Consider the following 56,905-nt stretch of genomic DNA (forward strand, 5'->3'; position numbering starts at 1 on the left):
CGACGGCAGAAGTCGACGATGTCCCACACCACCAGGAAGTAGCCCGGGAACCCGAGCTGATCGATGAGCGCCAGCTCACGATCGAGCTGAGCCCATGCACCGTGGACCTGCTCGGCGGCACGTGAGCCGTAGCGGCGGGTCCCGCCCTCCTCGACGAGTCGGCGCAGGAACGCCATCTCGTCGAGCCCGTCGGGACAGGGGTAGGGCGGCAGGTTGGGCGCCACCAGCGAGAGGTCGAAGGCACAGTCGAGCCCGATGGCCGCCGCCCGCTCGACCACACCCGGGTATCTGGCGAACCGCAGCGCCTGTTCGTCACCGGAACGGAGGTGGAGTCCGGCAGGCGGCAGCCAGCCGTTGATCTCGTCGAGACTTCGGCGGGCCCGTACCGCGGCCATGGCCGATGCCAGCCGATGACGGGCGACCGAGTGGTGGTGCACGTTGCCGGTCGCCACGAGATCGAGGCCAGTGGCCACGGCGAGCTCGGCGAGCTCGTCGTTGCGCACCGAATCGGTGGGGAGGCCGTGGTCCCAGAGTTCGACGGCCACGTTGGTCCGGCCGAAGTCGGCGATCAGTCGGTCGAGGGCGCGACGGGCGGCGGCCGGCCCCGCCTCGACGAGGGCACGCGGCACCGGTGCCTTGCGACAACCGGTGAGGATCAACCAATGGTCGTGACCCCGTTCCGAGCCGACCCCGCCGAGTTCGACGAGGCGTTCGTAGCTGATCCGCGGTGCGCCCTTCTCGCCGGCGAGCTGCCCCTCGCTGATCGCCCGTCCGAGCATCGCGTAGCCCTCTGGATCGCGGGCCAGGACCAGCAGGTGCTCCCCCACCGGATCGGCCGGGCCGGGCCGCGAAAGGTCGATCGACGGACGGTCGAGTGTCAACTCTGCGCCGAAGACGGTCGGCAAGCCGATCGCCCTCGCGGCCTCGGCGAAGCGGACGATGCCGTAGAAGCCGTTGTGGTCGGTGAGCGCCAGCGCCTTCAGGTCGAGCCGGGACGCTTCCTCGGCCAGCTCCTCGGGATGGGACGCGCCATCGAGGAACGAGAAGTTCGAGTGGCAGTGGAGCTCCGCATACGGAACCCGACTTGCACGTCGTGCCGGCTCGGGCGGCGGCTCGTAGTCGCTGCGCTTGCGCGTCCACGCCGGACTGTCGCCGCCGTCGCCCTCCCACAGATCCCGAACGCGGCCCGAGGGCGGCCTATCCGAAAGTGTGCGTTCGAGGTCCTTCCACGGGACGTTCGGACTGTTCCATCCCACCACCGGAAGGGTAGGCGAACGTTTGTTCGCTTCCAAGTCGGTCGATCTGGGCCGCGATGGTCCCCACCGCCACCACGTAGAACACCAGCGGCGATGCCGTCTCGAACACCGAATCGGTCAGGGCGAAGAGGCTGTAGCCGATGACCACGAGGAGCCCCGCGGCGCCGAGGGCACGCGCATCGGATCGCCGGCTCCGCAGGGCGTGCGCGAAGATCCAGCCCGGCGCAGCCAACAACGCGAGCAGTGTCACCAGACCCACGATGCCGCCGCTGCCCAGGTGGGAGAGGTACTGATTGTGGGGGTGATGGTGTTCGGCGATGCGGTCGGCCCGTACGCCGGCGGCCACGTCCTCGGCGAACCGATCGTCCATGTTGCCCCAGCCGATGCCGAGCACCGGCGACTGCCGGAACCCTGCGAAGGCGCTGCGCCACATCTCGAAGCGCGCGCCGATGGAGGTCTCACCGGTCACCTCGGTCTGGCCGTGGTTCGCCACATAGTCGACGGTCTGCGACACCCCCCGGTCGAAGGCCCGCCTCGCGGCGTGATCGTTGGCATTGACCGCGATGAGCATCATCGGAGCGATGGCGAGCAGCAATGCGGCGAGATACCGCATCCGCCGCGGACTCGGAGACCGATGGTGGTGCACCAGGGTCACGACGACGATCGCGGGCACCGCGATCCAGCCGCCCCTCGACTGGGACAGCACCGCCGCGGTCAACGACATCGTGACGGCGGCGAGCGTCCAGCGGGCGATGTGGCGCTCGTCGCCGACGGCGAGCCCACGGGTCACCGTGGCGATGAAGCCCAGGAGCAGCGCCATCTCACCGAAGTGGATCGGGTTCACGGCCGATGTCGGCCGAACCATCTCGGCCAGGAACAAGGCGAGCAGCGACACCGTGCCGGCCGCGATCGAGCCGGCGACGGCGCCGAGCCAGATGGCCGGGCGCAGATCGACCCGAGCCGAGCCCCGGACGACCGCGAAACCGATCGGGACCAGACTGAACCGCAGTACGGCCACCGCGGCCTCGGCGCCGCCAGCGCCCGCCACGGCCGACCAGAGACCGCCGAGCGCGAAGGCGACACCCACCGCCATCAGGTCGTCGCTGGCCAGCTTGGGGGCCTGTCCGACGACGCGGCCGCGGCGGATGCGGAACACGACCATGGCGATGACGGCGGTGACGAGCAGGACGTCGGGCGCGAGGACGATGATCATCGGCGCGACGATGGCCGCGCCGATGTACCAACGAGCCTCCGAGCTTTCCCGGGGCGCATCGGTGTTTCCGAGCCCTGTGACGACCGCCGACATGCGCGCATGGTACGGAGTCCGCCGCCGGAATGGATGTCATGGTGACGCCTGGCACTACGGTCACCGCCATGAGTATCCGAGAGACCGTCGCCCAGTGGGCCCGCGCCAACTGGGACCCGACGATGACCGTGCGCGAGTGGTGGCAACTCCTCGCCGACGAGCGCTACTCGCTGCCGTCGCTTCCCGAAGACGCCTACGGGCGCGGCTATTCCCGACAGGAGGAGAACGAGGTCAAGCTGGGCCTGTCCGACGCCGGAACGCTCGGTCCGCCCGGCGGCATCGCCACGATGATGGCAGCACCGACGATCGCTGCCCACGGCACCCCCGAGCAGATCGAGCGCTTCGTGAAACCGATCCTCGAGGGCATCCACTCGTGGTGTCAGCTGTTCTCCGAACCCGGGGCCGGATCCGACCTGGCCGGTCTCCAGACGAAGGCCGAACGAGACGGCGACGAATGGATCGTCAACGGTCAGAAGGTGTGGACCAGTCTCGCTGCGGGCACCGATTTCGGGATGCTCCTCGCCCGCACGGATCCCGAACAACCCAAGCACAGCGGCATCACCTGGTTCGCCTTCCCGATGCTGCAGGACGGGGTCGACATCAGGCCCCTCGTGGAGATGACCGGCCAGGCGTTCTTCAACGAGGTGTTCATGGACGACACCCGGGTCCCCGATGCCAACATGATCGGCGACCTCAACGACGGCTGGCGGGTCGGGAACACCACGCTGGCCTTCGAGCGCGGCAGCCTCGCCGGCGCGGGGATCGAGCTGCCGTTCGCTCGGGCCGGATCGACGTCGGCCGACCTCGATCAGCCCGCTGGCGGGTTCGGCATGCGCACGGAAGGCGGCCCCCGTCCCCAGCACGACGCCGCACCGACCGCGGTGCGGTTCGGTCGCTATGCCCGCGAGCTCGGCCTCGACGACGCGGCCCGGCGGGACGCCCGAGTCCGCCTCCACGTCCGCGAGGAGGTCAACCGCCTCCTCGGCCAGCGAGCCCGATCCGGCGCCGTCCCCGCGATCGGCAACCTCGGCAAGCTCGCGATGAGCGAGATCGCCCGCATGAAACGCGAGGCGGGCAACCAGTCGATCGGCGCGCTCGGCATGCTCACGGGCGACGACGCGGCGGCCGGACCCGGCAACGGCGAGATCCAGGCCGCGACCATGCACTCCCCCGCCCCGTCGATCTACGGCGGCACGGATCAGGTCCAGCGCAACATCCTCGGCGAACGTTTCCTCGGCCTCCCCAAGGAGCCCGGCCCCGCCAAGACCACCCCCTTCAAGGACCTCCCCAAGAACTGACCGGCGCGGCGATGTGAGATCTGTCACACTCTGAGTGCCGGATGGACCAAGGGGGGCTCCATGACTGCACACCCGCGTCGACTGCTGTCGGCACTTCTCGTCGTTCTCGCGATGCTCGCCGCCGCGTGCGGTGACGACACGGGAGAGACGACGGAGGCCGTCGACGATCCGACCACCACGAGCACTGCCGCGCCCGACGACGGTGATCCACCCGCCACATCCACGGCGCCTCTCGACGGCGTGGAACCCTTCGACTCGTACCGGGGCGTCACCGCCGACACGATCACCATCGGGGTGACATCGACGGACCTGGACGAACTTCGCGACCTCGGCCTCGTCGACATCAACAACGGCGATGTGCCGCTGATCTGGGACACGCTCATCGCCGACATCAACGCACGCGGGGGCGTCGCCGGTCGGCAACTCGAGATCGTCTATCGCGAGTACAACCCGGTGTTCACGGCATCGGCGGACGACGCCTGCATCGAGCTCACCCAGGACAACGAGGTCTTCCTCGTGATGGGTGGGATCGGCGGTCCCGCCATCGACAGCGTGCTCTGCTTCGTCGAGCAGAACGCCACGATGATGATCGGCGGGACACACACGCCGGCCCACTTCCCGCGAGCGGAGGCGCCGTGGGTCTCCATCTTGATGAGCGCCGAGCGCCGCCACCAGGGAACGCTGGCGCTCTATCAGGAGCTGGGCCTGCTCGACGGGAAGGTCGCCACCTACGACGATTCGAGCGAACACGAGTCGGTCACCGTGGATGTCGTCCTCCCCGCACTCGCCGACCTCGGTGTCGATGTCGTCGAGTCGTTCACGAGCACCATTCCCCAAGGCGACGAGGTCGCTCTGGCCGATCAGGCCGAGATCTACGCCGAGGTCATCAAGGACGAGGGCATCGACACATTGATCATCGTGCAATCGCAGTTGGCCTTCGGGATCGCCCACATGCGCGAGGCCGGGTTCGAGGGCAACATCGTCGCCATCGACACCGGGGAACAGGTCCTGACGATCGGCGGGTTCGACGAGCGTGATCCGGCCCTCTACGACGGGACGTACGCGCCGATGGGGCCCTCACGCGACGAAGCCTGGGAGCTCCCCGCGTCGCAAGCGTGCTACGACATCCTCCGCGACGCCGAGGGCATCGACGTGAAGCATCCCGACGAGGTGCCCGACGGCGAGCCGAACTGGGCCGGCGGCATGGGCGCACCGTGCGCATATCTCACGATCTTCGAGGCCGCAGCCAACTACGCAGGCGGTGATCTCAACCCGGACACGTTCCTCGCCGGCATCGACGCGATCGGTTCGATCGATCTGGCCAACATCACGTTCGCGAGCCTCGGCCCCGACAAGTACGACGCCAACGATGCGCTGAGGATCGGACAGTTCGACTCCACGGTCGGCGAGAACGGCAGCCTCGTTCCGGTCACCGACGTGATCGACATCAGCTGAGTTCCGGTTCGTTTCAGCCGAGGTCGCTGCGGTCGATGGCCCGGCGGTCGGTGCCCAGATAGCTGGCGATCACCGCCGGATCGCGCCGGACCTCGTCGGGCACGCCCTCGGCGATGACCCGACCGTCCTCGAGGCAGTACACGCGGTCGGACATCGACATGATCAACCCCATGTCGTGTTCGATCACGATCATCGTCGCGTTCAGTTCCCGCCGGATCGACATGAGGAGCGGGCCGAACGCCTCGGTCTCTCGCTGCGCGAGGCCTGCCGTGGGCTCATCGAGACAAAGAACATGGGCATCGAGCGCGAGGAGGCCGGCGAGTTCGACGATCCGACGAGTGCCCGTGGACAGTTCGTTGATGAAGGTGTCGGCATAGCGGCCGAGCCCGAGGAAGTCGATCAGCTCGGCCGCCTGTCGCCGCTTGCGCCGGTCACGACGGAGCGCGACGGGAAGGAAGAGGGACGTCGAGACGAGACCCGTGCGCTCGCGCGCTTCCAGCGCGACCAGCACCGTCTCGCGCACGGTCAGCTCCGGGAAGAGATCGGCAGCCTGGAACGTGCGACCGAGACCTGCCCGGGTCCGCGTGTGTGCCGGCAGCGAGGTCACGTCACGGCCGTTGATGAGCACGGTCCCCGTCGACGGCACGTAGCCCCCGATCGCGTTCATGAGCGTCGACTTCCCGGCACCGTTGGTACCGATCAACCCGACGACCTCGCCGTGTCGCGCTTCGAAATCGACCTGATCGACGGCGATGATGCCACCGAATTTCACGTCGATGTCGATCGCTCGAAGCGCGACGTCGCCCTCCGGTTCGACATGGGCACGCTCGGAGAGCATGACAGGACGGGACGTGCTCGCCGGGACCGGGGCCGGCGGCGGATGACGGCGCCCCACCCACTCGACGAGGGCATCTCGGGCGACGTACCCGGCGTGCACGAGGCCGGCAGGGAAGTAGAGGATCAGGATCAACAGCCCGATGCTCGACGTGAAGAGCGGCACGAGCTCGTTCTCCGGCCAGAACGACGGCAGGCCGATGATCCACGTCGAGCCGATCACCGGTCCCAACAGGGTGCCGAGGCCTCCGATGACGACCATCGACACGACATTGAGCGAATCGTCGAGGGTGAAGAACTGGTTGGCGAGCGGCACGTTCTCCACGAGGCCGCCCAGCAGCGCGCCGCCGAAGCCGGCGATGCCGCCGGCAAGGGCGAACGCCATCAGCTTCATCCGAACGGGCGACACGGAGTAGGCGCTGGCATTGTCCTCGTTGTCGCGCACGGCGATGATCGCCCGTCCGATTCCCGAGCGACGCAGCCGGGCCACGACGACCAGGACGACGACGAGGGCCGCGAGGCAGAAGTAGTAGTAGTCGCGTTCGGTCGCGAGCTCCCACCAGCCGACCTTTCCCCGCTCGAACTCGACCGAAGAACCCTCGCCGTCGTCGAGCACGTCGCGGCGGAACAGATAGACCTGCGCCGCCAACGCGAACGCGAAGGTGCTCACCGCGAGGAGCAGGCCGCGCACGCGCAACGACCCGAGACCGACGACCGCGGCGATACCCGCCGTCACGACAGAGGCGACGAAGACCGCGAGCAGGAAGGGCATGTCGGGCAACGTGACCGCGAACCACTGCCAGTCCTCACCCCATCCGACACCGACATGGAACCCGCGGGAGAACGCCGCAGCCAGGAGCGCACCGAAACCGGCGAAGGCCATCTGGGCCAGCGACACCTGCCCGGACCAGCCGGTGATCACCGTGACGGACAGCGCGCACAACGCGAAGGCGACGATCCGGGCGTAGATGCGGTGGCGCGACGGCAGATCGACGACCGCGGGAACGACGAGACCGATCACGAGCAGAAGGGCCGGGCCGAGATGGACGAAGTGTCGCACCCACCAGATCGATCGCAGGTGAGCCGGCACCGGTCGCCGTTTGGAGACGAAGGCGAACGACGCGCGTCCTTCACCCTCACCGCGGGTCTGCACCACGATGGCAGCCACGACCAGGATGAAGAGCACGAAGTCGAACAGGCCCGGGTCACCGAGGTGGATCCGCAGGATGTGGGTCTGGAGCAGGCCGAGCGCGACGCCGGCGAGGAGCGCTCTCCGGAACGAGACCATGCCGCCGATGACCGCCGCGGCGAGCGCTCGTGTCATCGTCACCGGCCCGAGGTTCTGGATGCCGGTCGCCTCTCCGCGTCGCCCGGCCAGCATGATCATCGCCGCTGCGGCGAGAAACCCCGCCACGGTCCACACGAACAGCGACACGGTCCGTGGATTGATCCCCTGGAGCCGGGCGAGGTCCGGGTTGGTGGCCGACGCCTGCACGGTCTGCCCGAAGACGGTGCGGTTGAGGAAGACCGACAGCCCCACCGCGAGAACCGGCACCATCACGAGGATCGTGAGGTCCGCCCCCTCGACCTCGACTCCCCACAGCGGTTCCCACTGCGAACCCAACGGCACGGGAAACCCCTCACCGCTCTCCGGGGTCGCGGCGGGAAGCGCGAACAGGATCGCCTGCATCAGCTGCGCGATCCCGATCGTGGCGACGAGCACGATCACCCGGGGAGCGTCGAAGAGGCGCCGGACGACCGCGAGTTCGAGCAATCCGCCGCCCACGGTGCCGACGGCCAGGGCGACCACGAGGGCGATCCAGTACGGGAAGTTGTAGTTGACGACCATGATGGCCATCAGGCCCATCGCCGGAAGACCCATGTTGCCGACGGCCAGATTGATGACCCGGGTCGAGCGGTAGATCAGCACGACGCCCATGGCGATCAACCCGTAGACGAGGCCGGTGACCACGCCGTTGAACATCAGCTGCCACGAACTGCGATCCACCCACCAGGCCCACAGCCAGTCCCAGACCGGGACGTCGGCGACGATGCCCACCATGCCGACGACCATCAGCCGCCCTCCCCACCGAGGAACACCGCACGGGCGATGTCGTCGCGTTCGAGAAGCTCGGCCGCCGAACCCTCGAACCGCACCTGCCCCTTCTCGAGGAAGATCGCCCGGTCACTGATCTGCAGCGCGATGTTGATCGACTGCTCCACGATGATCATCGTCTGTCCCTGCTCCCGCAGGCGGTCGATCAGCTCGAGCAGTTCCTGCACGACCGAGGGCGCGAGCCCCAGCGAGAGCTCGTCGATCAGCAACACGTCGGGCTCGTGGAGCATCGTGATCGCGAGCGCGAGCATCTGCTGCTGACCACCGGACAGGTTGCGTGCGAGATCGCGCTCCCGGCCCGTCAGCGCGGGGAAGAGTTCGGTGACCCGGTCGATTCGCCGACGCGCGTCGGCCCGGTCGGCGCGGTACTTGTAGGCGCCCATGACGAGGTTCTGCTGCACCGTCATGTCCCCGAAGACCCCCTTGCCACCGGGGAGCTGCTGGATTCCGAGCCCACTGCGCACCTGGGGTGAGCTGAACGTGATGGTGCGGCCGTGATGGCGGATCACCCCCCGCGACGGCGTGCCGAGTCCGCTGACGACCCGCAGGACGGTCGACTTGCCCGCCCCGTTCGTACCGAGCAACGCCAGCGACTCGCCCTTGGCGACCTCGAAACCGATGTCGAACAGGACCTGGACCTTGCCGTAGCTGAAGTCGAGATTGTTGACCTGGAGCGCAGGAATGTTGGCGGGGTCTGCGGCACGCCGGTCGGCCTCCTCCAACTCCTCGCGCAACTCCTGCACGACCTGGGAGAGGTCGAGCTTGACGAACGACGCCGCCCGCATCATCAGCGCGCCACCGACGAGGGTCGTCGGCACGCTCAACACCAACACCGTGGCACGAGGTCCCCACGCGTCTGCGAAGAAGAGCGCGAGCAGGCCTCCGCCCACGGCGCCCGTGAAGAAGATGTAGAGCGTGCCGAGGGCGGCACCGAGCCCGCGGAGCCGATAGGGCACGATCGACTGGAGCATCGGCTGCACCATCGCGAAGGCGGCGAACAGCATCACCTCGCGCGGGATCGACAGAACAACGAACGACGCAACGTTCGGCATGAAGTACTGGACGGGCATGAGGAAGGCGGAGAAGAAGATCAGTGCGCCGACCAACCGCAGCACGAGGCTCGGGTCGCGACGGTAGAGCCGGTCGAACCTCGGCCCGATGAAGACGAGGGCGATCATCACGAACACGCCGCCCGCGGTCTTCGCGATGCCTCGGTCGAGCGCCTCGAGGTCGAACTCCTCCTCGAGGAAGAGATTCTCGAGGAACGGCGCAGTGAAGATGCCGAAACCCATGGCGCTGAAGCCGACGATCACGCCGCGCAGGGTGCGGATCTGCCACAAACGGGAGAAGGCTGCGTCCATGCTCGGCGGCAACGGATCGTCTTCGGCGATCGCTTCGCCGAGCACGTCCTCCTTCTCCCACCGGCCCCTCGCCGGTTCCTTCAAACGGAAGGCGGCGAAGGCGAAGAACACCACCGGCACGCCGAGGATGTAATACGCCCAGCGCCAACCGTCGACCTCACCCGGGCCGTTCGCGAGCTCGGTGATCCCGCCCACCAGCAGCGGACTGAGCACCGCGACGCCGCGCCCGGCGATGGCCGTGATGGCGCCGATCCGGCCCCGGATCCCGATCGGGTAGGCATCGGCGAGCATGGATCCGTGCACCGGGATGGTGTTGGCCTTGGCGATGCCGACACCGAATCGGGCCCAGAAGAACGCGAAGGCGTTGGGCACGATGCCGCTCAGGAAGACACAGACACTGAAGGCGATGCTCGACCAACCGATCACCGGTCCTCGCCGGTAGCGATCCGCCAACCAGCCCATCGGGACCGCACCGAGCACCACGAACGCCGCCGAGATCGCCCCGATGAAGGTGATCACGCCGTCGCCGACCCCGAAGGTGTCACGAATGTCCGGGGCCAACAGGGCGAATGCGGAGGTCTGCAACTCGTCCATCGAGTTGAGGATCAACAGCACGACGAACGTCGCCGCGCCACCTCCCATGGCCAGACCCCGTTTGAGGCTCAGCTCCTCGCTGCCGACGCCGGGGAGGAGGTCATCCGCGAAGAGCAACTCCTCGGTGTCCGCGGCGTCTCGGCGAGACGCCTCCTCCTCGAGCACCATGCCGGCGAGCGCGGCCGCGTGGGGCGTCGAATCGTCGCTTCCCTCGTCCCCCTCGGCCATCGTCCCCCCGGATCGGCCTGCTGAATACTTCGATGGTCCTCGCTACTTCGGTGTTCTCTGCGCCTCGCTCCACGTCATTCCCTGCTCCACATCGATGTCGTGGGGCAGCCCGAGCAACCGCTCGGCGATCACATTTCGTAGCACTTCGCTGGTCCCGCCGCCGACGGTGAGCGCCGGCGAGAACAAGAACCCGTCGTTCCACTGCGACCAGGTTCCGTCCTCGTACCCCTCGGCGAGCATCCCGGCCGCGCCCTCGAGGTCGACGGCGAGCTCGTAGACGGTCTTGCCGTGTGGGTCGGCGAGTGCCTTGCGCAGCGACGCATCGGGCCCCGGCTTCTTGTTGAGCTTCGCGGCCACCAGCGCGAGCCGGTGGTAGCGGAGGATCTCGCCCTCGATGTAGGCCGAGAGCAGTCGCTCCTTGCGTGCACCACGCTCGATCCCGCCGCGAGCGCGCACGGCATCGACGAGATCGCGCACGGTCGGGCCGTGGCCCCAGCGCAGGCCACCCTGGCTGAGTGACACCCGTTCGTTGGCGAGCGTCTGCTTGGCCATCGCCCAACCGTTGTGCTCCTCGCCGATGAGGTTGTCGGCCGGAATCCTGACCTCGTCGAAGAACACTTCGTTGAAGAGGCCGCCACCACTCATGTTGACGATCGGACGCACCTCGATGCCGGGCGTGGCCATGTCGACGATGAAGTAGCTGATGCCCGTGTGCTTCGAGACCTCGGTGTCGGTGCGGGCGATGAGGATGCCGAACTTCGCGACGTCGGCGAGCGATGTCCAGATCTTCTGACCGTTCACGATGTACTCGTCGCCGTCGCGCACGGCCCGGGTCGAGAGGTTGGCGAGGTCCGACCCGGCGCCGGGCTCACTGAAGAGCTGACACCACATCTCCTCCCCGGTGAGCATCGGTGGGAGGTAGCGCTCCTGTTGGGCCGGCGTACCGTGGACGATGATCACCGGTCCGCAGTGTCCGGTACCGATCGGGTTGATCGGCTTCTTCGCCCCCGCCCGCTTCATCTCCTCTTCGATGATGAGCTGGTGCACCGGCTCGGCGTCGAGCCCCCATGGTTCGGGCCAGTGCGGGACGACGAGGCCCCGGTCGCGAAGTTGGGTCGGTGTGGGGTCGGGATTGGCGGCGAACCACGCCCGGAGTTCCTGGCGGCGAGGATCGTCGTCACCCGGCAGTTCGAGGGTGATCGATGATTCCGGACTGGCAGCCATGCCCCACACTAGGCAAGGCTCGGGTCATGACCGCCACCGACGCAGCGACCGACCACTACACCGTCATCTCCGCCGACACGCACGCAGGGGGAAGCCACGCCGCCTATCGCGAGTACCTGAGCGAGGAGTTCCGCGCCGAGTTCGACGAGTGGCGCGGCGAATACAAGAACCCCTACAAGGACCTGGGCGACAACCGTCGACTGCGCAACTGGGACAACGAGATGCGCAACACGGCGCAGCTCGACGACGAGGGCGTGGTCGGCGAGGTCGTGTTCCCCAACACGGTGCCGCCCTTCTTCCCCAGCTTCGTGCTGTTCGCCCAGCCCCCCACCGCCGAGCAGTACCGCCAGCGCCGCGCCGGCATCCAGGCCCACAACCGCTGGCTCAAGGACTTCTGCGACGAGTACCCCGAGCGCCGTGCCGGTGTGGGTCAGATCTTCCTCAACGATGTCGACGACGCGATCGAGGACCTCACCTGGATCAAGGAGAACGGACTCCGGGGCGGCGTCCTGCTGCCCAACATCGCCCCCGACGTGAAGTGGGTGAAGCCGCTCTACGACCCCTACTACGAGCCGCTCTGGGACGCGATCGAGGATCTCGACGTGCCGGTCAACTGCCATTCCGGCACCGGCAATCCCGACTACGGCAAGTACCCGATCTCGATGCTGCTCTACATCAACGAGGTCGGCTTCTACACGCAGCGTCCGCTGGTCCACATGATCCTCGGTGCCGTGTTCGAGCGTCATCCGAGGATGAAGTTCGTCCTCACCGAGATCGGCGCTTCGTGGATTCCGCCGCTGCTCGAGCAGCTCGACGACACGATCTCGCGTATCCGCGACACCGGCGAGACCGGCGAGATCAAGTACGACCGCGGTGTCCTCCCCTCGATGCTGGCGACCGAGCAGTGGGCCCAGTGCGGCTACGTGGGCGTCTCCGGTCCGAGCGCGGCCGACATCGACGCCCGCTACGACGTCGGCATCGACCGCTTCATGTGGGGCAGCGACTACCCCCACGACGAGGGCACCCATCCGAACACCAAGGAGCACCTGCGCCGCCGTTTCGCCGGCCTCGACCACTACGAATGCGTGAAGATGCTGTCGGGCAACGCGGCGAAGCTCTACGACTTCGACCTCGACAAGCTCGCCCCGCTGGCCCAGCAGTACGGCCTGACCCGCGAGGAACTCCACACGCCGGTCGCCGGCCCCGACGAAGCCGACTACATCGGCATCGGCGAAGACATGGACACCGACGCGCTCTAGACCTCGCACCCGCCACACCGGTGTCAGACACCCGCTACAGCGGATCCAGGTGTAGCGGGTGTCTGACACCGGTGTGACGGGTCGTGCGCTAACTCAGGCCGCCGGTTTCCCACATGCGGGCGAAGTGGCCACCGGCGGCGAGGAGTTCGTCGCGGGTGCCGACCTCGGCGACGCCGCCGTCGGCGACGACCACGATGCGGTCGGCCCGCATGGTGGTCTGGAGCCGATGGGCGATGATCACGGCGGTCCGGCCCTCCAGCACGACGTCGAGCGCCTGCTCGACCGCCTGCTCGGTGCGCAGGTCGAGCGACGACGTGGCCTCGTCGAGCACCAGTAGCCGAGGCTGTGACAGGAAGGCGCGGGCGAGGGCCAGGAGCTGACGTTCGCCGGCGGAGAGGGCGACGCCGCGTTCGTGGCACGGCGTGTCGAGGCGATCGGGCAGGCGATCGAGGAGGCGGCCGAGCCCGACCTGCTCGCACGCTGCTTCGAGTTCGTGGTGCTCGAGATCCCGGCCACCCATCAGCAGGTTGTCGCGGATCGAACCGCCGAAGAGGAAGGGCTCCTGGGGCACCACGCCGATCTGGGTGCGCAGCGATGCGAAGGTGACGTCGCGCACGTCGTGACCGTCGATCGTGACCCGGCCGACCTGCGGGTCGTAGAAGCGGTTGAGGAGTTTGGCGATCGTCGACTTGCCCGCACCCGTCGGGCCGACCACCGCGATCGTCTCCCCCGGGTGGATCTCGAGATCGACGTCGGAGATCACCGGTTCGCCGTCGTCGTAGCCGAAGGTGACCCCCTCCAACGTGATCTCGCCGACGACCGGCGGCAGCTCGTAGGCGTCGGGCTTCTCCGGAACCGTCGGCTCGCTGGCCAACACACCGTCGATCTTCACGACCGAGGCGAGACCCTGTTGGTAGATGTTGTAGAGGGCGACGAGCTCCGTGATCGGTGCGAAGAACGCACCGACGTAGAGCACGAACGCGATCAGCTCGCCGAGCGTGACCCGGCCATCGAGCACGAACTGTCCGCCGACGATCAGCAGGACCATCTGGGCGAACGGCCCCATCGCCTCCGAACCCGGCCCGTAGACGCCGTTGATGTAGGCCGTGCGATCGTTGGCGTCGAGGTACTCGCCGGCCTCGTTCTGGTGTTCGACCACGGCTCGTTCGCGGCGGTTGTGCGCAGTGATCAGCCGGATCCCGGCGAGGCTCTCCTGGAGATGGGCGAGCACGTCGGCGATCGTGTCGCGCACGCGGAGCTGGGCCGTCGCCGCCACATTGCGATACCACAGCGACAGCGCCAGCGTGCCCGGGATCACGGCCAACAGCGTGACCAGCGCGAGCAACGGGCTGAGCAGGAACAGCGCGACCGTGACCGCGACCAGCGTCACCCCCTGCACCGCCAGCTGCACGAGCCCCTGTTGGAACAGCTGCTGCAGCGGTTCGAGATCGCTCGTCATCCGGCTGAGCAGACGGCCGGCCCGCTCGTTCGTGTAGTAGTCGATGCTCAACCGTTGGAAGTGGGAGAAGAGCTGGACCCGCAGGTTGGCCATGATCCGGGCGCCGACCCGGCCCGCGGCCATCGTGCGCACGATCCCGACCAGGATCGACACGGGCACGAACACCGCGAAGACGACGCCGATGGTGACCACGAGTCCGCGGTCGCCCTTGCGGATGCCCTCGTCGATCGAGATCTGCAGGAGCAGCGGCCCGGCCTGCGACATCACCGCCTCGAGGGTGACGAGCAGGAACACCCCGAACAGCGCCAGCGAGTACGGCCGCAGGAAGCGCGACATCGTGAACCGGGTGTGGTCGTAGTCGCTCTGGCTGAACTCGGGCGGATCGACGGCGACCGCGGGCGGGCCCTCCTCCATCCAGCGTTCGACCGTCTCCTTGACTTCGGGCGGCACGCCACTGAAGCCCGTGTCGGCCACGCCTCCCCAACCGGCCGTCGCCATCAGCCGACCTCCCCGTCGGGGGTCTCGCCGGGTTCATGGGCGGGTTCTGGCCCGGGTTCTGGTCTGGGTTCTTCCAGGTGCTCGAGCAGCTCCCGGTAGCGCGGCTCGCTGCGCATCAACTCCTCGTGGGTACCGGTGGCCGCGACGACGCCGGCGTCGAGGAAGACGACCCGGTCGGCCAGGGCGATGGTCGACAGACGATGGGCGATGACGATGACCGTCCGGTCGGCGGTGGCCTCACGGAGGCCGGCGTGGATCTTCTCCTCGACGCGGACGTCGATGGCGCTCGTCGCGTCGTCGAGCACCAGCACCTGGGGGTCGTGCAGGAGCGCCCGGGCCAGCGAAATGCGCTGCCGCTGCCCACCCGAGAGCGTGTAGCCCCGCTCCCCCACCACTTCGTCGAACCCGTCGTCGAGGTCCTCGATGAACTCGATGGCCTGCGCAGCCTGCGCCGCGGCGCGGACCCGCTCGTCGGACGCGGTCGGGTCGGCGAAGGCGATGTTGTCGCGAATGCTCATCGAGAAGAGGAACGGGTCATCGAGGGCGACCCCGACCGTGTTGCGCAGGCTCTCCAGGGTGGCATCGCGGATGTCGACCCCGTCGATCTCGATCGACCCCGACCGCACGTCGTAGAACCGCGGGAGAAGACGGGCGACCGTCGACTTGCCCGATGCGGTCTCGCCCACCAGGGCCACCGTCTCGCCGGGGGCGATGTCGAGCGTGAAGCCCCGCAGCACGTCGGCATCGCCGCCGTAGCCGAACCGCACATCACGGAAGGAGACCGCGCCCCGGAGGCCGCCCCGTTCGCCATCGGAGTCGCCGCTGCGGGAGCCCCCATCGAGGAGGTCGACGGCATCGGGGCGTTCGACGATGGTCTCGGGCTCGTCGAACACCTCGTAGACCCGTATGGCCGACGCCTTCGCCCGTTGCGCCATCTGCACGAGGTGCCCGATGAAGCGGAACGGCACCTGGACCATCACCACATAGGAGCTGAACGCCACCAGGGCACCGATGCCCAGGGTGCCGTCCTCGACCAGCAGCCCGCCGTAGAGCAGCACGACGGCCAGACTCAAGCGGGGCAGATGCTCGAGCGCAGGGATGTAGCGGGCCGACACGTCGGCCCCCTTGACCATTGCCCACCGGAGCTGATCGGCCACGCCGGCCATCCGGGCGACCTCGTGCTGCTCGCCTCCGAAGTTGCGCACGACGCGCACGCCCGCGATGTTCTCCTCCACGAGGGTGGCGACGTCGGCTTGACGTGCCATCACCAGCCACCAGGCCGGGAGCTGGGGGTGGCGGCTCCTGAGTCCGATGAAGGCCACGATCGGGATGGGGATGATCGTGACCAATGTAAGCGGGATGCTCACCGCCAACATGAGCGCGAGGGCGAAGAGCAGGCTGATCAGCGACAGCGTCATGAACGGCCCGAAGTTCAGGAACATCTGCACCGCTCGGATGTCGCCGTTGGCCCGGGCCAGCAGCTGACCCGTCTCGGAGCGATCGTAGAAGTCGGCCGACATGCGTGAGAGGTGATCGAAGACGGCATGACGCATCGCCGTCTCGACCCGGAATCCCACGCGGAACATCGCCCGGCGGGCCGCGAAGCCGCTCACTGCGGTGACGACGGTCAGACCGGCGAGCGCCCACGCGTAGGGCGCGATCGAATCGGTCTGCTCGTCGAGCGCGTTGTCGATCGCCAGCATCAGAACGGCGGGGACGATCGTCCTCGCCGCCATGCCGATCATCGTGCCGACGATGGCGACCAGCAGGAGATAGCGGGTGGGCCGGACGACCGGCCACAGTCGTCGCAGCCATCCCTTCGACGCGTCGGGGTGAGGTCGTCCCTGGGGTTCGGGGAAGCGGGCGAGTTCGGACGTGGCGAGCGCAGTCACCGCTCGCTCCGCTTGGCGTCCAGGGCATCGCGCCACAGATCGAGCGCGTCGACTGCTCTGCTCCGCTCGTCGGCGTCGAGACCGTCGACGAGCGACGTCATCGCCGCCTCGGCCGCCGCGTTGGCGGTGTCGAGGGCCCGCCCACCGGCTGCGGTGAGCTCGTGGTCGACCCGGCGTCGGTCATCGGTGCTGCGGGTCCGGGCGACGAAGCCGTCTTCGACGAGGCCGTTCATCACGGTGGTGACCGTCGGCGGACGCACCGCGAGGAATCGGGCGAGCACACTGCTCGACGTGACGCCGGCCCGAACCAGGGACAGGGCCCGGAACTGCGAGCTGGTGAGACCCGTCTCGTTCACCGCGATCTCGATCGCCCTGCTCAGCGCGATCACCGTGAGCGCGTGCCCGCGATCGGTCGCCATTCCCTTAGCCCCCATAACAATTAGCGTAGCTAACGTTCGGGCTCGACCAGAACTCGGTGGTACACGGCACGGACCGCGAGCGCCTCACGGATCTCCGCCGTCATCCCTTCGGCGTACTCCGATCGATAGGTGTCGTCGGTGACGACCTGCACCGCGAACTGCAACCCCGACATCAACCCGATGAAGGCGGCGACGAGCACGAGCTGCCTCGTGAACACGAGTTCGGCTCCGAGGACCGACCAGGGCGAGCCCCAGTAGGTGTCGCTGCCGAGCGTCTCGTCGGTGAGGGTCGTCCACTGGAGCAGGGTGTCCTCGCGCACGGTGAGCAGCCCGAAGACCAGATAGAAGCCGGTGATCACGAGTGCGACGAGCAGGATCTGGATCGCCTGCGACACGAAGAGCAGCAGAGCGACGTTCCATTCGGCGCGGCGACCGAGGGCGGGGGCGTTGGGCGGCGCCTCGTCGTCGCCGGGCACCACCTCGACCACCGGCGTGCCGTCGCAGTAGGGCCGGACGTCGCTCCAGCGGGAGAAGTGGGCCAGGTCGACGGTGATGCGCCGCACCGACAGCATCACGAAGGCGGTGCCGATGGCGAGGACCACGCCGAGCACGCACAGGAAGTACGGCATCTCGAAGTCGTTCGCGACCTGCCACATCTCGGCATTGAGGAAGATGAAGGCCGAGAAGATCAGCAGGATCGGCAGCGACTTCATGGCGAGGTTGGCGATGTCGTTGATCTGGGCCCACACCTGACCCACCGACCAGCGCATCATCGGGATGATCCCCCAGGCCGTGAGCACGAAGCCGACGGCCAGGATCACCAGGTTGGCTCCGAGCACGTAGAGCAGGTTTTCGCTGCGGGCCCCCTCGGCCCCGATGGCGGTGGGGATCGAAGTGAGCACGAAGAACAGGAACAACTCCGGCGCCCCGACGGTGTCGGGCAGCATCCACGGCGGCCGGCCCCGCAGACGGTTGACGACCACGAAGGCGACGAGCATCAGCGCCACCCCGCCGAGGAACGCCAGCGCCTGACCGACTCCCGACCAGCGGTCACCGAAGACGAGGAAGAGCTCGAGGAAAACGACCAGCGACAGGAAGGGGAACATGCGCGACAGCACGTCTTCGCGGACCGAGTACTGATCGATCAGGTGGGGAAGCCCCTGGCGCACGAACCATCGCTCGGTCCGGTCGCGCTGTATCGCATCGGCGTCGGCCATGAGACCTCCATGATGGCCCGTTCAGTCCCAGAGCGCCGTCACCCACCACTGGCCCTGCTCGAGGGTGACGAGGCGGGCCTGCCCGTCGTCGGTGAGGATCTGGAACCGGGCCCGACGGCGATGCTCGTCGGTGTCCCACCAGCGCTCGTCGACCGGCCACGGGCCGGCCCACCCCACGATCGGGAGTGACCGGCCCCGGATCCCGAGGGTCACCGGCGGTGCCGAGGCCAGCCCTCTCCCGGTGACGGTGACCATCGCCCCCTCGGCGTCGGTCAGTTCGACGGCGTGGGGCTTCGCGGGAACCCGGCTCGGCGACGGTGCCGGCAACCGGCCCGGCCACGGAGCGACCTCGTCGCCGCCGACGGGCAGATCGGCCGACCGCCCCCGGAGCTCGACCGTGGCGGCCGACACCAGCACCAGCTGTTCGTCGGGATGACGGCCGCCCCGCCGTTCGGGCACCTTCACCGCATCGGCGCCGAGCTGACCCTGGAGACGGGCCGCGACCCGGGCGGCCCGTTCGTCGACCTCGGACTCACCGCCCCAGAAGCCGAGCTGGCGACCGGTGGCGGGCACGATCTCGTCGGGCAGCAGGGTGACCCGGGAGATCCCGCCGCTCGGCCGGGTGGCGGCCGATCCGTTGAGCCAGCCGTCGAGTTGCCAGCGCACCCTGTCGGCGATCGCCCCGGCCGACAGGGCACCCTCGTGGCGCCAGAGCCGCAGGAGGGTCTCGCCGTGTTCGGTCTCGGCCTCGATGGCGATGCGCACACACGAGATGCCGTCGTGGTCGAGCCGCTGGTGGAGGTCGTCGGCCAGGGTGCGGGCCACGAAGGCCACCCGGTCGACCCGGTCGGCCGGCGGGTCGATCTCGGCGGAGACCGACCAGTCGGGTGGCGCGAGACGGGCATCGGGCGGCCGTTCGTCGAGCCCGGCGGCGAGGCGGTGCGCGCCTCTTCCCTCATCGCCGAACCGGGCCAACACGTCGGCCGCGGGCAGCGCCGCGAACGACCCGAGGCTGCGGATCCCGAGGCGGACGAGCACGTCGGTGAGCTCGGGGCGATCGAGCACCGAGATCGACATCGGGGCGAGAAAGGCCGGGCTCTCCCCCGCCGCGACGATCCGGACCGGGTGCGCGGCCCGGGCCGCGAGGCCGGCCGCGAACGGTCCGTCGGCGATCCCGACCCTGACCTCGGTGCGTCCGTCGAGCACCTCGCCCATGCGTTCACGCACGAGATCGGCGACGGCCTCGTCGCCCCCGAAGTAGCGGGACGGTCCCCGCATGACGAGGGCACAGGTACCCGGGCGGGTGACCTCGACCCTCGGGGTGATGTCGTCGAGGGCGGCGAGCACGGGCTCGAAGGTGCGGGCTTCGCGGGCCTCGTCGCGTTCGACCACGTCGAGTTCGGCACAGCGCGACTGGGCGACGCGGCGCCGTAGCCCTCGGGCCACACCGTGGCGGCGGGCTTCGGGCGACGCGGCGATCACCCGGTTGGCATGGACGACCGCCACGGGTTCGTCGAGGCCTCGCCCGAACGCCACCACCGGCCAGTCGGGACACCAGGCGACCAGGGTGCGGATCGGTCCGCTCATGCGAGCACGCGCAGGGCGGGGCGAACCTCCGATTCCCCCGCCGCCGGTTCGTCGAGCGCTGGTTCGCCGAGCACGACCGGGGCGCCCTGGGGGCCGGGCAGCAGCAGGGCCGCCCCTCGCGGCCGGGCGGCCGACCCACGACCCTGGGTCTCGACCCGGACACGACGGGCCCGCAACAGGCCGTGGCCGGCACCGAGCCCGGTCCATTCCGATTCGACGATGCGCAGCCCGATGTCGACCCCCGGCTCGTCGAGCGCGCCGATACGGACCAGCGCCGACCCCCGCTCGCGCATACGGGCGGTGAGACGCCGCACGTCGGCCGGGCGGATCCGTACACCCGGCCCGACCAGCACGACATCGACCGACCCGACGAGGGCCGCGATCACCCCGGCCACGTCCTGCCCCTTCGGGTCGACCACCAGCATGCGCTCGAGCACCACCCCGGCCTCGGCCGCCGCGGCGAGCCCCAGACCCGGGTCGCCCACCACCGCCGTCCACGATCCCGACGCCGAAGGGCCGGCTGCCACCGCGAGCGCCAACGAGGTGGCTCCGACCCCACCGACGGCCACGATCGACCCCCGCCGCAGGCCGCCTTCGGGGAACAACGACGTCAACGCCGGCAACAACGGCAGGGTGCGTTCCCGGGCCAGGGCCAATGGCGCGACCTGGTTCGCGACGAGACGCAGATCTCTGACTCGCTCCGCAGCTGCCATCCCGCGAGTATCGAACACATGTTCGCTTTCCGCAAGAGCGGAATGCCTCCGCCTCCAGCGTGGTTCACTGACCCGTATGCAACTCGAGCTGACCGACCGCGCCGCTGCCGTGATCCGGCGCAAGGGCGGCACCGCCGTGGTCGACCTGCTCGAACCGTTCGGTTGAGGCAAGAAGTTCGAGGTATCAGTTGATACCAGGACCAAGGGCCGCCGGCTCGACGGCTATCACCGGCACACGATCGACGGCCACGAGCTGCTGCTCGACCCCGACCTGCTGAAGCTCCCGATCGAGTTGACCATCACCACCGGCGGCATCTTCGGCCGCGGCCTCAGCGCCACCGCCGACGGCCTCGACGGCGCGGCGTGTCCCATCGAACTGCTCTGACCCAAACGCGATGGGGGCGTAGCCGATCATCGGCCGCGGGGTAGTGTCGGAGATATGGATCCGACGGAAACCATCCCCGTTGTCGAACCGGGGCGGGCAGCTGCGCTAGCCGCTGACGCGATCGCCGATCAGCCGTTGTCGCCCGCAGCGAGCGCTTCGCTCGCTCGGGCCATCGAGCGGCTGCCGGAAGCACTCACGGAGTCGGACAACGAAGCCCAGGCCACCGACAAGTGACCCAGCCGGTCCGGGTCCCGGACCACACCATGACCAGCATCGGCGAGCAGCTCCCTGCGGACAGGGCTGAGGTGTTCCGCGCCCATGACCTGCCCGAAGCGATCGAGGCGCTGTCACTTGTCGACTGGTGGAACCTGCCAGAGGTCGAGCAGTCTCCGGGCATCCGTCGATTCACGGTCGCTGCGGCCCGCACGGTTGCCGGATACCACCTACTGGTCGGCCTCGACCCGTGGGCTGACGACCCCGGAGCCTTGGTTGTCCACGTCATCGACATCTGGACCGACCGGTGGCCAGCCAACGACTGAGCACCACGGCCACTCGATCAACCCACCGGCGGCATCTTCGACCGCGGCCTCAGCGCCACCGCCGACGACCTCAACGGCGCCGCATGCCCGATCGAACTGCTATGACCCGCGGGACTCCGGCTGAACCCAGCTCTGACACGCACGACTTGCGGACAGCTGCCGAGCCGCACCGGTAGCTTTGCAACGTGGCACACACCGTCGACCGGACCGACAACGCCGTTGTCCTGGTCGTGTTCCTACTCGTCCGCGCTGTGCTGCTTTGGATCATCTTCCCGGCAGGCCTGGTGCTGTGGATGGCCGCACGGGTCCTTGGTCCACGCGTCAACCGAGGGCTAGGACCAGGGATGGCAACTGGGTGGCTCGACCACAACGTCGCTGCGGTGCTGAGCCGACTCCTTCCGACCATGAGCAACGAGCCCCTGTCTGGCTGGAGTTCGGTCCGGGACTTCGAGCGACCGGCGCTTCTCGACCTCTCGTAGCTCCTGGCGGTCCCGCACCAACCGACACGTGGTGATCGGAGGCCCCGAGCAATGAGGAGTCCACGCGAATCCTCGCTCGCTACGTTGTGAGTGAGCACTAGGAGCGGAGATAGGGATGAATGACGGCGAGGCTCTGGACTTGGGGCCGATCGAGGATCGGCTCTCGAATTCCACTCCCGGCCCCTGGTTCCGCTATGCGTTCAACGACGACAAGTTCACAACGTCGATCGCGGTTGCAACGGTGCCGCAGCCACAGCCGACCAGCCACCGCGGCCGCTTCCCTGACGTACCACTCGAGAGCTTCGTCGCCCTGACGATGTGGCCGGACGTGTTCTCCTCCTATCAGGCCGACGCTGATGCGAGCTTCATCGCCAACGCCCCAACGGACATCGCCGCCCTCATCGCCGAGGTGCGTCGGCTGCGCGAGCTCCTCCGGTAGAACCAAGGGCCACCGGCTCGACTGCTGGACAGTCCGCCGCATCGGCGACCACGAGAGCTCCGTTCGGCAGTCAAGCCAACGCGATCGCCAGCCGCGCGATGGGGATGGGCTCGACGTCGCTACGAGGTCTCGGCATCGGTCTTCCCGAGTCGAGCGAGCCTCACCGCCTCGTCCGTGTCGCGAAGTGGCACCCACATGCTGTCGCCGCCGACGTGAAACTTCTGGTCCCCCGTTCGGCGACCCGGCGGCGAAATCGCGCCCCGCGCCAATCGAACCACCCCTGCGTCGGGACCAGGGCTCTTGCGAAACCCCATTTCTATCCTCACCACATTTCGGTCCGTGAGACCGACAGCGACGTTTCGGCGACTCGATGCAACTCCGGCAAAGGCAACAACCGAGGCAAGGATGAACCAGAAGCCGCCCGCCACGAATAGAACGGGGAGGGCGGCCAACTGCGCGAGCGCCTCCGCTCCAGGACGCGCGCCCCGAATCGCAACAAATGCGCCGACCAACCGCTCGTCCTCGTCGAGCAGCGCCTCGACCGAGCTAGGGAGACTCGCTGCTGGCGCCACCCGCGAATCGTAGATGCGCTCGTTGATCTCTGACACCCCTCAATCGCGTTGACGACCACGCCAGGAGGCATCTCCGGCCGTGGCCTCAGCGCCACCGTCGACGGCGTCACCGGCCTCCGCGGCACCGCCTGCCCGATCGAACTGCTGCAGACAGACCGATCAACACGATCGGAAGGGCCGCCAACGAGCGATGGCGGGTCGTCGTCCAACGCAGCGGGGAGGCAACCGCGAGTCATGACCGCTGGTCAGCAACCCAGCCGTTCACTGCGGAGGCAATCGCCTCTGCTCCCTGGCGACGTTGGTTCTTTCCATACAACTCGCATGTCGTGTTGCGATCGTCCACGAGATAGAGGCGCAAGCGGTACCGCTGCGTCCGGCCCGTAGCCACCTCGGCCGCGGCGCCAAGAACGTCGTGCCGAGACAACCGACGCCACCGGGTCAGTTGACGAAGCCTCAGCGTCTCGGAGTCGGCGAAGACCCCACAGACCCAGATACCCGCCGCCATCCATGCGGCCGAGGCGACCATCACCCCGAACACGACCAACACGATCGCCCAGCCAAGAACCGAACTGGGTTTTCTGCTGGCGTCGACTCCCACGGCGTCGGACCACACACCGACAAGCAGCCCGACCGCCAAGGACCCGGCACCGGCGGAGACGAGAAACGCCTCCCAGCCCCGTGTTCGGAAGTTCACTGTTTGATTCTCCCACGACCAGCCGGCCGACAGACCAGACCAATCAGAACGAGCCGATCCTGAGCGAGAGGCGAGCCGAGCACCGGCCCTATGCTCGGCTTCGATCGGCACAACCTGACGTACTCGATGGAGGTCGAACTCGTGAGTCAACGAGCGACTGATGTCTACGTGGTCGAACACCAACCAGCTGCCTTCTGGCGACGCATTCCGCGCTTCCTGGTCGTGTTCGTGACCAACGTGCTCTCGATGGGGTCCGGGCCAGCCAACCCTGGCGGTAACGCTGTCCGCATCGTTGACAAGCGCACGGGGCGTGTGGTCGCCACTGTTGTCGAGCAACTCGGTGATGACGGCCAAGGAACCGTTTCGTCGATGACCGCGGACCTCGCCGAGATGGCAGCCGATGAGTTCGCCGAGAAGTGGCTCTAGCTACTCAACCGGTGATCAACCTCTGCGCTGACCACCACCGCGGGGCCTTGCACAGACCCACGCGCGGGTGAGCTGTTCATTCCATCCGCGAGTATCGATGCCTGTCTGAACCAAAGGAGTGCCGATGAGTGCCGATGACGTCGACGAGTACCTTGCGCAACTCGACGAGCCGAAGCGGTCGACGCTCGAACAAGTCCGACGATCCATCGCGACGGCGATTCCGGAGGCCGAACAGGGACTCTCCTATGGCGTCCCGGTGTTCAGGATCGGCGGCAAGCCGGTGGCTGGGTTCTCGGCTGCGAAGAACTGGCTCAGCTACCTGCCGCACAGCGGCGACATCCTCTCGGCCATGTCGGATGAGGATCTCTGCGGGTTCGCTGCGTCGAAGGGAGCGCTCAAGTTCCCGATCGACCAGCCATTGCCCGACGCACTCGTGCGAAGACTCATCGATGCTCGACGCGCGCAAGCAGGCGTCTGAGGAGGTCGCGGCGAGTTGGGGGCGGATCGCGCCAGGACCAGAGACCTACTCGCTGCGATCCGGTTGGGCGCTGAGTACGCAGAACTCGTTGTCCTCCGGGTCGGCCAACACGACCCACGAGACGTCGTCGCCCTGACCGATGTCGATGCGTCGAGCGCCGAGGCCGACGAGGCGACGAACCTCCGCGTGCTGGTCGTCGGGTCGGAAGTCGAGATGCACTCGGTTCTTCGACGGCTTGGCCGCGCCGGCACGGAGGAACAGGATTCCGGGGAACCGGTCGACCGCCTCCTGGATCTCGAACTCCTCAGGAGCGTCGTTGACGACGACCCAGCCGAGCGCGTCGGCCCACCACCGTCCGAGCGCGACCGGATCCGCGGCATCGATCACCACCTGCTCCCAGCGAAGGCTCATGACGCGACCCTACGACCGACCCGGGTTGCGAACAGTTCGACCAGATCGCCCGGCCCCTCGACCAGCGCGGCGACCTCTTCGGCGGAATGGGTGAGCGTGAGGATGTCGGCGGCCTGCTTGCGATCGCCGAGGGTGAGCGGTCCGATCGTCCACGCCGCGACGGAGTCGCTCGCGTCGACCCCGCGACCGTCGGTGGCGGCCTCGGCCACGGTGGCGATGATCGCGTGCCCGACGTCGAGGAAAGGCGAGTCGGCGAGCGAGCCCAGGCCCAGGGCACGGCGGATCTGGGAGTGGTGGGCCCACCGTTCGAGGTACTCGCGGGCGATCGCGTGCCAGAACGGTGACGAGTCCCCGAACGCGACGCCGAACAGCGGGACCGGCTCGCCGGGCGCGGCGGGGTCGACGCCGCGGTAGTAGCGCTCGGACCAGCGGCCGGTGAGATCGAGCAGTTCGACGAGGAGCGCGGGGCTGAGGAAGCGGGCCGCCTCGACCCATTGGTCGTTGAACGCATCGAGGAGCTGACGAAAGTCCGACCCCGGCATCCGTTCGGCGACCAGCATGAGTCCCTGCACCGCGCCGTCGCGCTGGCGGCTCAACAGGCTGAGGTCGTCACCGAGGATGTGCGTGGCGATGCCCTTCACCGAGTACTCCGGACACTCCGTCGGCAGTGCCCACTGCTCGGCGTCGAGGGTGGACAGGAGCTCGATCAGCCGGACCCGCTCGGGAAGGTACGCGTCGAGGACGAAGGAGATCGTGTCGCGGTCGATGGTCGGCATGGGTCCACTGTTGCCGACGGTGACGACGACGTCGATGCCGTTCCCGCCGACATCAACGACGGGCGATTCCGAAGTGGCGAGCGGCGGCATCGGCTGCGTCCGGTCCGCAGGTGTGCCGTAGGAGGAGGAGACCGTCGAGGGTGGCCACGGTTGCCGAGGCGACCTGCCAGGCCACCTCCTCGGGAGCGTCGATCCGGGGAACGAGCCACTGGATCCAGGCTTCCATGAGGGCCGGCGCCAGCGCGTCGTAGGGCGGGATCGACGCGGCTCCCAGCCCGACGAGCTCGAAGAACACTGCGAAGAGCGGATCGACGTCGGGCGAGGAGAGCACCGGCCAGGCCCGGCGCATCAACTCGTCACCGGGGAGCGGGGCGTCGCCGAAGGCACGGGCGAGTGCCGCCTGCAGCTGCGATCCCACCGCAGACGTGGTGCGGGTGACGAGTTCGGCCTTGGTCGGGAAGTAGTAGACGATCGAGCGATCCGCGATCCCGAGACGCTTCGCCAGCCGCCCGAACGTCAGGGCCGACAGACCTTCCTCGAGTACGGCGTCCACTGCGGCATCCAGGATCTCGTCTTCGTCGTACTTGTAGCCCATCGCAGCGGGAGTGTACGAGATGTCTTGACACCAAACCGAGTGCTCACTACATTTCGAGCTCTCGACACCAACCCACCGGATCGGAGCAGCGGTGTCCGTCACCACCCAACGGTTCCACAAGCGCTACCTGCTGGTCACGGCCATCGTGGTCGGCTCCTTCGGGCCGGTATTCTCCCTCGCCACGACGGAGTCGGGCGGCGACCTCGCCCGCTGGACACTCGACCTGCTCAACGGACCCGGCGGCGACGCCGTGAACTTCGACGCGGACACCACGCGTTTCCTCTCGGCGTTGACCGGCGGGTTCCTCCTGGGCTGGGGTGTGATGATCTTCGGCCTTCGGGCCTGGGTCTACGACGCTGCACCCGAAGGCGTGCGAAAGGCCGTTGTCGCCGGGCTGCTCGCCTGGTTCGTCCTCGACAGCGCCGGATCGGTCGCATCGGGAAACGCCTGGAACGTCGCCTTCAACGTGCTCGTCCTCGTGCTGGCAGTCGGACCCATGTGGCGGCCGGCGGTCGCGCCGTAGTCCTCGACGAACGCGAGAAGCTTCGTCAACCCGGCCGGCGCCACCGCTAGGTTCCTCGGGCGAGGGAGCGATCGACCGGAGGCCCGATGACAGATGCCCAGCGCGACGGCGCCATGAAGTCGATCGCGGACGCGATCGCCGAGGCGGAGGGCACCGAGCACGTCGCCGTCACGTTCGACCACTGCGACCATGTCGAAGGGCCCTTCTTCCACGGCACGAGGCACGCCTTCGCCATCGGAGCGCAGCTCCTACCGGGCCATCGCTCGAACTACCACGAGGGGCGCGTTGCGAACCACGTCTATTTCGCGGCACTGCTCGAACCGGCGGTGTGGGCGGCCGAACTGGCGATCGCGCTCGCCGGCGACGAAGGCCGCGGCCACATCTACGTCGTCGAACCCACCGGCCCCTTCGAGGACGACCCCAACGTCACCGACAAGAAGTTCCCCGGCAACGTCACCCGGTCCTACCGGACCCGCCACCCGCTGCTCATCGTCGACGAGTTGCGGAGTTGGGAAGGCCATGCCGCCGACGTGTTGTCGGGGATGCTCGACAACCTCGCCCGCCTGCGGGCCCAGGGACTCGACGTCATCGAGGACTGACCCCTCCGGTCGGCCGGTCGGGCAGGGCAGGCGAACTGTGCGACGATCTCGCCATCACCGACGAGGGAGTCGCCATGTCTCGGGTTCGCGTCCACAACTTCACGGTCTCGCTCGACGGGTTCGCCACCGGTGAGGGACAGTCCTTCGATGCGCCGTTCGGTCACGCCGGACAGCGACTGCACGAATGGATGTTCGCGACGCGATTCGCCCGCAGCACCGTGTTCGGCGAGGCGGGCGGCACCGAGGGCCTCGACCACGCGATGGCCGACCGGCACGGGCCCGGGATCGGCGCGGAGATCATGGGCGCCGGGAAGTTCGGCCCGCCGGGATGGCAGGACGACCCGGAGTGGCGGGGATGGTGGGGCGAGAACCCACCGTTCCACACGCCGACCTACGTACTCACCCATCAGCCGCGTCCGACGATCGAGATGGAGGGCGGGACGACGTTCCACTTCCTCGACGCCGCACCGCACGACGCGCTCGCGGTGGCGCAGGAGGCGGCCGCCGGTGGCGACATCCGGATCGGCGGCGGCCCGACCATGTTGCGCGCGTTCCTGGCCGCCGGTCTGGTCGACCACTTGCACGTCGTCCAGGTACCGATCCTGCTCGGACGGGGAGTCCGGTTGTGGGACGGCCTCGAGGGCCTGGAGCAACAGTTCGACGATGTCGAGGCGGTCACGACACCCAGCGGCGTCACCCACCTCGTCTTCACGCGCTGAGCCTTCATCCCCCTGACGAGGAAAACGTCCCCGCGGGGACGTCGCCACGGTCACCGCGTGGGCGCCACTCCCCCATGGAGCGACGAGTCTCCCCGGCTGGCGGTCAGTTCCTGTCGGATGCGACTGAACCTCAGATGTCCGGCCACGTCCTCGAATTCGAAGTGGTAGCGACCCCACGAATGGAACTGACCTTCGTCGGTACGGCTGAAGCGATGGATCTGGAAGTTGCACATCGCTGTCAGGCCCTTCCCACGCCGGACGACAAGATTGCCGTGGTTGTGTTGAAGGTCGAGATGATCGAGGGCGCGCCGTCGGGCGTCGGCATATTCCGCCGCCGACATCGTCTGCGGTTCGCCTCCGCGCAGCCCCGAATAGTCGACGTGCACAGGGTCGGTGACGCACTCGGCCAGGCCGGTCCAGTCGTGCAGATCGAACGCGAGCTGAAACCTGCAGATGAGTGCCTGCACCCTTGACACAGCCGTGGTCTCGGTCATCCCCGGACAGTACCCGGCGCATGTCGGCGCCTGGTCGGGAGCGGCGCAGCCGCGACACGACACACAGGCGCGCACACCTCACCCTCGCTCGATGAACTCGGCGCTCAGCGCGATCCACTCCTCCATTGCGGCGTCGACGGCGGCCCGGTCACGGGTGGCGAGCAGGTCGAGGAGCAGCCCGCGGGTCACCGCCAGGCCGAGCCGGGCATAGGCGGTCGCGCGCTCGGGCGGAACGCCGATGGCTTCGGCCATTGCGGCCGACGGGCCGACCCATGACTCGACCAGGCCGGCGAGGAACTCGTCCCTCGCCGGCCGGTCGCGCAGCGCCTGCACATAGACCTCGAAGAAGAGACGCTCGTTCACCCAGAGCGACGGATCCGAGATGTGTCGCCACCAGGTGCGCTGCACCTCCTCGAGCGTCATCATCGGATCGGTCTCCAGCGCGGCGAACGCGGCCAACTGGCGCTGCTCCACCTCCTCGACGATCGCCGACCACATGCCGTCCTTCGATCCGAAGTGGTAGCTGAGCATCCGGTGGCTGGTGCCCAGCTCGGCGGCGAGTCGGCGAAGCGAGAGATCGGCGAGGCCGTGCTCGGCGACATGGTCGACGGCTGCGTCGAGGAGCTCCTGGCGAACATCGGGCTTCGGCACGAGCCGAGTGTACCATTTGGTTCAAACTGTGTGTACCATCTGGTACATGATCAACCCCGTCACCGTGTCCATCGACGTTCCCCAGCCCGTCCACCAAGTCTTCGACTTCCTCGACGTCATGGCCAACCACGAACCGTTCAACGACCACCTCATGCGCGACTGGGAGTTGTCCGGACCACCGCGCGGTGTCGGGTCGAGAGCCCGCGTCCGCACCCGTGTCTTCGGCATGAACGACATCGTCGACATCGAGGTCGTCGAGTCCGAGTCGTCGAGCCGGATCGTGGAGGTGAACGTCGCCGCCAAGGCCAAGCGCACCGGTCAAGGCACCTACACACTGACCTCGCTCCCGGGTGGAGGCACCCGCATCACCTTCGAGTACCGCTGGATCATCGCGCCGGCGATCGATCGCCTCACCGCGCCGCTGGCCCGCACCTTCATTCGACGCAACAACGCCACCGCCATGCGCCGCCTCGCCGACCAGCTCGCCGGGGCGACCCGCTCGGCCGACACCATCTGACACGACCCCGCCAGATGGCGTCGCGCCGATACGGTGCGTCCATGCCGCATCCCCGCGCCCGGATCCTCGCCGTTGCGGCCCTGATCCTCACGGCCGCATGCGCGCCCGGCCCGTCGCTCGACGGCACCGCCGCCCCGCCCGCGACGTCGACGACCCTCGCGCCCACGACCACCGTCCCGACCCCGGCCCCGACCACCCCCCCGACGCCCGGCCCCTTCGACGGGGGAACACCCGAGGTCGCCCCGCTCGACCTCTTCCCCGTCGCCCCCGCCGACCTCCCACCGCTCGATCCCGTCAACGGGCGGATCGCCCTCCACGGCGCCGACGCCGAGATCCGCAGCGGGGGCGCGACGATCGGCCTCGACACCGGCACACTCCCCGGCCAGCCCACCTGGTCACGCGACGGACGACGCCTCGCCGTCGTGTCGCTCGACGGACGGCAGCCGATCATCGACATCTTCGACGGCCCGACGGGAACCGTGATCGCCACGACCCCAGCAGAGCGCTCCTACTTCTTCCTCAGCTGGAGCCACGACGGAACCCGTCTCGCCGGCCTCGGCCCCGGTGTCGACGAGAACGGCGATGGGCGGACCGTCCTCGACATCCTCGATGCCGACGGACGGCTGCTGCACGGCGATGTGACCCACGCCGAGTCGTTGTTCGTCGCCTGGGAACCCGACGGCCTGCGCCTCGCCGCCCATGCCGACGACCGACTGCTGCGGGTCGACGCCGACGGTTCGACGACCGACCTCGGCGCCGTGGGCACCGACTTCTTCGCCCCCAAGTGGATCCCGTTCACCGACGAGATCCTGCTCGTCACCGACATCGAGGGCAGCTCGACCATCGTCCGCCGCAGCATCGACGGAGCCGACAGCCTCCGCAGCCTCGGGCCGGCCCCCGGTCCCCGCCTCGGCATCAGTGTCAGCCCCGACGGGACGGTCGCCGCGATCTCGCACAACTTCGACGCCGACAACGACCCGGCGGCCGAACGGATCCGCCTGCCGGTGCTGCCCCAGACCACCACGACGCGGTCGGGCAGCGTCGAGCTCCTCGATCTCGAGACCGGCGAATTGAGCGAAGTCTTCGCGGGCTTCACCCTGTGGGTCGAGTGGAACCCACAGGGAACGCACCTGCTCATCTACGAGGCCAACGTCGCCGCCGGGACCGGGACCTGGTGGGTCCACCAACACATTCCTGGCGCGGAGCCCGGGCCGGCGCTCGAGATCGTGGCGTTCACGCCCACACCGATCTTCGAATCGTCGTATCTGGTGGTCGCCGATCAGTTCATCGAGAGCCCCCGCCTGTGGTCGCCCGACGGCACCCAGTTCGTCTACGCCGAACTCGCCGAAGTCGGCTCGCTCATCCGGACAGCCGATGCCGACGCCTTTGCCACGCCGTCGATCGTGGGTGCCGGCGAGGTCGGCTTCTGGAGCCCGCCCCGTCCACCCCGTTAGCCCGCTGGACGCCGGCTGATCGAGATCGCCAGGGCGTCGTTCCCCGACATCGCCTTCCGGGTCGGCAGGCTGGCCGACCTGCCGCTTGTCGACGCATCGGTCGATGCCCGAGTTCTCAGGCCCCGCAGCGGCGGCCGTCACCGATCCTGGCGGTCGTCAAGCAGGGCCGGCACCGTAGTACCGTCCGGCCATGCGACGACCCGTGTCACGGCGAACCTTTCTCGCAGGGGCAGCGGGGCTGGTGGCCGCGGCGTGCAGCTCGGGCAACGACGCCACGCCGCCGACGACGAGCAGCACCACTCCGGGCACGACAACGACGCCCACCGCGACCACACCGACCACGACCACACCGGCCGCGACGAGCACCCTGGTGCCCACTCCGGCGGCCGACCTGGCCGGCGAACCGTTCACGCTCGGCGTCGCCTCGGGCGAACCCCTCGCCGACAGTGTCGTGCTCTGGACCCGTCTCGTCCCCGACCCGGCTGATCCGACCGGGGGAATGCCCGACGAAACGTTCGACGTCGCCTACGACATCGCCCTCGACGAGAACTTCACGACAATCGTCGCCTCGGGCCTCGCCATCGCCGACTCCGACTACGCCCACTCGGTCCATGTCGAGCCCGGCGATCTCGAGCCTGCGACGACCTACTTCTACCGATTCCGGATCGGCGAGCACACCAGCCCGACCGGCCGCACCCGCACCCTTCCGGCGGAGGGAACCGACCCGTTCCGGTTCGCGCTGACCACGTGTCAGGACCCCCAGTTCGGCGAGTACGCAGCCTGGGCCGACATCGCCGCCGACGACGAGCTCGACGCCGTGATCTTCACCGGCGACTACATCTATGAACTGCCGCCGCTCGACTTCTCGCCCCAGGGCGACGGCCGCCGGATGTGGACCACACCCCCGCCGGCCGACCTCGCCGGCTTCCGGGCGCGCTACGCCCAGGTGAAACAGGATCCGTCCCTCCAGGCCGCCCATCGCGCGCTGCCGTTCTTCACCATGTGGGACGACCACGAGATCACCGACAACTACTGGGCCGACGGCCCCGGCCAATTCGACAGTGCCGGCGGCGACTTCGCCTCCCGCCGGGCGGCCGCCTACCAGGCCTGGTGGGAGCACCAACCGGCCCGCACGCCGGCGCCCACCGCGACCGGCGTCGCCCTGCACCGATCGGTCCGGGTCGGTGACCTCGCCGAGTTCTTCCTGATCGACACCCGGCAGTTCGCAGACGAGCCGCCCTGTCGCGACACCTCGACGTTCGACTTCGGAACGGGATGCGACGAACGGGACGACCCCGGCCGCACACTCCTCGGCGAGGATCAGGTGGCCTGGCTGACCGCCGGTCTCCGGGCGTCGACCGCCCGGTGGACATCACTGGTGAGTCCATCGATGTTCGCCGGTCTCGATGCCCGCGACGCTGGTGAGGAGGAGCCGAAGTACTACCTCGAAGCGTGGGATGGCTACCCCGCCGAACGGGCACGCGTGGCCGATGCGCTGGCCGACGCCCCCAACCCGATCGTGCTAAGCGGCGACTATCACGCCAGCTTCGTGCTCGACGTCGGTCCCGGCTTCGGCCGAGACGTGATCTGTCCCGAGATCATGGCGACCGCCATCTCTTCGTCGCCGTTCGCGACCGACTACACGGCGGCCAACCCGCACGTGCAGTACTTCAACCCCGACAACGGCTACACGAAATGCACCGTCACCGCCGATCGGTGGGAGGCCGACTATCGCTCGGTCGGCGACATCTGGAATCCCACCGACCGCCTCGACACGGTCGCGTCGTTCGAGTTCCCGGCGCGCTGACCAGCGGACCCGTCGAGGCCGAACAAGGGTGGGCTTCTGGAGTCCCTCGCCCCCCGCCCGTTAGCCTGCCGATCGTGAACCTCCAAGAACTCTCCGACCGCCTCGAGATCACCGATCTCCTGACCCGCTACGCCCGCGCCGTCGACCGCAAGGACTGGGACCTCTTCCGCCAGGTGTTCACCCCCGATGCCGAACTCGACTACACGTCGGCCGGTGGGATCTCCGGCGACCTCGACACCCAGGTCGCCTGGTTGGCCGAGGCCCTCGCCCAGTTCCCGGCCACCCAGCACATGGTCGCCAATGTCGGCATCACGTTCACCGACGCCGACCACGCGACCGTCGAGGCCATGTTCCACAACCCGATGGTCATGCCCGACAAGTCCGCCTGGGTCACCGGTGGCTGGTACCACCACGACGTCACCCGCACCGCCGACGGCTGGCGCAGCGTCAAGCTGCGCGAGGAGTCGGCCTACTTCTCGGGGATGCCGAAGGACCTGGACCGCCCCGAGTGAGCGCGTCGTCATGAGTGCGGCGGATCGTGCCGATCGGGACCGGGCGCGCATCGACGAGTGGATCCGTTACGCCGCGACCAGCGGTGAGACGCCGGCGATCGACGCCGCCACCGTCGTCGTGCTGCGCGACGGCGACGCCGGCCTCGAGACGCTGATGCTGCGGCGCAACTCCAAGATCGCGTTCGGCGGCATGTGGGTCTTTCCCGGCGGACGCGTCGACGAGGCCGACCGGCTGGCCGCGGTCGATCCGCTCGACGCCGCCCGCATCGCGGCGGCCCGCGAAGCCGAGGAGGAAGCGGCGCTGAGGATCCCCGCCGGTGAGCTGGTGATGTTCGCCCACTGGATCCCACCGCCGATCGCGCCGAAACGCTACGCCACCTGGTTCTTCGCGGCCGGCGTGAGCGATCGCGACCACACGATCGACGACGGCGAGATCGTCGAGAGCGACTGGATGACGCCCGAGGAGTGTCTCGGCCGTCACCACGAGGGCGAGATCGAGCTCGCGCCGCCGACGTGGGTGACTCTCCACACGATGCGTGCGCACGACCGGGTCGCCACCGCACTCGAGTGGTTGGCCGGCCGCCCGGCCCGCCACCACGCGACCCGGATCGGACGCAGCGAGGCAGGCCCGGTTGCGATGTGGTCCGGCGACGCCGGCTACGAGACGACCGACCCGTCGATCGACGGGCCCCGCCATCGACTCGAGATGTTCGCCGAGGGCTACCGCTACGACGACTCGGGATGCACGGAGTGACGACCACCCCGACCGGCCTCACGGCCGCCGAAGTCGACGAGCGCATCGCCGACGGCCGCGTCAACGATGTACCCGACGCGCCGGTCCGCACGCTCTCGCAGATCGTCCGGGCCAACGTCCTCACGCCGGTGAACGCGATCATCGGTTCGCTGTTCGTGTTGATCCTGATCGCCGGCTACCCGGCCGACGCCCTCTTCGCCGGCGTCGTCGTCTCCAACAGCGTGATCGGCATCGCGCAGGAGCTCCAGGCCCGTCGCACGCTCAACGCGCTGGCGGTGCTCTCCGCACCGCGGGCACGAGTGCGGCGCGACGACCAGGTCGCGGAGATCGGCGTCAGCGGTGTCGTCGCCGACGACCTGCTGGAGATCCAGCCCGGCGACCAGATCGTGGTCGACGGCGTGGTCGTCGCGGCCCACGGGCTCGAAGTCGACGAGTCGCTCCTCACCGGCGAGGCCGACCCGGTCGAGAAGGCCAGCGGCGACCAGGTCCTCTCGGGTTCCTTCGTCTCGGCCGGTTCCGGCTCGTACCAGGCCACCCATGTCGGAGCCGATTCCTATGCGGCGAAGCTGGCCGACGAGGCCCGTCGGTTCGAGCTCGCGGGCAGCGAACTCCGGCGCGGCGTCAACAAGATCCTCAAGTGGCTGCAGATCATCATCCCGCCGGCCGCCGTGCTGTTGCTGTTGCGCCAGCTCGGCACCGAGGACCGCTGGCAGTCGGCACTCCAGGCCACGGTTGCCGCCGCCGTGGCCATGGTGCCCGACGGACTCGTGCTGCTCACCAGCCTGAGCTTCATCACCGGGGTCATCGCCCTCGCCCGCCGCAAGGCGCTGGCGAAGGAGCTGGCGTCGGTCGAGCTGCTCGCCCGGGTCGACACGCTCTGCCTCGACAAGACCGGCACGATCACCACCGGCGAGATCTCTCTCGGCCTGGTCGAACCCCTCGGCGACCACACCGCGGACGACGCCGCGATCGCCCTCGGGGCGATGGGCGCGGCCGACCCGGCACCCAACGCCACCCTCGCAGCCATCGTCGCCAACCACCCCGACCCCGGCTGGACCATCGGGGAGAACCTCCCGTTCTCGTCGGCTCGCAAGTGGGCGGGCGCCGAGTTCGCCGACCGGGGCGTCTACTACCTCGGCGCGCCCGACATCCTCTTCGACGACGATGACGACGAGGCCCGAGCCCGGGCCGACGCCGTCGCCGCCGGCGGCACGCGGGTCCTGCTCCTGACGAGGGGCGGAGGGCCGTGGAGCGAGGAGAACCTGCCGGCCCAGCGCCATCCCGTCGCGCTGGTGCATCTCGAAGACACCGTCCGGCCCGACGCGGCGGAGATCCTCGGGTACTTCCGCGAGCAGGGCGTCGACCTCAAGGTGATTTCCGGCGACAACCCTGCAACCGTCGCGGCCGTCGCCCGTCGCGCCGGGATCGAGGGCGCCGACTCGTTCGTCGATGCGCGCACCCTCCCCGAGGACCAGGACGAGCTGGCCGACGTGTTGGAGCAGACCACCGTCTTCGGCCGCGTCACGCCACACCAGAAGCGGGCCATGGTCCACGCCCTGCAGTCACGCGGCCGCACCGTGGCGATGACGGGCGACGGCGTCAACGACGTCCTCGCCCTGAAGGACGCCGACATGGGCATCGCGATGGGATCGGGCTCGTCCTCCACCCGAGCGGTCGCCCAGCTCGTGCTGCTCGACAACAAGTTCGCCACGCTCCCCCGGGTGCTCGCCGAGGGGAGGCGGGTCATCAACAACATCGAACGGGTCGCCAACCTGTTCATCACCAAGGCGGCCTATGCGGTGCTGCTCACCGCGCTCGTCGGGATCGCCGGCTCGCCGTTCCCATTCCTTCCCCGGCAGCTCACGCTCATCGGCACGTTCTCGATCGGCGTCCCCGGATTCTTCCTGGCCCTCGCCCCCAACGAGGCGCTGGTTCGGCCCGGCTTCCTCACCCGGGTCCTGCGTTTCTCGATCCCGGCCGGCGCCGTGGCCGGTGCCGTGACGTTCGGGCTCTACGAAATCGTGCGCCGCATGGACGACGTGTCGCTCGCCGAGGCTCGCACCGCGGCGACCGCCACGCTCCTCCTCCTGGGGCTCGTGATCCTCCTCCTGATCAGCCGCCCGTGGAAACCCTGGAAGGCGGGGCTCGCGACGGCGATGGCGGCCTGCTACGTGCTGGTCATGGTGTGGCCGTTCGCCCGCGACTACTTCGAGCTCGACCTCCCCACCGCCGATGCGTGGGTGGCGGTCGCCATCGCCGCCGCGATCGGGGCGATCGGCATCGGGGTCGCCACCAAAGTGTTCACCGACGACTGACGCGTCCTAGTCTCCGGACCATGACACGACGTTTGGACGGGCGCCGCACCATCGTGACCGGTGCGAGCCGCGGCATCGGGGCCGGCATCGCGGAGCGGGCCGCCGGTGAGGGCGCCCGCCTGGCCCTCGTCGCCCGCACCCTCGATGCCCACCCCACGCTGCCGGGGTCGCTCAACGAAACCGCGGCGCGGTGCCGAGCTCTCGGCGCCGACGTGGTGACGATCGTCGCCGATCTCACCGACGAGGACGACCGCGCCCGCGTGGTGCCCGAAGCGGCCGAAGCCCTCGGCGGACCGGTCGAGGTGCTCGTCAACAACGCAGCTGCGGCGATCTACCAGCCGCTCGACACCTACCCGTTGAAGCGTCGCCGCCTCATGATCGAGCTCAACGTCCACTGCCCGCTCGACCTCGCCCAGGCCGCGCTGCCCGGCATGATCGATGCCGGTGAGGGCTGGATCGTCAACCTGTCGAGCGCCTCCGCGACCCCACCGCCCGGTCCGCCGTTCGACCTCGGTGGGGTCCGTGGCACCTTCGGCTTCTACGCGGCCACGAAGGCGATGTTGAACCGGCTGACCGCGGCGATGGCCGCCGAATGGCACCAGTACGGCGTGCGGGTCAACACCGTCGAACCGCGGGCCGCCGTGCTCTCCGAAGGTGCCGACGAACTCGTCGGCGGCCAGTTGGCGGCCGATCAGATCGAGTCGATGGAGGCCATGTCCGAGGCGGCGTTGTGGTTGTGCGACTGCGACCCCGACCACACCGGCCGGATCGAGTCCAGCCTCGACCTCCTGGAGCGCGAGCACATCGCGCCGATGAACCTCCAGGGCACCGCCCTGCACCCCAACGGCTTCCGACCGTGAGCGGTCTCGCCGCGGGGTTCGAGGACCTCCGGGTCGAGGTCGACGGACCGGTCGCGATCCTCACCCTCGATCGACCCGAACAGCTCAACGCGTTCTCCGGCGCCATGGGCCGCAGCCTCACCACCGCGTTGCGCGCCGCCGACGCCGACGACGGCGTGCGGGTCGTCGTGCTCACCGGCGCGGGGCGGGCCTTCTGCGCGGGTGCCGATTTCTCCGGCGGCGCGGGCGTCTTCGGGGCCCCGACCAAGGACACGTTCTCGTCGGACCCGCTCGACGACTTCCATCCGTGGGACGTGCGCAAGCCGGTGATCGCAGCCATCAACGGTCACGCCGTCGGCCTCGGCCTGACGATGACGCTGCAGTGCGACATCCGCATCGTCGCCGACGACGCCAAGCTCGGGATCGTGCAGGTTCGCCGCGGCATCCTTCCCGACCTCCACTCGCACTGGACGCTCCCACGGATCGTCGGCCACGCCCGGGCCACCGAGCTCCTGCTCACGGGCCGCATGTTCCGCGGCCACGACGCCTTCGAGTGGGGCCTGGCCACCGAGGCACTCCCGGCCGAGCAGGTGTTGCCCCGGGCGCTCGAACTCGCCCACGAGATCGCGACCCACACGGCACCGATCTCGGTCGGCGCCTCGAAGCGACTGCTCTGGATGCATGCACCTTCGCCCGAGCGCGTCAACGAGCTCGAGCGCGACATCCATCTCCATCTGATGGGCACCGCCGATTCCCGGGAGGGCGTCATGGCCTACATGGAAAAGCGCGATCCCCAGTGGTCGATGACACCGAGCGAGGACTGGCCGGCATGGCTCGACGAAACGCACTGATCGTCGGTACCGGCGATCCGGCCGATCCCATCGCCGACGGGCTCGGCGCCCGCGGCTGGACGGTGCGGCGACTGACGGATGACGACACACCGATCACCGACACGACGGTGGCGGATGCGTTCCCCGACCACGACCCTTTCGACCTGGTGGTCCACGCCCGCTACCCGGCGACGTCTCGTCGACGCACCGCGTTGGCCGACCTGTCGGACGACGAGTGGCACGCCATGGCCGACGAGCCACTCGAATCGGCGATCCGCCTCGCCCGCGGTGTCCACGGCGATCTGGCTGCGACATCGGGGACGATGGTCTTCCTCGTCCCCCTGATGGCCTCCGCCGGCGGCGACGGGTTCGCCCCGATGGCGACCGCAGCCGAGGGGATCCGGATCCTCGCCAAGTCGCTGGCCAAGACCTGGGGCCACGATGGCATCCGTGCCCACGCGATCACCCTCGACCCATCGGCCTTCCTCGAAGCAGCCGATGCCGCCGGGATGGCCGAGGCGAACTCCCTGCACGACCCGCCGCTGGGGCGGGTCCCCGGCCTCGCCGACGAGGTCGCCCCGATCGTCGACGCCCTCGCCGGCGACGACTTCACGTCACTGGTCGGCGCCTCCCTGGTGGTCGACGGCGGACTCTGGATGCCGGGATGAGCGAGCACGAGATGAACGACATCCCCACTCCCCCACTCCCGCCCGTCGAGGGTCTCCTCACCGGCCGCGTCGCCATCGTCACCGGCGCCGGCCAGGGTGTCGGCGAGGGCATCGCCGCATCGATGGCCCGGGCCGGAGCCACGGTGCTGCTCGCCGCCCGCCGGGCCGAGACGGGCGAGCCGGCCGCCGAACGGATCCGGGCCGCCGGCGGCGCGGCCGAGTTCGTGCGCTGCGACGTGACCGTCGCGGCCGATGTCGAGGCCGCGGTGGCCGGAGCCGTCGAGCGCCACGGGAGGCTCGACACCATGGTCCACAACGCCGTCTCGCCGCCCGGCGCGCCACGGGCGATCCAGGACATCGACGACGAGACGATCGACCTCCAGATCGCCACCAGCACCACCGCGTCGTTCTTCTGCGCGAGGGCCGCGTTCCCCCACCTGCGAGCCGACTACGGCTCACTGATCCTGCTCACGTCCCCGGCCGGGATCGAAGGCAGTGGCAACCTCCCCCTCTACGGCACCATCAAGGGCGCGCAGCGCGGCCTCCTCAAGAGCCTGGCCCTCGAGTGGGGTCCCGCCGGCGTGCGCGTCAACGCCATCGCACCGGTCGCGTGGACGCCGGCGATGGATTCGGCGACCGCGGCCAACCCCACACTCGAGGCGCGCCTGCGGGCCCGCACACCACTCCAGCGCATCGGTGATCCGACCGACGACATCGGTCCCGTCGCCGTGTTCCTCGCCTCACCGTTGTCGCGCCACATGACCGGCCAGACCCTGGCGGTCGACGGCGGGCGCTACCTGGGCCTGTGACGCGCACATTGTGAGCACGGTCCACCTCCTCATCGCTCCCGACGCGGGGCGGGGCCGGGCGTCGGGCGCGCGCGCGGAGGTACTGGCGACGATCCGAGCGGCCGGCCACACGCCGGTCGACCTCACGGGGTCGACGGCCGCCGCCAGTGCCGCGGCCGCAGCCGACGCGGTGGCCGCGGGGGCGTCGCGCCTGATCGTCGTCGGCGGTGACGGACTCGTACACCTCGCGGTGCAGGCCGTGGCGGGGACGACCACCACGCTCGGCGTCGTGCCCGTCGGCACGGGCAACGACTTCGCCCGCGGCCTCGCGACCATTCCGGACGATCCCGTCGAGGCGACCCGCGTCGCGCTGGGCGAGCCGCAGCCGTTGGACCTGATTCACTCCGACGCCGGCTGGGTGGCATCGGTCGCGACGGCCGGGTTCTCCGGCGATGTCAACGCGCGGGCCAACCGCCTGCGGTTCCCGAAAGGTCCGTCGCGCTACACGGTCGCCACCGTCCTCGAACTCCCGACGCTGCGGGTCCGCCCCGTTCGCCTCACCATCGACGGGGTCGTGCACGACTTCGACGCGGCACTCCTCGCGATCGCGAACACGGGTTGGTTCGGCGGCGGGATGCACATCGCCCCGGAGGCCGGACCAGACGACGGCCTGCTCGATCTGACGGTCGTCGCCGATGTCGGCCGCCTGGAGCTCCTGCGGTTCTTCCGTCTCGTCTTCACCGGCCGCCACCTCACGCACCCGAAGGTGCACGCGCTGCGAGGACGCCGGGTCGACATCGATGCCGCCGGGTTGGACCTGTGGGGCGATGGCGAGCCGATCGGGACCGCACCGGCGACGCTCGAAGTGGCCCCCGGGGCGCTGCAGATCGCCCGCTAGGAGAACGCCACGCGGAACCCCATGTTGCCGGTGGAGGTGTCGAACGTGTTCGACGACCGGGCACCGACTCGGTAGCGGTTGCAGTACGAGTCGTGACACAGGTACGAGCCGCCCCGGATCACCTTGTGGCCGGGGCGGTCGGCGAAGTCGTCGGCGCACCATTCCCACACGTTGCCGGCGACGTCGTACAGGCCCCAGTCGTTGGCCGGGTACGCCCCCACCGGCGAGGTGCCGAGGTAGCCGTCGTCGAGCGTGTTGTGCGTCGGGAACTCGCCCTGCCAGATGTTGCAGCGGTGCTCACCGCCGGGAGTGAGGTCGTCGCCCCACGCGTACTCGGCCTGGTCGAGACCGCCGCGGGCGGCACGCTCCCACTCCGTCTCGGTCGGCAAGCGGCCACCGACCCATGCCGCATAGGCCGACGCCTCCTCCCACGACACATGGACGACGGGATGGTCGCCGAGACCCTCCAGGTCGCTGTGCGGTCCGGTCGGGTGCTGCCAGTCCGCCCCCTCGACGGCCCGCCACCACTCGGCCCCCACCACCCCGCGGGTGGGAGGGAAGTCGTCGGGCAACAGTCCGCCGAACACGAAGGACCACCCCTCGGCCTCCGCGATCGTTCGCATGCCCGTCGCGGCGACGAACCGGGCGAAATCGTCGTTGGTGACGAGATGGACCGCGATCTCGAACCCGCCGGTGGACGCCTCGCGTACGGGTCCTTCGCCATCGGCCGGGAATCGCCCGTGGTCGGTGCCCATACGGAACGTGCCGGCCTCGACCGCGACCACTGCGGGGCGCGGGCCACCGGACCGAGGCAGGGACGTGTGATTGCTCTGCGGTTCGCCGTCTCGTGACGGGCTGCAGCAGGCGTCGTCGCTCAGCTGCCGCTCAGACCGTTCAGGACGCGCTGGCCATCGCATCGCGAGCACGCTGCTCGGCGACACGCTTGCGACCGATGATCGGGGTGGTGGGAGGGAACCCGGCCTCGGCCCGTTCCGACTCGCTCTCGCCACCCCAAAAGCCCAGCTCGCGATTGCTCCGGGCATAGTCGCGACACGACGACAAACCGACACATCCCTGGCAGATCACCCGGGCCGACGCCTCTCGGCGGACCCGCGCTTCGGGCCGTTCGGCGAACGGGGCGAAGAAGAGTTCGCTGTGCCCGGCGCATGCCGCAACGTCCATCCACTCCGTCGACCCAACCGGTCCGATCGGCGTCTCTGCCTGTTCGATGATCTCGAGCACCTGTCCACACCCGCTTCCCTGGAGCCCTCCCCACACCTTCGGTGTGGGTGCGGTGCCCCGTTCGGCTACGACAAGCAACCTAGGAAAATGCTGCGTGAAAGTCCCGTGAACGCTGATGATTCTTCGCGCTAGCGCGTATCGCGAAAAGTGATCGGCCACGGAATGTCGGACTGTCGAACAGAATTACTCCTGACGGTGCATCAGGTCGGACCGCGCCAACTCGGCCATCCACGCGCCCCGCGAGCGGGCGCGTGGATTTCTCCGTGCCGGTCCCGGCTTCCTAGGGTGACCCGTTCATGGGGCCACCCGTCGTACTCCTCCACGGTTTCGCAACGTCGACCGAGCGCACCTGGCGCGAGCCGGGCTGGTTCGATCTCTTGAAGGACGCCGGCCGGCGCGCCGTCGGCATCGATCTGCTCGGTCACGGTGAGGCCGACAAGCCGACCGACCCGGCCGACTACGACGATCTCGTTGGCCCGGTGATGGCGCAGTTCCCCGAGACGCCGGCCGACGTGGTCGGGTACTCGCTCGGCGCCCGCACCGCGCTCCAGATCGCGATGCACCACCCCGAGCGCGTCAACCGCCTCGTGCTCGCCGCGGTCGGCCGCAACCTCGTGGCCTCCGACGAGCAGGCACTGGCCGGGAACGCGGCAGATCACTTCGAGTCGCTCATCACCACGCCCGGCAACGACGCCGCGGCCCTACGGGCGTGCATCAGCCGCGAGCGCCGACCGTTCACGGCCGAGGAGCTGGCCACCGTCCGAGTCCCGTGTCTCATCATCATCGGCAGCGACGACTTCGCCGGGCCGCCCGAGCCGTTGGCCGAGCTGTTGCCCGACGCGAGCGTCAAGGTCCTCCCCGGCATCGACCACTTCGGGCTCCCGAAGCAGTTCTCGTTCATCGACGCCACGCTCGAGTTCATCGACGCCGTGCCCAGCTGGGACTGACCGCTCGCCCGTCCTACGCCACGACACCGTCGTCGTGGAGCGCACCGATCTCCGCGCCGGTCAGCCCGAGTCGTTCGGCCAGGATCTCGTCGGTGTGCTGACCGAGACGCGGCGCGGGAGCCGGTTCCGTCGGCAGCAGGCCGTCGAAGGCGATCGGCGAACCGGGGCTAAGATAGGTGCCGATGCCCGGCTGCTCGACCTCGCGGAACATCTCGCTCTCGATCGAACAGCGGGGGTCCTCGTCGACGAGCTGGAGGAACGACTGGTAGCGCCCCCAACACACACCGAGCTCGTCGAAACGGGCGGCGACCTCGACCAACGGATGCGCGGCGATCCATGGGGCGATGCAGGCGATGACCTCGGACCGGGCCCGGAATCGATCACCCTCGTCGCCGAAGTCGTAGCCGCCGGCGTGCTCCACGGCGGCGACCGACTCCGTCGCGTCGGTGGCCTCGAGCAGGCTGCTCCACTGCTTCGGACTGATGCCCACGGCATAGATCCGTTCGCCGTCGGCCGTGGCGAACTCCGCGCCGAACGCGCCATAGAGGTCGTTGCCGAACCGCTGCCGCTCGGTCGCGTTGATCTGGGCCTCACCGACGTGGCCGAGCGCGGCGACCGCGGCGATGGCCACGTCGGACAGGGCGACGCTCATGTTCGCGCCTGCACCGGTACGCAGCCGGTTGCGGTCGGCGGCGAGGATCCCCAGGGCCGCGGTCTGCCCGCAGACGAGGTCCCAAGCCGGGAGGACGTGGTTGACCGGCTCGTCGCTGCCCACGGGCCCGGTGGCGAGCGGGTAGCCGACCGCACAGTTGACGGTGTAGTCGAGCGCCGTCGAACCGTCGCGGTTGCCGGTCACCGCGAGCATCACGAGATCCGCACGAGCCGCCGAGAGCGCGTCGTAGGACATCCACCCCTTGGCCGGGAAGTTGGTGAGGAACGTGCCGGCGGTCCGAATCAGCTCGGTGAGGATCTCCCTCGCCTGGGGCGAGCGGAGGTCGACGGCGATCGACCGCTTCCCCTTGTTGAGACCGGCCCAGTAGATCGACTCGCCATCGGCGGTCAGCGGCCAACGCCTCGCGTCGAGACCGCCGCCGATCTGGTCGAAGCGGATCACGTCGGCGCCCAGTTGGGCGAGCGTCATCCCGCCCGACGGCGCGGCGACGAAGGCCGAGCCTTCGATCAGGGTGAGCCCGTCGAGCGGCGGAATCACCTGTCGATCAGCCGATCCAGCTGATCGACTGGAGCTCGCTGTAGGCCTCGATGCCCCACTTGCCGCGGTCGCGGCCCACGCCCGACATCTTGAAGCCGCCGAACGGGGCCTCCATGTGGGGTTGGATCACGTTGAGCCCGACACAGCCGGTCTCGAGTTGCTGACCGATGTGGAAGGCCCGCTTCGTGTCGCCGCTGAAGACATAGGAGTACAGGCCGTAGTCGGAGTCGTTGGCCATCTGCACGGCCTGCTCGTCGTCGTCGTAGGGCATGACCACGATGACCGGACCGAAGGCCTCCTCCCGCACGACGTGCATGTCGGGGGTGCAGTCGGCCAGCAGGGTCGGAGCGATGAAGTAGCCCGGCAGATCGGGGCGCTCACCACCGCACACCATGGTGGCGCCGGCGTCGATGCCGGACTTGATGAACTCCTCGACGCGGTTGCGGTGCAGCTCGGTGATGACCGGGCCGATGATGGTGTCGCGCTCGGTCGGGTCGCCGATCTTCATGAAGCCGGAGAAGGTCTTGAGCGTCTCCACCAGCTGGTCGTAGATGTCGCGATGGGCGATCACCCTGGTCGGCGCGGTGCAGATCTGTCCGGAGTGGAACCCCCACACCGTCGCGATGGCCTGGGCGGCCACCCCGATGTCGGCGTCTTCTGTGACGATCGCCGCGCCCTTGCCGCCGAGCTCCATGAGCAGGCGCTTCATGGTCTTGCCGCCGTTCTCCATGATCTTGGCGCCGACCGGCGACGAGCCGGTGAACGAGATCATGTCGACGTCCTTCGAGTCGACGAGGGCAGCGGGGGCCTCGGGGCCGGACCCGTTGACGATGTTGACCACACCGGCCGGGAACCCGGCGGCCTGGACGGCCTCGCCGACGAGGAAGATGCCGAGCGGATCCTGCGGGGCGGGCTTGATCACGGTGGTGCAGCCGGCGGCGAGCGCCGGGGCGATCTTGCCGGCGACGTTGGTGATCGGGAAGTTGTAGGGGGTGATCGCGGCGACCACGCCGACGGGCTGACGCTTCACATGGGCACTCATCAGACCGGCCGGGCCGAGCGGACCCTTCGCGGTCGGGATGGGGCGGAGGTTCTCGTCGAGGTCGATCGGGTGCGCGTAGTAGCGGAACCGGTCGACGGCGGGCCCACCCACCTGCAGCGTCTCGGTCGTGCCGATGGTGGCACCGGTCTCGGCTTGCACGGTGGCGACCCAGTCGGGCGACCGCTTCTCGATCTCGTCGCCCAGCCGGCCGATGTAGGCGCAGCGTTCCTCGCGCGACAGCGCCTTCCAGCCGGCAAACGCGGCCTTCGCGGCAGCGGCGGCGTCGTTGGCCTGTTCGACAGTGGCCTCGGGGGCACGACCGACGACCTGGGTGGTGGCCGGGTCGATGATGTCGTAGGTGCCCGCACCCGGGTCGACCCACTCACCGTTGATCAGCAGTTGCCACTTCTTGTCGACGTCGATCGTGCTCATGACACCGGACTCTATCCACGAAGGGCCATCGGGGACGAAGCCGTCCCTATGGCATTCCGGGCGATTTCCTCTAGCCTCCGCACTACTACCGAACGAGGAGTCGTCATGGCAGAAGCCGTCATCGTTGCAACATCTCGCACCCCGATCGGGCGCGCGAACAAGGGCTCGCTCGTCGACGCCCGCCCGGACGACATGTCGTCGTTCATCCTGGCCGACGTCATGGGCAAGGCCGGCGTCGAAGCCGCCGATGTCGAAGACGTCATCTGGGGCATCGGGCAGCCCGGCGGCGAGGGCGGCTACAACATCGCCCGAGTGATCTCGGCCATGCAGGGCCTCGAGATCCCCGGCGTGACCGTCAACCGCTACTGCTCGTCGTCGTTGCAGACGATCCGCATGGCCGCCCATGCCATCAAGGCCGGCGAGGGCGACTGCTTCGTCGCCGGCGGCGTCGAGACCGTGAGTCGCTACATGTACGGTGCGGCCGACTCCGGTCCCCACAACGAACTCTTCGCCGATGCCGAAGCCCGCTCGAAGACCCGCACCAGCGGCGAGGAGGGCCCCTGGTCCCCGGCCGAAGGCGTGCCCGACATCTACATCGCGATGGGCCAGACCGCCGAGAACGTCGTCGAGGCCACCGGCATCAGCCGTCAGCGTCAGGACGAGTGGGGCGTGAGCTCCCAGAACCGGGCCGAAGCCGCCCTCAACCGAGGCTTCTTCGAGCGCGAGATCACGCCCTACACGCTGCCCGACGGCACCGTCGTCTCCAAGGACGACGGCATCCGCGCCGGCACCACCCTCGAGAAGGTCAGCCAGCTCCAGCCGGCGTTCCGTCCCGGTGGCACCGTCACCGCGGGCAACGCCTGCCCGCTCAACGACGGCGCGTCCGCCGTCGTCGTCATGAGCGACACCAAGGCCAAGGCCATGGGGATCGAGCCGATCGCCCGGATCATCTCCTCCGGCGTGTCGGCGCTCAACCCCGAGATCATGGGTCTCGGCCCGATCGACGCCTGCCGCCAGGCCATGGCCCGCGCCGGCATGACCATCGGCGACATCGACCAGGTCGAGATCAACGAGGCGTTCGCCGTCCAGGTCCTCGGCTCCGCCGACGAGCTGGGCATCGACCTCGACAAGCTCAACCCCAACGGCGGCGCCATCGCCCTCGGCCATCCGTTCGGCATGACCGGCAGCCGCATCATGACCACCCTGCTCAACGGCCTCCAGGACTCCGGCGGCACCATCGGCATGGAGTCGATGTGCGTCGGCGGCGGCCAGGGCATGGCCATGATCGTCGAACGCCTCAACTAACACCTCCCGCTTTTCTGACGCGGCAATCGCGCCCGGCGCGACTCAGGCTTCAGAAAACGGGGAAGAGAACCAGAGACGGGCGGTCGTTCCCTCGAGGACGGCCGCCCGTGTCGCGTCCGGGAGTCGCTCGACGGCCAGTCGGCCGAGGGCGGCCAACTCGTCGTAGGTCCGGTCCCGGACCTGGGGATGGTCAGAACCCCATGCGAGCCGATCGGCGCCGACCAGATCCAGGAGTCGACCGACGGTGGCGGCCGGGTCGAGCGCGCTGTGGTCGAACACACCGGTGCTCAGCTTCACGACGACATTGGGGGTACGGGTCAGCAGCTCGAGATCGCCTTCGTCACCGCCGACCGCAACGAACCCCGCGTGGTCGAGCGCGAACTCGAGGTCGGGGAACGCCCGCGCGAGGCGCGCAGCGGCCCGCAGCTCGTCGGCGAGACAGCAGATCGTCGGGGTGAGGCCGAGATCCCGGCAGCGGGTTGCGAGCTCGTGCCCGAGGTCGCCGTCGAGCCAACCCATCGCGGGGAGTGGGATCGAGAAGAAGCGGACCCCGACGGCGCCACCGGCGGCGGCGCGCTCGATCGTGCCGATCGGGTCCGGGTCGTCGACCCCGACCGCGGCGACCGCACGCCACCGGCCGCCGAGGGCGGCAGCGGTTCCGAGCGCGAACGAATTGTCGAACCCGTGGGCGCCGACGGCCTGCACCAACACCCCGCCGTCGACGCCGGCCCGAGCCAGCCGTTCGGCGACGGCGCCCGGCGACGCGTCGATCGACGCCCACCACGCGCCATCGGGATGACCCGTGCGGTCGGGACCGGCCGTGGCGGCATCGACCACATGGAGATGAGCGTCGAGCATTGCTTCTAGCATCGCACCCCATGGACACCAGCACGATCGATGTCGAACCCGGCCACTTCTTCCTCGGCCCCGTCGTTGGCGGGTCCGAAGGGGAGAACATCATCTACGAGGCCGCCGACCTCACCACCCATGGCGTGATCGTCGGCATGACCGGCTCCGGCAAGACCGGCCTCGGCATGGTCCTGCTGGAGGAGGCGCTCCTCCAGGGCATTCCGACGCTGGTGATCGATCCGAAGGGCGACATGGGCAACCTGCTGCTCACCTTCCCGGATCTCGCGCCCGGTGACTTCCGGCCGTGGGTCAACGAGGGCGAGGCGCAGCGGCAGGGGGTGACACCCGACGAGCTGGCCACATCCACCGCCGAGATGTGGGAGAACGGGCTCGCCGGCTCCGGGATCGGCAAGGACCGGATCGCCCGGTTGCGCGACATCGCCGACTTCACCATCTACACGCCGGGGTCGGAGGCGGGTGTCGGTCTCAACGTCATCGGCGACCTGTCCGCACCCCCGGCCGGCACGGGCGACGAGGCCGTGCGCGAGGAGATCGACGGCCTCGTGCAGGGGCTGCTGGCCCTGGTCGACATCGCCTCCGATCCGCTCTCGGGTCGCGAGCACGTGCTGCTCGCCAACCTCGTCCACCATGCGTGGGGCGCGGGCGACGACCTCGATCTCGCCTCCCTGCTCGCCCACATCCAGAACCCGCCGATGCGCAAGCTCGGCGTCATCGAGATCGACACCTTCTTCCCGCCCGCCGATCGCACCGCGCTGGCGATGAAACTCAACGGGCTCCTGGCATCACCATCGTTCGCCGCCTGGGGGTCGGGAGTGCCGCTCGACATCGGGTCGATGCTGGAAGGCGACGGCGGAAAGCCGAAGGCGGCGATCGTCTCGATCGCGCACCTCTCCGACGAGGAGCGCCAGTTCGCGGTGACCCTCGTGCTGTCGAAGCTCGTCACCTGGATGCGCGCCCAGCCCGGCAGCCCCGATCTGCGCGCCCTCGTCTACATGGACGAGGTCTTCGGCTTCGTCCCACCGACGGCCGAGCCACCGGCCAAACGCCCGATCCTCACGATCCTGAAGCAGGCGCGCGCCTTCGGTGTGGGCATGGTGCTCTCGACGCAGAATCCCGTCGACCTCGACTACAAGGCGATCAGCAACGCCGGTACCTGGATGATCGGTCGGCTCCAAACCGAACGCGACAAGGCGCGTCTGCTCGAAGGGATGCGGGCGGCGGGCGGCGACGCCGACATCGACGCGATCGGCGACACGATCGGCGGCCTCGGAAAGCGCACGTTCCTGCTCCACACCACTCGGGGCGGGGCACCGGTCACCTTCGGGACCCGCTGGGCGATGTCGTACCTCCCCGGCCCCCTCACCCGAGACCAGATCGGTGTCCTGATGGCCGACCGACGGCCGGTCGCAGCGGAGGCCACCGCGGCCGACGGTCCCGCCGCCCCAGCCGCCACAGCAGCCGCGTCGGCCCCGGCGGCACCCACCGAGCTCGCCGACGACGAGTCGGCCGTCGCGCCCGAGGTGGCCGACGGCGTCGAGGTCGCGTATCTCGACCCGGCCGCCCCCTGGGGCCAACACGTCGGAGCGGTCGCCGGTGGCCGGCGGTTGCAGCCGGCGCTCGCCGCCCGCGTCCGGCTGCTCTTCGACGACACCAAAGGCGACCTGCGCCACGAGGCGGAGTGGGAAGCGGTCGTCGGGCCCCTCGGCGCCGATGTCGACGGTCCCGACTTCGTTGCCGTCGACTACGACGACCGCGACCTGCGCAGCGACCCGCCCGAGGGTGCCGTCTATGTCCTCCCGGAAGGGAAGATCCACACCGCGACCTTCTTCCGAGACGCCGAGCGGACCCTCAAGGACCACCTGTACCGCAACGAGTCGCTGACCCTCCTCCAGAATCCGGAACTGAAGCTCTACTCGCGCGTCGGGGAGAGCGCCGAAGAGTTCGCCGAACGGTGCCGGCGAGTCGGTGATGACCGAGCCGACGAGGAAGCCGACGAGCTCCGCGCCGCGATGGCGAAGAAGCAGGATCGCGTTCGCGCCGCCATCGCCAAGGCGGAGGATCGGGTGCGCGAGCTCGAATCCGATTCCAAGGACCGCAGCCGCAACGAGGTCATCAGCGGCGCCATCGACGTGATCGGCGGCCTCTTCGGGGGCAAGTCGACGCGGAGCATCCTCGGAGGTGTTCGGCGCGCGAGTTCGTCGCGCCGGACGTCGGCCAATGCGGCACAGCGCGTCGAGAGCGCCAAGAACCGCCTGGAGGAGCGGGTCGACGAGCTCGAAGCACTCGCCGACGCGCTCGTCGAGGCGCTCGAGGACTCCCAGGACGCATGGGAGCGGGCTGCGGCAACGATCGAATCCTTCGAGGTCGGCCTCGAGAAGACCGACATCACGGTGGAGGATCTCGTGCTCGTGTGGGTGCCGACCCGTTGAACTTCCGGACTGCACTTTGCGTGCGCGGATATCTCACGTAGTGTGCCAATACGCCCGCGCTGCCGATTCGGCCTACGCTGGGTGCTCGACGGCGAACAACCACACTGCTTGGCGGCAACGATGGAAATCCACACGTGGGAATTTCGGCCTACAGACGGCCCCTACTTCAGCGTCTACGCTCTGACGCAGAGCGTGAACTGAGATGACCTCGACGGAGACTCCCCCCACGACGACACCCGGTACCTCCGAGCATGTCGTCCTCTACCCCGACAGCGCATCGCTGCCGGGGCTTCCGACGCGACGCAACCCGCTGAACGCGACCAAGCTGTCCCTGGTCATCGCCGACCTGTTGATGGTCTCGGTCGCCCTCGTCGCCGGCACCTGGATCAACGAATGGGTCAATCCCGGCGATCCCACGTCGGTCGCCAGCTACATGGGCCTGGTCCTCGCGTCGATTCCCATCTGGCCGGTGGTGTTCACACAGCAGCTCCTGTACCGAGCCCGCTATCTCAGTCGCCGCATCGACGAGATCAATCGCGTGGTCCGCAGTGTCGCCATGGGCGTTCTGATCACCGGCGGGCTGAGCATCCTCCTCAAGGTGACCGTCGGCCGCACGTGGGTGCTCATCACCGGCGCGCTCATCCTCGTGCTGCTGACCACCGAGCGGCTCATCGCCCGTTCGCTGTTCGACCGTGCCCGCCGCAACGGTCGGCTCCTGCGCCCCGTGGTGATCGCCGGCCGCAACGCCGAAGGACAGTTCGTCCGCGAGATGCTCGAGACCGACGCGGCCCTCGGCTACGTCTTCCACGGTTTCATCGAGGACCTGGTCGAGCGTGAGCCCGGCGAGTCTCCTCTCGCCCTGCTCGGCGACCCCGGCAAGGTCCTGCGCAAGGTCAACGAGATGGGTGTGAACAGCGTCATCGTGGCGGCGACGGCGATCGACGTCGGCAGCTCGAACCGTCTCATCCGTGCGCTGACCGAACACGGCATCCATGTCGAGCTCTCGTCGACGCTGTGCGACATCGCCGCTCACCGCCTCACGATTCGTCCGGTCGGCCGTGTCCCCATGATGTACGTCGAGCCGGTCCAGCGCACCGGTTGGCGCCCACGGGCGAAGCGCGCGTTCGATGTCGTCGTCGCCACCATCATGCTCTTCATCTCCGCACCTCTGCTGCTGCTCTCGTGCCTCGCGGTGAAGCTCACCAGCCCCGGGCCGGCGATCTTCTCCCAGTCCCGCGTCGGCCGAGACGGCGAACTCTTCGAGATGCACAAGCTCCGCACGATGGTGGTCGATGCCGAGGCCCAGCTCGCGTCGCTCACCCATCTCTCCACGACCACCGGCCTGCTGTTCAAGATCGAGGACGACCCCCGCATCACCTCCGTCGGAAAATGGTTGCGCAAGCTGTCGATCGACGAGCTTCCCCAGCTCTTCAACGTGCTGAAGGGCGAGATGAGCCTCGTCGGCCCCCGCCCCGCCCTGCCTCGCGAGGTCGAGGCGTGGGACAAGGAACTCCACAACCGCCTGCGCGTCCAGCCGGGCATCACCGGCATGTGGCAGGTCATGGGCCGCAGCGAGGGCGACCACGACTCGAAGTACGCCCAGCTCGACCTCTACTACGTCGACAACTGGAGCCTGGTTACCGATCTCGTGATCGTCGCCCGTACGATCCCCGTTGTGTTGGGACGCAAGGGTCAATTCTGACCGGCGCGGCCGAGGGGGTCCCCGAGGGGCCCACTGGCCTCGTCGCTCGCTTCATCCGATCCGAGAGAGGTCGGGGCTTCGTCGCGTTCCGGCACACGTCCTACCGCCTGATCTTCACCGGCTTCCTCATCCAGCAGATCGGTTTCTGGATGAGCCATGTCACGCTCCAGGGGCTGGTGGAGGATCGGGCCCCCGAGGGCGACAACCTCGCGGTCACCTGGCTGTTCGTCGCCCTCTTCACCCCCCAGTTGGTGATCGGACCGTTCGCCGGCGTGCTCGCCGACCGGCTCGAACGTCGCCGCGTCGTCGTCGCGTGCTACTCCGCTGCGGCGGTCACCGCGACCGCGCTCGCCATCCTCACCGGCGTGAGCGACGCCCCGCCGCTCTGGGCCATCTATCTGCTGGCGCTGGCCCTCGGCAGCAGCTTCTCCTTCATCGGCCCCTCGGCCGGCGCGCTGGTCGTCAACAGCGTGACACCCGACGACGTGGCGAGCGCGATCTCGATGCAGGCGGCCGTGCAGAACATGACCCGGGTCGCCGGCCCGATCCTGGCGGCCGGCATCATCGCCTCGCAGCGGTTCCACATCGGGTTTGCCGCATTCGCAGTGGCCACCGCCACTGCGGCAGTCCTGATGGCGCGGGTCCGGGTCGAGGCCCAGAACATCGTCCCCGACTCGCTGAGCGTGTTCGGCCGGATGGCGGTGGGCCTGCGCCATGCCCGTGAGCGCTCCCCTGCGCTGTTGGCCATCGCGAGTGTGGCGGTCGCCTCGGTCTTCGGCGTGGCCCACACCGCGCTGATCCCCTCGTTCACCAGCGGCGTGCTCGGCGAGGATGCCGGCCGGTTCGGCGTGATCGTGGCGTCGACCGGCATCGGCGCCATCGTCGGCGCGCTCACGGTCGGCTACAGCAAGCACGAGCCGAGCATGGTGCGAGCCGCAGTGGCGATGTGCCTCTACGGCGTGTGTCTGGCCGGCTTCGCACTGTCGGAGACGCTGGCGGTCGCCATCGCGTGGCAGGTCGTGCTCGGGTTCTTCTACTTCGGCACGATGACCACCCTCCAGACCCTCGTTCAGCAGGTCGTTGCCGACGAGATGCGCGGCCGGGTCATGTCGTTGTTCGGCATCGCGTGGGGCGGCCTGGTCTGGGTCGGCACCCTCATTCTCGGCCTCGCCGCCGATCAGCGCGGTCTGGACCTCGGCGAACGAGCCACCCTCCTGCTGGCCGCCGGCGTGCTGATGAGCTACGGCGCCGTTGTGGCGGTGGTGAGCCGATCGATGCCGACCGGTTCGAGTTACGTCGACTGAGCGACGATTCTCTAGGGTGCGGGCATGGCTGTCTCGCCCGCTGCACACATGACCGACCCTCGACCGCTCGACATCCTCGACGGCGACTTCTACGTCGACGATCCGTACTCCCGCTATGCCTGGCTCCGCGAGCACTCGCCGGTGCACTGGGACAGCGTCAACGAGCTGTGGGTCATCACCCGCTACGACGACATCATCGAGATCGAGAAGAACAAGCGCATCTTCATCAACTCCGATCAGGAGAAGGGCGGCTACCGCCCCAACATCCCCGCCGACGAATCGATCATCGGCAACGACGATCCGCTCCACGTCGCCCGCCGGACGCTCGTCAGCCGCCGCTTCACCCCGCGGGCGGTGCGTCGCTGGGAAGACCATGTCGTCGAGACCGTCGATGCCCTCCTCGACGCCGCGCTCGCGAAGGGCGAGGCCGAGATCGTCAGCGAACTCGCCGCGCCGCTGCCGGCCCAGATGATCGGACTCCTGCTCGGGTTCCCGAACGAGATGTGGCCGAAACTCCAGCACTGGTCGGAGACCACGATCGCACTGGGCGGCGGCCCCCGCTATCACGACGAGGCGGGCATCATCTCGGCGATGGAGTTCGCCGCGGCGGCGACCGAGCTCTACGAGGAGAAGAAGGGCTGCCCCGCCGACGACGTGATGTCCCACTGGATCGACGTCGAACGCGACGGTGGCGGCGAGGTCGGCGGCGCGCCGTTCGGACTCGACCAGATCATCTCCGACTGTCTCCTTCTTCTCGACGGAGGCGCCGAGACCACCCGCACCGTCATCGCCCGAACCCTCCTCGCCCTCGCCGACCACCCCGACGAATGGGCGAAGCTCCAGGCCGGCGCCGACATGGAGGTCGCCGTCGAGGAGTTCATCCGCTGGGTCACCCCGGTGCACAACTTCTGCAGGGTCGCGACCGAGGACTACGAGCTCCACGGCACGACGATCGCCAAGGGCCAGCAGGTGCTCCTCGCCTATGCCGGCGCCAACCGCGACCCCGCGCACTTCACCGACCCGGAGACGTTCGACGTCACCCGCGACCCCAACCTCCACATCTCGTTCGGGTTCGGCACCCACTTCTGCATGGGCGCATCACTGGCCCGGCTCGAGATCCAGACCTTCTTCGAGCGCCTCGTCGCCCGCGTCGAGACACTCGAACGGCTCACCGACCGGCCCCACGTGGAGATGCCGAACGCGTTCGTGTTCGGGCTCAAGGAAGCACACATGGCATTCACCCCGAAGAAGGACACATGAGCAACCTGTTCAGCTACGAAGGCAAGAAGGTCGTCCTCACCGGCGGCACCACCGGTGTGGGCGCCGCCGCGGTCGAACTGCTGGCCGAAGCCGGATGCACCGACCTCACCGTGCTCGACATCAAAGAGCCGACCGGACCGGCGACCCGCTACATCCCGACCGACATGTCCGACCCCGCCTCGATCGACGAGGCCATCAGGTCGATCGGCACTGGCGTCGACGTCCTCTTCAACAACGCGGGTGTGGCGGGCGTCCACGCCACCGACTTCGTCATCCGGGTGAACTATCTCGGCGTACGGCGGCTGACCGCAGGGCTGCTGCCGGGCATGCCCCGCGGCGCGGCCATCGTCAACACCGCATCGATCGCCGGTCAGGGCTGGCCCGACAACCTCGCGGCGATCCTCGAGCTGATCGCCATCGACGACTGGGACGACGCCCTCTCGTGGCTCGCCGCCAACGACGAACTGGCCTCGGCCGACGTCTACGCCTTCTCCAAGCAGATCGCCCAGGTGTGGACGATGTACTCGTCGGTTCGCAGCTACAGGGAGTTCGGTGTGCGCACCAACTCGGTGTGCCCGGGCCCCATCGACACGCCGCTGATGGACGACTTCATCAAGCACATGACCGAGCAGGTCATCCAGTGGACCGTCGACCAGACCGGCGGAACGATGCTGACGGCCGACGACATCGCCCGCTCGCTCGTCATGCTCGGCACCGACGCGTCGATCGCGATGAACGGCCACAACATGGTCGCCGACAACGGGTTCTCGGCCGCGATGATCACCGGACAGATCGACTTCTCCGGCCTCAGCTGAGGTGTCTGGCCGACCCCGGGCCGCATCGCGGGGAGTCGAAGCCTAGGGTGACCGTCGGATGACGTTGATCGGACGAGTGCCCGAAGAGACCGACGGGGAGAGCCTCCTGTTCGCGTTTCTGGACTGGGCCGCCGACCGCGACCTCGAGCTGTACGCGCACCAGGAGGAGGCGATCCTCGCCCTGCTGTCCGGCGAGCACGTGGTGCTCGCCACGCCGACAGGGTCGGGGAAGTCGCTCGTGGCCGTGGCCGGCGCCTTCGCGATGCTGGCCCAGGGCAAGCGCGCCGTCTACACCGCGCCCATCAAGGCGCTCGTCAGCGAGAAGTTCTTCGAGCTCACCGCCGAGCTCGGCGCCGACAACGTCGGCATGGTGACCGGCGACGCGAGCGTCAACGCCGATGCGCCGGTGATCGTCTGCACCGCGGAGATCATGGCCAACCGCGCGTTGCGCGACGGCGCCGGTTGCGACGTCGACCTCGTCATCATGGACGAGTTCCACTACTACGGCGACCGCGACCGGGGCTGGGCATGGCAGGTGCCGCTGCTGGAACTTCCCCACACCCAGTTCCTGCTGATGAGCGCGACCCTCGGCGACACGTCGGCGTTGCGGGCCGACATCGAGCGACGGAGCGGCCGCACCGTCAGCCTCATCGACGACGCCGAACGACCGGTGCCACTCGACTTCGAGTACCGGGAGACCACGCTGCTCGACACGATCGGCGAGCTGCTCGACGACGGCCGTACCCCGGTCTACATCGTGCATTTCACCCAGAAGGAGGCAACCGAGAGGGCCCAGAGCCTCACGAGTCTCGACGTGCTCACGAAGGAGGAGAAGGAACGGGTCAAGGCGGCCATCGGCGGGTTCCGCTTCGACACCCCCATCGGCAAGGACCTGAAGCGTTTCGTCGAATCGGGGATCGGGGTCCACCATGCCGGATTGCTCCCGAAGTACCGGCTGCTGGTCGAGAAGCTCGCCCAGCAGGGCCTGTTGAAGCTGATCTGCGGCACCGACACGCTGGGCGTCGGGGTCAACATCCCGATTCGGTCGGTGCTGTTCACCCAGCTCTGCAAGTACGACGGCCGCCGTGTGCGGGTCCTCAGTGTGCGCGACTTCCAACAGATCGCCGGTCGCGCCGGGCGCCGGGGGTTCGACGTGGCCGGGAGCGTGCTCGTCCAGGCACCGGAGCACGTCGTCGAGAACAAGCGGGCCGAAGCCAAGGCCGCCGTCGACCCGAAAAAGAAGAAGAAGCTGGTCAAGAAGAAGCCGCCCGAGCGCGGCTACGCCCACTGGGACGGCGACACACTCGTCCGATTGAGCACCGGCACCCCGGAGACCCTTTCGTCCAGCTTCGCCGTCAGCCACGCCATGATGCTCAACGTGCTCGACCGGCCGGGCGACGGGTGCGGTGCGATGAAGCGCTTGCTCACCGACAACCACGAGACCCGCACGGCACAGCGGGCCCACATCC

At 68.8% G+C, this 56,905-nt stretch carries 55 protein-coding genes (2 of these 55 only partly in view); 32 read left to right on the forward strand and 23 right to left on the reverse strand.

Annotated features, from left to right (window positions below; all coding sequences use genetic code 11):
* Both R2707_08915 and R2707_08920 read right to left on the reverse strand, forming a co-directional pair.
* Positions 1-1,256, reverse strand: the start of a protein-coding gene (locus tag R2707_08915) for an error-prone DNA polymerase (protein MEZ5245202.1). The gene continues 2,077 nt to the left of window position 1, outside the view; only the first 1,256 of its 3,333 coding nucleotides appear in the window; it begins with the start codon at positions 1,254-1,256; its stop codon lies off the left edge, out of view.
* On the reverse strand, positions 1,198-2,562 hold the full coding sequence (locus R2707_08920) for an O-antigen ligase family protein (protein ID MEZ5245203.1): 1,365 nt from the start codon (positions 2,560-2,562) through the stop codon (positions 1,198-1,200). The genes R2707_08915 and R2707_08920 overlap by 59 nt, the downstream gene beginning before the upstream one ends.
* Before the next feature lie 68 nt (positions 2,563-2,630).
* Here R2707_08920 and R2707_08925 point away from each other — a divergent pair, with 68 nt between their 5' ends.
* Positions 2,631-3,860 (forward strand): acyl-CoA dehydrogenase family protein, encoded by a 1,230-nt coding sequence (locus R2707_08925; GenBank protein MEZ5245204.1) that lies wholly within the window; start codon positions 2,631-2,633, stop codon positions 3,858-3,860.
* Positions 3,861-3,920: 60 nt separating this feature from the next.
* Complete coding sequence (locus R2707_08930; GenBank protein ID MEZ5245205.1) at positions 3,921-5,315, forward strand: ABC transporter substrate-binding protein; 1,395 nt, start codon at positions 3,921-3,923, stop codon at positions 5,313-5,315.
* A gap of 13 nt (positions 5,316-5,328) precedes the next feature.
* Here the strand turns inward: R2707_08930 and R2707_08935 are convergent, their stop codons facing one another.
* Genes R2707_08935 through R2707_08945 form a run of 3 tightly spaced genes read right to left on the reverse strand, consistent with a single transcriptional unit; the run spans position 5,329 to position 11,672 of the window.
* Positions 5,329-8,223 (reverse strand): ATP-binding cassette domain-containing protein, encoded by a 2,895-nt coding sequence (locus R2707_08935; GenBank protein ID MEZ5245206.1) that lies wholly within the window; start codon positions 8,221-8,223, stop codon positions 5,329-5,331.
* The gene (locus R2707_08940; GenBank protein MEZ5245207.1) at positions 8,223-10,448 is read right to left on the reverse strand and encodes an MFS transporter; all 2,226 of its coding nucleotides are present in this window, start codon (positions 10,446-10,448) and stop codon (positions 8,223-8,225) included. Before R2707_08940 ends, R2707_08935 begins: the two co-directional genes overlap by 1 nt.
* 42 nt (positions 10,449-10,490) lie before the next feature.
* A complete protein-coding gene (locus R2707_08945) occupies positions 10,491-11,672 on the reverse strand; it encodes an acyl-CoA dehydrogenase family protein (GenBank protein MEZ5245208.1) in 1,182 nt (393 codons plus the stop codon).
* A gap of 26 nt (positions 11,673-11,698) precedes the next feature.
* Between R2707_08945 and R2707_08950 the strand changes: the two genes are divergently transcribed.
* The gene (locus tag R2707_08950; protein ID MEZ5245209.1) at positions 11,699-12,931 is read left to right on the forward strand and encodes an amidohydrolase family protein; all 1,233 of its coding nucleotides are present in this window, start codon (positions 11,699-11,701) and stop codon (positions 12,929-12,931) included.
* Between the two features lie 88 nt (positions 12,932-13,019).
* Here the strand turns inward: R2707_08950 and R2707_08955 are convergent, their stop codons facing one another.
* From R2707_08955 to R2707_08985, 7 genes are all read right to left on the reverse strand, one after another.
* Positions 13,020-14,888, reverse strand: a complete 1,869-nt coding sequence (locus tag R2707_08955; protein MEZ5245210.1) for an ABC transporter ATP-binding protein — start codon at positions 14,886-14,888, stop codon at positions 13,020-13,022.
* The gene (locus R2707_08960; GenBank protein MEZ5245211.1) at positions 14,888-16,780 is read right to left on the reverse strand and encodes an ABC transporter ATP-binding protein; all 1,893 of its coding nucleotides are present in this window, start codon (positions 16,778-16,780) and stop codon (positions 14,888-14,890) included. Before R2707_08960 ends, R2707_08955 begins: the two co-directional genes overlap by 1 nt.
* Entirely contained in the window at positions 16,777-17,199 is a 423-nt protein-coding gene (locus tag R2707_08965; protein MEZ5245212.1) for a MarR family transcriptional regulator, read from the reverse strand. The genes R2707_08960 and R2707_08965 overlap by 4 nt, the downstream gene beginning before the upstream one ends.
* A 29-nt stretch (positions 17,200-17,228) precedes the next feature.
* Entirely contained in the window at positions 17,229-18,416 is a 1,188-nt protein-coding gene (locus tag R2707_08970) for a hypothetical protein (protein ID MEZ5245213.1), read from the reverse strand.
* Positions 18,417-18,437: 21 nt separating this feature from the next.
* Positions 18,438-20,003, reverse strand: a complete 1,566-nt coding sequence (locus tag R2707_08975; GenBank protein ID MEZ5245214.1) for a DNA polymerase Y family protein — start codon at positions 20,001-20,003, stop codon at positions 18,438-18,440.
* Positions 20,000-20,716: a hypothetical protein gene (locus tag R2707_08980; GenBank protein MEZ5245215.1), complete on the reverse strand. Its 717-nt coding sequence runs from the start codon at positions 20,714-20,716 to the stop codon at positions 20,000-20,002. The genes R2707_08975 and R2707_08980 overlap by 4 nt, the downstream gene beginning before the upstream one ends.
* Before the next feature lie 184 nt (positions 20,717-20,900).
* Entirely contained in the window at positions 20,901-21,131 is a 231-nt protein-coding gene (locus R2707_08985) for a hypothetical protein (protein ID MEZ5245216.1), read from the reverse strand.
* A 24-nt stretch (positions 21,132-21,155) separates the two neighbouring features.
* On the opposite strand from R2707_08985, the gene R2707_08990 reads away from it, so the two are divergent.
* The 4 genes from R2707_08990 to R2707_09005 all read left to right on the forward strand — a co-directional run bounded on the left by R2707_08990 (position 21,156) and on the right by R2707_09005 (position 22,558).
* Entirely contained in the window at positions 21,156-21,335 is a 180-nt protein-coding gene (locus R2707_08990; GenBank protein MEZ5245217.1) for a hypothetical protein, read from the forward strand.
* 29 nt (positions 21,336-21,364) lie between these two features.
* A complete protein-coding gene (locus R2707_08995) occupies positions 21,365-21,640 on the forward strand; it encodes a hypothetical protein (protein MEZ5245218.1) in 276 nt (91 codons plus the stop codon).
* Between the two features lie 185 nt (positions 21,641-21,825).
* Complete coding sequence (locus tag R2707_09000) at positions 21,826-22,119, forward strand: hypothetical protein (GenBank protein MEZ5245219.1); 294 nt, start codon at positions 21,826-21,828, stop codon at positions 22,117-22,119.
* Between the two features lie 115 nt (positions 22,120-22,234).
* Positions 22,235-22,558, forward strand: coding sequence for a hypothetical protein (locus R2707_09005; GenBank protein ID MEZ5245220.1), 324 nt, complete (start codon positions 22,235-22,237; stop codon positions 22,556-22,558).
* A 119-nt stretch (positions 22,559-22,677) separates the two neighbouring features.
* Here R2707_09005 and R2707_09010 read toward each other — a convergent pair whose 3' ends face one another.
* A complete protein-coding gene (locus R2707_09010; protein MEZ5245221.1) occupies positions 22,678-23,166 on the reverse strand; it encodes a hypothetical protein in 489 nt (162 codons plus the stop codon).
* Positions 23,167-23,362: 196 nt separating this feature from the next.
* Positions 23,363-23,824 carry a hypothetical protein gene (locus tag R2707_09015; protein ID MEZ5245222.1) on the reverse strand — a complete coding sequence of 154 codons (462 nt, stop codon included), beginning with the start codon at positions 23,822-23,824 and terminating at the stop codon, positions 23,363-23,365.
* Positions 23,825-23,914: 90 nt separating this feature from the next.
* Between R2707_09015 and R2707_09020 the strand changes: the two genes are divergently transcribed.
* Both R2707_09020 and R2707_09025 read left to right on the forward strand, forming a co-directional pair.
* The gene (locus tag R2707_09020) at positions 23,915-24,250 is read left to right on the forward strand and encodes a hypothetical protein (protein MEZ5245223.1); all 336 of its coding nucleotides are present in this window, start codon (positions 23,915-23,917) and stop codon (positions 24,248-24,250) included.
* 124 nt (positions 24,251-24,374) lie between these two features.
* Complete coding sequence (locus R2707_09025; protein ID MEZ5245224.1) at positions 24,375-24,728, forward strand: DUF1801 domain-containing protein; 354 nt, start codon at positions 24,375-24,377, stop codon at positions 24,726-24,728.
* A gap of 45 nt (positions 24,729-24,773) precedes the next feature.
* Here R2707_09025 and R2707_09030 read toward each other — a convergent pair whose 3' ends face one another.
* The 3 genes from R2707_09030 to R2707_09040 are packed head-to-tail and all read right to left on the reverse strand — an operon-like array spanning position 24,774 to position 26,510.
* Positions 24,774-25,139: a VOC family protein gene (locus R2707_09030; protein MEZ5245225.1), complete on the reverse strand. Its 366-nt coding sequence runs from the start codon at positions 25,137-25,139 to the stop codon at positions 24,774-24,776.
* Complete coding sequence (locus tag R2707_09035; GenBank protein ID MEZ5245226.1) at positions 25,136-25,915, reverse strand: maleylpyruvate isomerase family mycothiol-dependent enzyme; 780 nt, start codon at positions 25,913-25,915, stop codon at positions 25,136-25,138. The genes R2707_09030 and R2707_09035 overlap by 4 nt, the downstream gene beginning before the upstream one ends.
* Before the next feature lie 52 nt (positions 25,916-25,967).
* Positions 25,968-26,510: a TetR/AcrR family transcriptional regulator gene (locus R2707_09040; protein ID MEZ5245227.1), complete on the reverse strand. Its 543-nt coding sequence runs from the start codon at positions 26,508-26,510 to the stop codon at positions 25,968-25,970.
* Positions 26,511-26,601: 91 nt separating this feature from the next.
* Between R2707_09040 and R2707_09045 the strand changes: the two genes are divergently transcribed.
* The 4 genes from R2707_09045 to R2707_09060 all read left to right on the forward strand — a co-directional run bounded on the left by R2707_09045 (position 26,602) and on the right by R2707_09060 (position 28,824).
* Positions 26,602-27,033 carry a hypothetical protein gene (locus R2707_09045; GenBank protein ID MEZ5245228.1) on the forward strand — a complete coding sequence of 144 codons (432 nt, stop codon included), beginning with the start codon at positions 26,602-26,604 and terminating at the stop codon, positions 27,031-27,033.
* Between the two features lie 113 nt (positions 27,034-27,146).
* Complete coding sequence (gene arr / locus R2707_09050) at positions 27,147-27,632, forward strand: NAD(+)--rifampin ADP-ribosyltransferase (GenBank protein ID MEZ5245229.1); 486 nt, start codon at positions 27,147-27,149, stop codon at positions 27,630-27,632.
* 74 nt (positions 27,633-27,706) lie between these two features.
* Positions 27,707-28,351: a dihydrofolate reductase family protein gene (locus R2707_09055; protein MEZ5245230.1), complete on the forward strand. Its 645-nt coding sequence runs from the start codon at positions 27,707-27,709 to the stop codon at positions 28,349-28,351.
* Positions 28,352-28,530: 179 nt separating this feature from the next.
* Positions 28,531-28,824, forward strand: coding sequence for a hypothetical protein (locus tag R2707_09060; GenBank protein MEZ5245231.1), 294 nt, complete (start codon positions 28,531-28,533; stop codon positions 28,822-28,824).
* Positions 28,825-28,923: 99 nt separating this feature from the next.
* On the opposite strand, the gene R2707_09065 is transcribed toward R2707_09060, so the two are convergent.
* Positions 28,924-29,496: a TetR/AcrR family transcriptional regulator gene (locus tag R2707_09065; protein MEZ5245232.1), complete on the reverse strand. Its 573-nt coding sequence runs from the start codon at positions 29,494-29,496 to the stop codon at positions 28,924-28,926.
* Positions 29,497-29,542: 46 nt separating this feature from the next.
* Here R2707_09065 and R2707_09070 point away from each other — a divergent pair, with 46 nt between their 5' ends.
* From R2707_09070 to R2707_09120, 11 genes are all read left to right on the forward strand, one after another.
* On the forward strand, positions 29,543-30,013 hold the full coding sequence (locus R2707_09070; protein MEZ5245233.1) for an SRPBCC family protein: 471 nt from the start codon (positions 29,543-29,545) through the stop codon (positions 30,011-30,013).
* 41 nt (positions 30,014-30,054) lie between these two features.
* Positions 30,055-31,467, forward strand: a complete 1,413-nt coding sequence (locus R2707_09075; GenBank protein MEZ5245234.1) for a hypothetical protein — start codon at positions 30,055-30,057, stop codon at positions 31,465-31,467.
* A 190-nt stretch (positions 31,468-31,657) separates the two neighbouring features.
* The gene (locus tag R2707_09080; protein ID MEZ5245235.1) at positions 31,658-33,274 is read left to right on the forward strand and encodes an alkaline phosphatase D family protein; all 1,617 of its coding nucleotides are present in this window, start codon (positions 31,658-31,660) and stop codon (positions 33,272-33,274) included.
* Between the two features lie 74 nt (positions 33,275-33,348).
* The gene (locus R2707_09085) at positions 33,349-33,786 is read left to right on the forward strand and encodes a nuclear transport factor 2 family protein (protein ID MEZ5245236.1); all 438 of its coding nucleotides are present in this window, start codon (positions 33,349-33,351) and stop codon (positions 33,784-33,786) included.
* Positions 33,787-33,796: 10 nt separating this feature from the next.
* Positions 33,797-34,540, forward strand: a complete 744-nt coding sequence (locus R2707_09090) for an NUDIX domain-containing protein (protein MEZ5245237.1) — start codon at positions 33,797-33,799, stop codon at positions 34,538-34,540.
* Positions 34,528-36,855 carry an HAD-IC family P-type ATPase gene (locus R2707_09095; GenBank protein ID MEZ5245238.1) on the forward strand — a complete coding sequence of 776 codons (2,328 nt, stop codon included), beginning with the start codon at positions 34,528-34,530 and terminating at the stop codon, positions 36,853-36,855. The genes R2707_09090 and R2707_09095 overlap by 13 nt, the downstream gene beginning before the upstream one ends.
* A gap of 20 nt (positions 36,856-36,875) precedes the next feature.
* The gene (locus R2707_09100) at positions 36,876-37,715 is read left to right on the forward strand and encodes an SDR family NAD(P)-dependent oxidoreductase (GenBank protein MEZ5245239.1); all 840 of its coding nucleotides are present in this window, start codon (positions 36,876-36,878) and stop codon (positions 37,713-37,715) included.
* A complete protein-coding gene (locus R2707_09105; GenBank protein ID MEZ5245240.1) occupies positions 37,712-38,545 on the forward strand; it encodes an enoyl-CoA hydratase-related protein in 834 nt (277 codons plus the stop codon). Before R2707_09100 ends, R2707_09105 begins: the two co-directional genes overlap by 4 nt.
* Positions 38,524-39,192, forward strand: coding sequence for an SDR family oxidoreductase (locus R2707_09110; GenBank protein ID MEZ5245241.1), 669 nt, complete (start codon positions 38,524-38,526; stop codon positions 39,190-39,192). The genes R2707_09105 and R2707_09110 overlap by 22 nt, the downstream gene beginning before the upstream one ends.
* A complete protein-coding gene (locus R2707_09115; GenBank protein MEZ5245242.1) occupies positions 39,189-40,001 on the forward strand; it encodes an SDR family oxidoreductase in 813 nt (270 codons plus the stop codon). The genes R2707_09110 and R2707_09115 overlap by 4 nt, the downstream gene beginning before the upstream one ends.
* Positions 40,002-40,011: 10 nt before the next feature.
* Positions 40,012-40,878: a diacylglycerol kinase family protein gene (locus R2707_09120; GenBank protein ID MEZ5245243.1), complete on the forward strand. Its 867-nt coding sequence runs from the start codon at positions 40,012-40,014 to the stop codon at positions 40,876-40,878.
* On the opposite strand, the gene R2707_09125 is transcribed toward R2707_09120, so the two are convergent.
* Together R2707_09125 and R2707_09130 are read right to left on the reverse strand one after the other, a co-directional pair.
* Positions 40,875-41,795, reverse strand: a complete 921-nt coding sequence (locus R2707_09125) for a formylglycine-generating enzyme family protein (GenBank protein MEZ5245244.1) — start codon at positions 41,793-41,795, stop codon at positions 40,875-40,877. The two genes, R2707_09120 and R2707_09125, sit on opposite strands and share 4 nt — an antisense overlap.
* Complete coding sequence (locus R2707_09130) at positions 41,773-42,198, reverse strand: WhiB family transcriptional regulator (GenBank protein ID MEZ5245245.1); 426 nt, start codon at positions 42,196-42,198, stop codon at positions 41,773-41,775. The genes R2707_09125 and R2707_09130 overlap by 23 nt, the downstream gene beginning before the upstream one ends.
* Positions 42,199-42,416: 218 nt before the next feature.
* On the opposite strand from R2707_09130, the gene R2707_09135 reads away from it, so the two are divergent.
* Entirely contained in the window at positions 42,417-43,067 is a 651-nt protein-coding gene (locus tag R2707_09135; GenBank protein MEZ5245246.1) for an alpha/beta fold hydrolase, read from the forward strand.
* A gap of 13 nt (positions 43,068-43,080) precedes the next feature.
* On the opposite strand, the gene R2707_09140 is transcribed toward R2707_09135, so the two are convergent.
* On the reverse strand, positions 43,081-44,277 hold the full coding sequence (locus tag R2707_09140) for a CoA transferase (GenBank protein ID MEZ5245247.1): 1,197 nt from the start codon (positions 44,275-44,277) through the stop codon (positions 43,081-43,083).
* Positions 44,278-44,284: 7 nt separating this feature from the next.
* Positions 44,285-45,751, reverse strand: a complete 1,467-nt coding sequence (locus tag R2707_09145) for an aldehyde dehydrogenase family protein (GenBank protein ID MEZ5245248.1) — start codon at positions 45,749-45,751, stop codon at positions 44,285-44,287.
* 105 nt (positions 45,752-45,856) lie between these two features.
* On the opposite strand from R2707_09145, the gene R2707_09150 reads away from it, so the two are divergent.
* Entirely contained in the window at positions 45,857-47,056 is a 1,200-nt protein-coding gene (locus R2707_09150; protein ID MEZ5245249.1) for an acetyl-CoA C-acetyltransferase, read from the forward strand.
* A 42-nt stretch (positions 47,057-47,098) separates the two neighbouring features.
* Here the strand turns inward: R2707_09150 and R2707_09155 are convergent, their stop codons facing one another.
* Positions 47,099-47,914, reverse strand: coding sequence for an amidohydrolase family protein (locus tag R2707_09155; GenBank protein ID MEZ5245250.1), 816 nt, complete (start codon positions 47,912-47,914; stop codon positions 47,099-47,101).
* Positions 47,915-47,934: 20 nt separating this feature from the next.
* Between R2707_09155 and R2707_09160 the strand changes: the two genes are divergently transcribed.
* From R2707_09160 to R2707_09185, 6 genes are all read left to right on the forward strand, one after another.
* On the forward strand, positions 47,935-50,355 hold the full coding sequence (locus tag R2707_09160) for a DUF87 domain-containing protein (GenBank protein ID MEZ5245251.1): 2,421 nt from the start codon (positions 47,935-47,937) through the stop codon (positions 50,353-50,355).
* A 202-nt stretch (positions 50,356-50,557) separates the two neighbouring features.
* Positions 50,558-52,057, forward strand: coding sequence for a sugar transferase (locus R2707_09165; protein ID MEZ5245252.1), 1,500 nt, complete (start codon positions 50,558-50,560; stop codon positions 52,055-52,057).
* A 53-nt stretch (positions 52,058-52,110) separates the two neighbouring features.
* Positions 52,111-53,361: an MFS transporter gene (locus R2707_09170; protein ID MEZ5245253.1), complete on the forward strand. Its 1,251-nt coding sequence runs from the start codon at positions 52,111-52,113 to the stop codon at positions 53,359-53,361.
* Between the two features lie 24 nt (positions 53,362-53,385).
* Positions 53,386-54,621, forward strand: a complete 1,236-nt coding sequence (locus R2707_09175) for a cytochrome P450 (protein MEZ5245254.1) — start codon at positions 53,386-53,388, stop codon at positions 54,619-54,621.
* Positions 54,618-55,436 (forward strand): SDR family oxidoreductase, encoded by an 819-nt coding sequence (locus R2707_09180; GenBank protein MEZ5245255.1) that lies wholly within the window; start codon positions 54,618-54,620, stop codon positions 55,434-55,436. Before R2707_09175 ends, R2707_09180 begins: the two co-directional genes overlap by 4 nt.
* Before the next feature lie 58 nt (positions 55,437-55,494).
* A protein-coding gene (locus R2707_09185) for a DUF3516 domain-containing protein (protein MEZ5245256.1) crosses the window boundary here: on the forward strand, positions 55,495-56,905 show its 5' portion. 1,022 nt of this gene lie beyond the right edge of the window; only the first 1,411 of its 2,433 coding nucleotides appear in the window; the start codon lies at positions 55,495-55,497; its stop codon lies off the right edge, out of view.

The organism is Acidimicrobiales bacterium (assembly GCA_041394245.1).
In the GTDB taxonomy this organism is placed as follows: domain Bacteria; phylum Actinomycetota; class Acidimicrobiia; order Acidimicrobiales; family Aldehydirespiratoraceae; genus JAJRXC01.

What these genes read in the sequence shown, in the direction of transcription:
- R2707_09110 (MEZ5245241.1), top strand. Translation starts at nt 38,524, where the DNA reads ATGGCTCGACGAAACGCACTGATCGTCGGTACCGGCGATCCGGCCGAT.
- R2707_09100 (MEZ5245239.1), top strand. Translation starts at nt 36,876, where the DNA reads ATGACACGACGTTTGGACGGGCGCCGCACCATCGTGACCGGTGCGAGC.
- R2707_09080 (MEZ5245235.1), top strand. Translation starts at nt 31,658, where the DNA reads ATGCGACGACCCGTGTCACGGCGAACCTTTCTCGCAGGGGCAGCGGGG.
- R2707_08945 (MEZ5245208.1), bottom strand. Translation starts at nt 11,672, where the DNA reads ATGGCTGCCAGTCCGGAATCATCGATCACCCTCGAACTGCCGGGTGAC.
- R2707_09125 (MEZ5245244.1), bottom strand. Translation starts at nt 41,795, where the DNA reads ATGCGATGGCCAGCGCGTCCTGAACGGTCTGAGCGGCAGCTGAGCGAC.
- R2707_09155 (MEZ5245250.1), bottom strand. Translation starts at nt 47,914, where the DNA reads ATGCTCGACGCTCATCTCCATGTGGTCGATGCCGCCACGGCCGGTCCC.
- R2707_09115 (MEZ5245242.1), top strand. Translation starts at nt 39,189, where the DNA reads ATGAGCGAGCACGAGATGAACGACATCCCCACTCCCCCACTCCCGCCC.
- R2707_09165 (MEZ5245252.1), top strand. Translation starts at nt 50,558, where the DNA reads ATGACCTCGACGGAGACTCCCCCCACGACGACACCCGGTACCTCCGAG.
- R2707_08930 (MEZ5245205.1), top strand. Translation starts at nt 3,921, where the DNA reads ATGACTGCACACCCGCGTCGACTGCTGTCGGCACTTCTCGTCGTTCTC.
- R2707_09035 (MEZ5245226.1), bottom strand. Translation starts at nt 25,915, where the DNA reads ATGCCGACCATCGACCGCGACACGATCTCCTTCGTCCTCGACGCGTAC.
- R2707_09070 (MEZ5245233.1), top strand. Translation starts at nt 29,543, where the DNA reads ATGATCAACCCCGTCACCGTGTCCATCGACGTTCCCCAGCCCGTCCAC.
- R2707_08940 (MEZ5245207.1), bottom strand. Translation starts at nt 10,448, where the DNA reads ATGGCCGAGGGGGACGAGGGAAGCGACGATTCGACGCCCCACGCGGCC.
- R2707_08955 (MEZ5245210.1), bottom strand. Translation starts at nt 14,888, where the DNA reads ATGGCGACGGCCGGTTGGGGAGGCGTGGCCGACACGGGCTTCAGTGGC.
- R2707_09090 (MEZ5245237.1), top strand. Translation starts at nt 33,797, where the DNA reads ATGAGTGCGGCGGATCGTGCCGATCGGGACCGGGCGCGCATCGACGAG.
- R2707_09180 (MEZ5245255.1), top strand. Translation starts at nt 54,618, where the DNA reads ATGAGCAACCTGTTCAGCTACGAAGGCAAGAAGGTCGTCCTCACCGGC.
- R2707_09095 (MEZ5245238.1), top strand. Translation starts at nt 34,528, where the DNA reads ATGCACGGAGTGACGACCACCCCGACCGGCCTCACGGCCGCCGAAGTC.
- R2707_08975 (MEZ5245214.1), bottom strand. Translation starts at nt 20,003, where the DNA reads ATGAGCGGACCGATCCGCACCCTGGTCGCCTGGTGTCCCGACTGGCCG.
- R2707_08980 (MEZ5245215.1), bottom strand. Translation starts at nt 20,716, where the DNA reads ATGGCAGCTGCGGAGCGAGTCAGAGATCTGCGTCTCGTCGCGAACCAG.
- R2707_09040 (MEZ5245227.1), bottom strand. Translation starts at nt 26,510, where the DNA reads ATGGGCTACAAGTACGACGAAGACGAGATCCTGGATGCCGCAGTGGAC.
- R2707_08925 (MEZ5245204.1), top strand. Translation starts at nt 2,631, where the DNA reads ATGAGTATCCGAGAGACCGTCGCCCAGTGGGCCCGCGCCAACTGGGAC.
- R2707_08950 (MEZ5245209.1), top strand. Translation starts at nt 11,699, where the DNA reads ATGACCGCCACCGACGCAGCGACCGACCACTACACCGTCATCTCCGCC.
- R2707_08935 (MEZ5245206.1), bottom strand. Translation starts at nt 8,223, where the DNA reads ATGGTCGTCGGCATGGTGGGCATCGTCGCCGACGTCCCGGTCTGGGAC.
- R2707_09145 (MEZ5245248.1), bottom strand. Translation starts at nt 45,751, where the DNA reads ATGAGCACGATCGACGTCGACAAGAAGTGGCAACTGCTGATCAACGGT.
- arr (MEZ5245229.1), top strand. Translation starts at nt 27,147, where the DNA reads ATGAAGTCGATCGCGGACGCGATCGCCGAGGCGGAGGGCACCGAGCAC.
- R2707_09025 (MEZ5245224.1), top strand. Translation starts at nt 24,375, where the DNA reads ATGAGTGCCGATGACGTCGACGAGTACCTTGCGCAACTCGACGAGCCG.
- R2707_09175 (MEZ5245254.1), top strand. Translation starts at nt 53,386, where the DNA reads ATGGCTGTCTCGCCCGCTGCACACATGACCGACCCTCGACCGCTCGAC.
- R2707_08970 (MEZ5245213.1), bottom strand. Translation starts at nt 18,416, where the DNA reads ATGGCCGACGCCGATGCGATACAGCGCGACCGGACCGAGCGATGGTTC.
- R2707_08995 (MEZ5245218.1), top strand. Translation starts at nt 21,365, where the DNA reads ATGACCAGCATCGGCGAGCAGCTCCCTGCGGACAGGGCTGAGGTGTTC.
- R2707_09005 (MEZ5245220.1), top strand. Translation starts at nt 22,235, where the DNA reads ATGAATGACGGCGAGGCTCTGGACTTGGGGCCGATCGAGGATCGGCTC.
- R2707_08965 (MEZ5245212.1), bottom strand. Translation starts at nt 17,199, where the DNA reads ATGGCGACCGATCGCGGGCACGCGCTCACGGTGATCGCGCTGAGCAGG.
- R2707_08990 (MEZ5245217.1), top strand. Translation starts at nt 21,156, where the DNA reads ATGGATCCGACGGAAACCATCCCCGTTGTCGAACCGGGGCGGGCAGCT.
- R2707_09060 (MEZ5245231.1), top strand. Translation starts at nt 28,531, where the DNA reads ATGGAACTGACCTTCGTCGGTACGGCTGAAGCGATGGATCTGGAAGTT.
- R2707_09135 (MEZ5245246.1), top strand. Translation starts at nt 42,417, where the DNA reads ATGGGGCCACCCGTCGTACTCCTCCACGGTTTCGCAACGTCGACCGAG.
- R2707_08920 (MEZ5245203.1), bottom strand. Translation starts at nt 2,562, where the DNA reads ATGTCGGCGGTCGTCACAGGGCTCGGAAACACCGATGCGCCCCGGGAA.
- R2707_09075 (MEZ5245234.1), top strand. Translation starts at nt 30,055, where the DNA reads ATGCCGCATCCCCGCGCCCGGATCCTCGCCGTTGCGGCCCTGATCCTC.
- R2707_09160 (MEZ5245251.1), top strand. Translation starts at nt 47,935, where the DNA reads ATGGACACCAGCACGATCGATGTCGAACCCGGCCACTTCTTCCTCGGC.
- R2707_09020 (MEZ5245223.1), top strand. Translation starts at nt 23,915, where the DNA reads ATGCTCGGCTTCGATCGGCACAACCTGACGTACTCGATGGAGGTCGAA.
- R2707_09150 (MEZ5245249.1), top strand. Translation starts at nt 45,857, where the DNA reads ATGGCAGAAGCCGTCATCGTTGCAACATCTCGCACCCCGATCGGGCGC.
- R2707_08985 (MEZ5245216.1), bottom strand. Translation starts at nt 21,131, where the DNA reads ATGATCGGCTACGCCCCCATCGCGTTTGGGTCAGAGCAGTTCGATGGG.
- R2707_09055 (MEZ5245230.1), top strand. Translation starts at nt 27,707, where the DNA reads ATGTCTCGGGTTCGCGTCCACAACTTCACGGTCTCGCTCGACGGGTTC.
- R2707_09030 (MEZ5245225.1), bottom strand. Translation starts at nt 25,139, where the DNA reads ATGAGCCTTCGCTGGGAGCAGGTGGTGATCGATGCCGCGGATCCGGTC.